General features: G+C 63.0%; 43 protein-coding genes and 1 tRNA gene (2 of these 44 cut by a window edge). 26 read left to right on the top strand and 18 right to left on the bottom strand.

Annotation, left to right across the window (positions count from 1 at the left end; genetic code table 11):
- Positions 1-390: the beginning of a beta-glucosidase BglX gene (bglX, locus tag D6858_RS04940; protein WP_120107699.1), read on the bottom strand. Its footprint begins 1962 nt before the window's first position; the window shows 390 of its 2352 coding nt (coding positions 1-390); the start codon lies at positions 388-390; the stop codon falls past the left edge of the window.
- A gap of 223 nt (positions 391-613) precedes the next feature.
- Between bglX and D6858_RS04935 the strand changes: the two genes are divergently transcribed.
- Together D6858_RS04935 and D6858_RS04930 are read left to right on the top strand one after the other, a co-directional pair.
- Positions 614-3646 (top strand): TonB-dependent receptor, encoded by a 3033-nt coding sequence (locus D6858_RS04935; protein ID WP_120107697.1) that lies wholly within the window; start codon positions 614-616, stop codon positions 3644-3646.
- A gap of 84 nt (positions 3647-3730) precedes the next feature.
- Complete coding sequence (locus tag D6858_RS04930; RefSeq protein WP_120107694.1) at positions 3731-5224, top strand: glucoamylase family protein; 1494 nt, start codon at positions 3731-3733, stop codon at positions 5222-5224.
- Between the two features lie 53 nt (positions 5225-5277).
- On the opposite strand, the gene D6858_RS04925 is transcribed toward D6858_RS04930, so the two are convergent.
- From D6858_RS04925 to D6858_RS04910, 4 genes are all read right to left on the bottom strand, one after another.
- Entirely contained in the window at positions 5278-6162 is an 885-nt protein-coding gene (locus tag D6858_RS04925; protein WP_120107692.1) for an endonuclease/exonuclease/phosphatase family protein, read from the bottom strand.
- Between the two features lie 12 nt (positions 6163-6174).
- Positions 6175-6939 (bottom strand): carboxylesterase family protein, encoded by a 765-nt coding sequence (locus D6858_RS04920; protein WP_120107689.1) that lies wholly within the window; start codon positions 6937-6939, stop codon positions 6175-6177.
- Positions 6940-7026: 87 nt separating this feature from the next.
- Entirely contained in the window at positions 7027-8028 is a 1002-nt protein-coding gene (locus tag D6858_RS04915; RefSeq protein ID WP_120107686.1) for a LacI family DNA-binding transcriptional regulator, read from the bottom strand.
- 64 nt (positions 8029-8092) lie between these two features.
- Complete coding sequence (locus D6858_RS04910) at positions 8093-9319, bottom strand: MFS transporter (RefSeq protein ID WP_120107683.1); 1227 nt, start codon at positions 9317-9319, stop codon at positions 8093-8095.
- A gap of 167 nt (positions 9320-9486) precedes the next feature.
- Between D6858_RS04910 and D6858_RS04905 the strand changes: the two genes are divergently transcribed.
- From D6858_RS04905 to D6858_RS04880, 6 genes are all read left to right on the top strand, one after another.
- Entirely contained in the window at positions 9487-11565 is a 2079-nt protein-coding gene (locus tag D6858_RS04905; RefSeq protein WP_120107680.1) for a glycoside hydrolase family 97 protein, read from the top strand.
- Positions 11566-11589: 24 nt separating this feature from the next.
- Positions 11590-13563 (top strand): putative nucleotidyltransferase substrate binding domain-containing protein, encoded by a 1974-nt coding sequence (locus D6858_RS04900; RefSeq protein ID WP_133305242.1) that lies wholly within the window; start codon positions 11590-11592, stop codon positions 13561-13563.
- Position 13564: 1 nt separating this feature from the next.
- The gene (locus D6858_RS04895; protein WP_120107675.1) at positions 13565-14254 is read left to right on the top strand and encodes an exonuclease domain-containing protein; all 690 of its coding nucleotides are present in this window, start codon (positions 13565-13567) and stop codon (positions 14252-14254) included.
- A 137-nt stretch (positions 14255-14391) separates the two neighbouring features.
- Positions 14392-14676 (top strand): DUF4212 domain-containing protein, encoded by a 285-nt coding sequence (locus tag D6858_RS04890; protein WP_120107672.1) that lies wholly within the window; start codon positions 14392-14394, stop codon positions 14674-14676.
- Positions 14677-14686: 10 nt separating this feature from the next.
- Positions 14687-16462, top strand: coding sequence for a sodium:solute symporter family protein (locus D6858_RS04885; RefSeq protein WP_120107670.1), 1776 nt, complete (start codon positions 14687-14689; stop codon positions 16460-16462).
- 118 nt (positions 16463-16580) lie between these two features.
- Positions 16581-19937 carry a PAS-domain containing protein gene (locus tag D6858_RS04880; RefSeq protein WP_120107668.1) on the top strand — a complete coding sequence of 1119 codons (3357 nt, stop codon included), beginning with the start codon at positions 16581-16583 and terminating at the stop codon, positions 19935-19937.
- A 402-nt stretch (positions 19938-20339) separates the two neighbouring features.
- Here D6858_RS04880 and D6858_RS04875 read toward each other — a convergent pair whose 3' ends face one another.
- Both D6858_RS04875 and acs read right to left on the bottom strand, forming a co-directional pair.
- Complete coding sequence (locus D6858_RS04875; RefSeq protein ID WP_120107665.1) at positions 20340-20966, bottom strand: LuxR C-terminal-related transcriptional regulator; 627 nt, start codon at positions 20964-20966, stop codon at positions 20340-20342.
- A 4-nt stretch (positions 20967-20970) separates the two neighbouring features.
- Entirely contained in the window at positions 20971-22923 is a 1953-nt protein-coding gene (gene acs, locus D6858_RS04870) for an acetate--CoA ligase (RefSeq protein WP_205664885.1), read from the bottom strand.
- Between the two features lie 206 nt (positions 22924-23129).
- Between acs and D6858_RS04865 the strand changes: the two genes are divergently transcribed.
- The 4 genes from D6858_RS04865 to D6858_RS04850 all read left to right on the top strand — a co-directional run bounded on the left by D6858_RS04865 (position 23130) and on the right by D6858_RS04850 (position 29636).
- Positions 23130-24527 (top strand): DcaP family trimeric outer membrane transporter, encoded by a 1398-nt coding sequence (locus D6858_RS04865; protein WP_225082467.1) that lies wholly within the window; start codon positions 23130-23132, stop codon positions 24525-24527.
- Between the two features lie 70 nt (positions 24528-24597).
- Positions 24598-26457: an AMP-binding protein gene (locus D6858_RS04860; protein ID WP_120107661.1), complete on the top strand. Its 1860-nt coding sequence runs from the start codon at positions 24598-24600 to the stop codon at positions 26455-26457.
- A 68-nt stretch (positions 26458-26525) separates the two neighbouring features.
- Positions 26526-27716, top strand: coding sequence for a BaiN/RdsA family NAD(P)/FAD-dependent oxidoreductase (locus D6858_RS04855; RefSeq protein ID WP_120107658.1), 1191 nt, complete (start codon positions 26526-26528; stop codon positions 27714-27716).
- A 54-nt stretch (positions 27717-27770) separates the two neighbouring features.
- Positions 27771-29636 carry a DEAD/DEAH box helicase gene (locus tag D6858_RS04850; RefSeq protein WP_120107656.1) on the top strand — a complete coding sequence of 622 codons (1866 nt, stop codon included), beginning with the start codon at positions 27771-27773 and terminating at the stop codon, positions 29634-29636.
- An 88-nt stretch (positions 29637-29724) separates the two neighbouring features.
- Here the strand turns inward: D6858_RS04850 and D6858_RS04845 are convergent, their stop codons facing one another.
- On the bottom strand, positions 29725-30924 hold the full coding sequence (locus tag D6858_RS04845) for a M20 metallopeptidase family protein (protein ID WP_120107654.1): 1200 nt from the start codon (positions 30922-30924) through the stop codon (positions 29725-29727).
- Positions 30925-31042: 118 nt separating this feature from the next.
- On the opposite strand from D6858_RS04845, the gene rpe reads away from it, so the two are divergent.
- The 6 genes from rpe to D6858_RS04820 all read left to right on the top strand — a co-directional run bounded on the left by rpe (position 31043) and on the right by D6858_RS04820 (position 37105).
- Positions 31043-31717 (top strand): ribulose-phosphate 3-epimerase, encoded by a 675-nt coding sequence (gene rpe / locus D6858_RS04840; RefSeq protein WP_120107651.1) that lies wholly within the window; start codon positions 31043-31045, stop codon positions 31715-31717.
- Positions 31717-33564, top strand: coding sequence for a heparinase II/III family protein (locus D6858_RS04835; RefSeq protein ID WP_120107649.1), 1848 nt, complete (start codon positions 31717-31719; stop codon positions 33562-33564). The genes rpe and D6858_RS04835 overlap by 1 nt, the downstream gene beginning before the upstream one ends.
- Positions 33565-33571: 7 nt before the next feature.
- Positions 33572-35161, top strand: coding sequence for a bifunctional phosphoribosylaminoimidazolecarboxamide formyltransferase/IMP cyclohydrolase (gene purH, locus D6858_RS04830; RefSeq protein WP_120107646.1), 1590 nt, complete (start codon positions 33572-33574; stop codon positions 35159-35161).
- 569 nt (positions 35162-35730) lie between these two features.
- Positions 35731-35886, top strand: a complete 156-nt coding sequence (locus D6858_RS15750; RefSeq protein WP_165859635.1) for a hypothetical protein — start codon at positions 35731-35733, stop codon at positions 35884-35886.
- Entirely contained in the window at positions 35883-36560 is a 678-nt protein-coding gene (msrA, locus tag D6858_RS04825; RefSeq protein ID WP_420823818.1) for a peptide-methionine (S)-S-oxide reductase MsrA, read from the top strand. Before D6858_RS15750 ends, msrA begins: the two co-directional genes overlap by 4 nt.
- Before the next feature lie 68 nt (positions 36561-36628).
- Positions 36629-37105, top strand: a complete 477-nt coding sequence (locus tag D6858_RS04820; protein WP_120107644.1) for a Fur family transcriptional regulator — start codon at positions 36629-36631, stop codon at positions 37103-37105.
- A gap of 311 nt (positions 37106-37416) precedes the next feature.
- Here D6858_RS04820 and D6858_RS04815 read toward each other — a convergent pair whose 3' ends face one another.
- Positions 37417-37920 (bottom strand): GNAT family N-acetyltransferase, encoded by a 504-nt coding sequence (locus D6858_RS04815; protein ID WP_240623695.1) that lies wholly within the window; start codon positions 37918-37920, stop codon positions 37417-37419.
- A gap of 80 nt (positions 37921-38000) precedes the next feature.
- Here D6858_RS04815 and dxs point away from each other — a divergent pair, with 80 nt between their 5' ends.
- A complete protein-coding gene (gene dxs / locus D6858_RS04810; protein ID WP_120107640.1) occupies positions 38001-39923 on the top strand; it encodes a 1-deoxy-D-xylulose-5-phosphate synthase in 1923 nt (640 codons plus the stop codon).
- A gap of 773 nt (positions 39924-40696) precedes the next feature.
- Here dxs and D6858_RS04805 read toward each other — a convergent pair.
- From D6858_RS04805 to D6858_RS04795, 3 genes are all read right to left on the bottom strand, one after another.
- Positions 40697-41674, bottom strand: coding sequence for a gliding motility protein GldB-related protein (locus D6858_RS04805; protein WP_165859634.1), 978 nt, complete (start codon positions 41672-41674; stop codon positions 40697-40699).
- A gap of 51 nt (positions 41675-41725) precedes the next feature.
- The gene (locus D6858_RS04800) at positions 41726-42781 is read right to left on the bottom strand and encodes a phosphatase PAP2 family protein (protein WP_240623694.1); all 1056 of its coding nucleotides are present in this window, start codon (positions 42779-42781) and stop codon (positions 41726-41728) included.
- A gap of 566 nt (positions 42782-43347) precedes the next feature.
- Complete coding sequence (locus tag D6858_RS04795; protein ID WP_120107972.1) at positions 43348-45219, bottom strand: ABC-F family ATP-binding cassette domain-containing protein; 1872 nt, start codon at positions 45217-45219, stop codon at positions 43348-43350.
- Positions 45220-45298: 79 nt separating this feature from the next.
- Between D6858_RS04795 and D6858_RS04790 the strand changes: the two genes are divergently transcribed.
- Entirely contained in the window at positions 45299-45565 is a 267-nt protein-coding gene (locus D6858_RS04790) for a hypothetical protein (RefSeq protein ID WP_120107636.1), read from the top strand.
- Positions 45565-46725 (top strand): cupin domain-containing protein, encoded by a 1161-nt coding sequence (locus D6858_RS04785; protein ID WP_120107970.1) that lies wholly within the window; start codon positions 45565-45567, stop codon positions 46723-46725. Before D6858_RS04790 ends, D6858_RS04785 begins: the two co-directional genes overlap by 1 nt.
- Before the next feature lie 34 nt (positions 46726-46759).
- Here D6858_RS04785 and D6858_RS04780 read toward each other — a convergent pair whose 3' ends face one another.
- The 6 genes from D6858_RS04780 to D6858_RS04755 form a co-directional block, all read right to left on the bottom strand.
- Positions 46760-47311, bottom strand: a complete 552-nt coding sequence (locus D6858_RS04780) for a pseudouridine synthase (protein WP_120107634.1) — start codon at positions 47309-47311, stop codon at positions 46760-46762.
- 21 nt (positions 47312-47332) lie between these two features.
- On the bottom strand, positions 47333-48073 hold the full coding sequence (locus D6858_RS04775) for an NnrU family protein (protein ID WP_338067263.1): 741 nt from the start codon (positions 48071-48073) through the stop codon (positions 47333-47335).
- A gap of 630 nt (positions 48074-48703) precedes the next feature.
- A complete protein-coding gene (locus D6858_RS04770) occupies positions 48704-49219 on the bottom strand; it encodes an FKBP-type peptidyl-prolyl cis-trans isomerase (protein WP_240623692.1) in 516 nt (171 codons plus the stop codon).
- On the bottom strand, positions 49209-50513 hold the full coding sequence (locus D6858_RS04765; RefSeq protein ID WP_205664876.1) for an amidohydrolase family protein: 1305 nt from the start codon (positions 50511-50513) through the stop codon (positions 49209-49211). Before D6858_RS04765 ends, D6858_RS04770 begins: the two co-directional genes overlap by 11 nt.
- On the bottom strand, positions 50510-51883 hold the full coding sequence (locus D6858_RS04760) for an amidohydrolase (RefSeq protein ID WP_205664875.1): 1374 nt from the start codon (positions 51881-51883) through the stop codon (positions 50510-50512). Before D6858_RS04760 ends, D6858_RS04765 begins: the two co-directional genes overlap by 4 nt.
- 73 nt (positions 51884-51956) lie before the next feature.
- On the bottom strand, positions 51957-53537 hold the full coding sequence (locus D6858_RS04755; RefSeq protein WP_120107632.1) for a peptide MFS transporter: 1581 nt from the start codon (positions 53535-53537) through the stop codon (positions 51957-51959).
- A 235-nt stretch (positions 53538-53772) separates the two neighbouring features.
- On the opposite strand from D6858_RS04755, the gene D6858_RS04750 reads away from it, so the two are divergent.
- From D6858_RS04750 to D6858_RS04725, 5 genes are all read left to right on the top strand, one after another.
- On the top strand, positions 53773-54120 hold the full coding sequence (locus tag D6858_RS04750) for a GntR family transcriptional regulator (RefSeq protein ID WP_120107630.1): 348 nt from the start codon (positions 53773-53775) through the stop codon (positions 54118-54120).
- 184 nt (positions 54121-54304) lie between these two features.
- Complete coding sequence (locus D6858_RS04745; protein ID WP_102154891.1) at positions 54305-54586, top strand: integration host factor subunit beta; 282 nt, start codon at positions 54305-54307, stop codon at positions 54584-54586.
- Positions 54587-54895: 309 nt separating this feature from the next.
- A tRNA-Leu gene (locus D6858_RS04740) sits at positions 54896-54980 on the top strand.
- A 551-nt stretch (positions 54981-55531) separates the two neighbouring features.
- Positions 55532-56701 carry an efflux RND transporter periplasmic adaptor subunit gene (locus D6858_RS04730; RefSeq protein WP_120107625.1) on the top strand — a complete coding sequence of 390 codons (1170 nt, stop codon included), beginning with the start codon at positions 55532-55534 and terminating at the stop codon, positions 56699-56701.
- Between the two features lie 12 nt (positions 56702-56713).
- Positions 56714-57671 carry the beginning of an efflux RND transporter permease subunit gene (locus tag D6858_RS04725; RefSeq protein WP_120107622.1) on the top strand. Its footprint extends 2459 nt past the window's final position, so 958 of the gene's 3417 nt are visible here — the first part of the coding sequence; the start codon lies at positions 56714-56716; its stop codon lies beyond the right edge, outside the window.

The following is a 57671-nucleotide window of genomic DNA, read 5'->3' as shown; positions in this document are numbered from 1 at the left end:
TTCGACAGCTGCCTGTTGCAGCTCGCGGGTGTATTTGGCGGTGTAGGCATTGAAGATCGCGCCGACCCGACCGGCGGCGATATCCTGCTTGTAACTGTCGCGCATCGTCGGCCCGGTCGATTCCCAGTCGCTGGTGAGCAGCGTGAGCTGGCCGATTTTTTCCTGCAGCGTCATCTGCGCGATCAGGTTGTCGATGAACGCATTCATCTTCGGATCGTTGTGCGCCCAGGCAGGTGTGGCCTTCTCGATCGGAACAGCGGTATCCGCAGCGACGGCAGGCGCGTTTCCACTGGCATTTATCGGTTGCGGCGTATCGGCCCGCGCACTGGCACAGCTCGCCATTGCCAGTGAAATTGCGCTTGCCATCAATGTCTTGCCGAAACGGCTCATTCGTCCCTCCCATATCGGCCCCGGCGGAAAAGCGGCGGCCATCGATTTCCCGGATGTTCGGATTCGCTCTTGTCGGGCATGGCTATACAGACAATATGAAACCGGTTACAAGCCACATGCCAAATTTGATTCGGGCAGGCAATTTCGATTCGAACAGCCGGGGAAGAAGCCGGCGTTCATTAGCGGTCGCGGCAATGCGCCGGGCCATCAGGGGAGGAGTTTGATGAAGGTGTTCCACCTAAACGCGCGTTCGTTCACCGTCCGTAAGCTTGCCACCGCGCTTGCGCTTGGCGCTGCCGGGGGCGCTATGGCTGTCGGTCTGGCAGTTCCGGCCCACGCACAACAGGTGAATGCTTCGCTGCGCGGCCACGTGACGGGCGCAACGCAAGTCACGGTCATCGAAACCAACACCGGTTTCCGCCGCACCGTGACAGTGGATGGAGCGGGCAATTATAACTTCGCCTCGCTGCCTGCAGGAACTTACTATCTCGAATTCACCACCGAGAATGGTGTGCGCCGGACGGATAATTTTGTGCTGTCGGTGGCGCAGGACGCTGTCCTCGATCTGGACGATCTGGCCACAGCCGAAACGCAGCCTGTGGCCGAGGGGCAGGATGACAACGCGATCATCGTGACCGGTTCGCGCATCCGCACGCTGGAAGGCGGCGCGGTGGGCGCAAACATCACCCCGCGTGAAATCGAACAATTGCCGCAGAATAACCGCAACTTCCTGGCTTTTGCAGACCTTGCCCCTGGTGTGGAAGTGGCCAACCCCAATGGCCAGTCGCGCATTCAGGGCGGCGCCCAGAACAGCCGCACGGTGAATGTGTTTATCGATGGCGTCGGGCAGAAGGACTATGTCCTCAAGAACGGCATTACCGGTCAGGATTCGTCCGAAGGCAACCCGTTCCCACAGCTCGCAATTGGCGAATACCGGGTCATCAGCTCCAACTATAAGGCGGAGTTCGATCAGGTCAGCTCGGTGGCGATCACTGCAGCGACCAAGTCGGGCACCAACGAATTCCACGGCGAAGCTTTCATCGATTACACCGATGAAAGCCTGCGTGATTCGACCCCGACTGAACTGAAGTCTGGCGCAAAGGCCCCGTCGACAGATTATCAGTTCGGTGGTGCTATTGGTGGCCCGATCGTGAAGGATGTCGCGCACTTCTTCTTCACCTACGAAGGGAAGCGTCGCGAACTGCCGCGTGACATTCGTCCGGGCGGCGACTTCGATGTGTCGTACTTCCCGACAGAATATCAGAGCGAATTCGGGCCAACCAACGCGACTTTCGACGAAGATCTCTATTTCGGTAAGATCGACGTATCACCGACTTCGCGCGACCTGATCGAAGTGTCGGGCAAATACCGCAAGGAAAGCGGCGAATTCCTGAGCAGCGGAAGCAATGCGCGTTCTACCATCAGTTCGCAGGATGTGCAGGAGAAGCGCGGCCTGCTGCGGTGGGAGCATACAGCGGACAGTTTCATCAACGATCTGAAACTGACATATGAAGATGTGAAATGGGCGCCGACGCCGCTCGTTTTCGGCAATGGCTACCAGTTCAATTATGCTGGCCCGAACCTTGAAAACCCATCGTCGCCAACTGTCTATCGTGCGGACAACATATTGCGCGTGGGTGGCGGTTCCAATTATCAGGACAAGGGGCAGAAGGGCTTCGGAATTCAGAACGACTTCACCTGGGTCGGGCTGGAAAACCACACCATTAAAATGGGGGTGAAGGCCAAGTGGGTGACGCTGCGTTCGCAACAGCTCGGCAACTTCAACCCGGTGTACACCTACAACACAGCGTACAATCCGAATGGCGGCTCCTTCAACGATACGATCCCGTACCGCGTCCAGTTCGGCTATGACACGGGCAACGGCAGCCCGGTTGTCGAATCGAAGAATTTCCAGTTGGGTTTGTATATTCAGGATGACTGGGACGTTACCGACCGGCTGACGCTCAATCTCGGTGTACGGTGGGATTACGAAGAGACGCCCGCCTATCTCGACTTCGTAACCCCGGCAGACGCGGTGGCGGCGGTGTCGCCTGAGAATTATCCGAATCTTGTCGGCGCCGATTACAACATCAACGACTTTATCTCGAACGGCAAAAACCGCCACCCGTTCAAGGGGGCGTTCCAGCCGCGCATCGGGTTCTCCTATGCCATCGACGATGCACATCGTTTCGTACTGTTCGGCGGTTATGGCCGGTCGTACGACCGTAACCAGTTCGACTTCCTCCAGCAGGAAATCAGCGTCGGTTCCTACACCACGCGCACGTTCAACTTCCTGACGGGCGATCCGAACAACACTTGCACCGCCAGCCCGACTTGTGTGCCGTTCGATCCGATCTATCTGACCGAAGAAGGCCGCGCACAACTCGTTGCCAACGCCGGTGCGGGTGGCGGGCGCGAACTGCGCTTCATCAACAACGATCTGAAAGTGCCGTATTCGGACCAGTTCAGCTTGGGCCTGCGCGGCCAGCTGGCTCCGTTGTTCACTGCGGAGGTCGGGTACACCCATATCTCCAGCCGGGATGGTTTCGCCTACTTGATCGGCAATCGCCGGGAAGACGGGAGCTTCTTCCCCCCTGCACCAGCCACACCCGAAACGCCCTGGGGCTATACCCCTCCGGGCTTTGGGTCGATCATTATCGGCACCAATGGTCTCGCGACCAATGCCGACAGTGGTTATCTCAAGCTGGTCAAGAACTACACACAGGCATCTCCGTGGAGCTTCAGCGGGACGTACACATATACGCTGGCTGAAGAGAACCGGAACTTCGGCGAAACCTTCGCGCTCGATTATCCATCGATTGACGATTATCCGTGGACTCGCTCCAATGGGGTACGCAAGCATCGCCTGGTGCTGGCCGGGTCGGTCGATCTGCCGATCGGCGCGGCGCTGTCGGGCAAATTCGTGATTGCTTCGCCGCCGTATGTGAAGAGCTTCATCAACACGGGTGGGGAAAACCCCTCGCGCGATGTGGTTTCGAACGAAGCGAATGGCAACGGCGACCGGTGGGGCTTCCGCCAGATGGATGTCGCGGTCACGAAATACATCGCGTTCCCCTTCATCAACGATCAGTCGCGGTTGCGCTTGCGGATGGACATCATCAACCTGTTCAACGATCGCAACTACACCAATTATTTCACCAATCCGAATGATCCGCGTTATCTGCAGATCAACGGAGTCGGCACGGGAAGTAACCCCCCGCGTACATTCAAGTTCTCGGTCGGTTTTGAATTCTAGGACTGGTGAACAGGCGCGCGGTCGCTCCCTCTGACCGCGCGCCTGATTTTTTATTGTCGTGAAAGAGATTAAGGTGACAACGCCATGAAGCCTGCCGCCTTCGCTACGCTTGCCTGTGCCACTTTGCTGGCATCGTGCGCTACTATTCCCGCCCCCGCCCCCGCGCCTGCCCCCATTGAACCGGCGCAGGCCTCGCCACAGGCGGTGGAGGCATTTTCGGAAGAGCTGACGCAGCGCACTTTTCGCTATTTCTGGGATACCACCGATACCGAACGCTGCCTCGCGCCCGATCGGTGGCCGAACCGCACCTTTTCGTCGATTGCGGCCACCGGGTTCGCGCTGACCGCTTACGGGATCGGCGCCGAGCGTGGCTATGTCACGCGCGATCAGGCCGCGCAGCGCACCCGCGACTGTCTGGCGTTTTACTGGAACGCCCCGCAAGGGCCGGAGGCATCGGGCAAGACAGGTTACAAAGGCTTCTTCTACCACTTCCTGCGGTACGACGACGGCACGCGGTACAAGACCAACGAGCTTTCCACGGTCGATACGACGCTGTTTCTGGGCGGCGCGCTGTTCGCGCAGAGCTATTACGACCGCGACAATCCGGTCGAGGCGGAAATTCGCGATCTGGCGGAAAAGATCTATCGCCGGGTCGAATGGGACTGGGCGCAGCGCAACACCACCGGTACGCAGGCGATCAACCTGCCCGATTCCCACGGCATCACGATGGGGTGGAAGCCAGAGGATGGCTGGGAACGGGCCGACTGGATCGGCTACAACGAAGGTATGCTGGTCTATGTTCTGGCGCTCGGTTCCCCCACCCACCCGGTCGGCAAGGATGCGTGGGATCAGGGCTGGGCGAAGAAGCTGAACGACGACTGGGGCACGTTCTACGGATACGAACACCTCCAGTTCGAACCGATGTTCGGCCACCAATACAGCCACGTGTGGGTCGATTTCCGCGGCATTCAGGACGACTTTATGCGCGGGAAAGGCAGCGACTATTTCCGCAACAGCCGCTTCGCCACGTTGAGCCAGCGGGCATATGGCGCGGATAATCCCAACGAATGGAAGGATTACAGCGGCGATATCTGGGGCTGGACCGCGTCGGACGGCCCGAAATACTCGCGCGGCGAGTACTCGGTAAACGGCAAGCCGCGCGATTTCCTGACCTATTCGGCGCGAGGCGTCAGCGCGATCCGTGTGATCGACGACGGTACTATCGTACCGACCGCGGCAGGCGGCTCAGTCGCCTTCGCGCCTGAAGTCGCGATCCCGGCGCTGATGGCGATGAAGGACAAGTATGGAGATCGCCTCTACACCCGCTATGGGTTCAAGGACGCGATCAATCCCAGCTTCACCTTCGTCGAAGCCGGCTCCACCACCGGGCAGACCGATCCGAAGCTGGGCTGGGTGGCCAACGATTATCTGGGCATCGATCAGGGCCCGATCCTGGCGATGATGGAAAACCATCGCAGCGGCCTGGTCTGGAAAACCATGCGGAAAAATCCGCATATCCGTCGCGGTCTGGAGCGGTTGGGGTTCAAGGGCGGCTGGCTGGACCAACCGGCGGATTGAGCTCCCTTTGTAGCTGTCCGGTCGGCAGAGCTGCTGGCCGGGCCCGTGCCCTGTCAGTCGCCCTGCCGACCCATCTTCAGATCGGTAACGACCGGATAGTGATCGGACGGTAAGCGCCCCGTCCAATGCTGCGTAATCACTGCATAGCGCAGCACTCTGAATCCGGGCGATACCAAGATATGGTCGATTGCTTCGGCATCGGCAGCATCGAAATGGAAGCCGGTGAATGTCCCCGGCGGCCCGTACGGAGCGCTTTCGCTGGCGTTGCGGGAATCGCGCAAACGCACCCTGTTTGCGCCTGTCAGGATCGCCATCGGCGCACTGGATAGCCCGGCGTTGAAATCGCCCATCACAATGGTTGGCTTACCTGCGAACTCCGCCTGCCCCACCCAGTCCGCGATCATATGTGCGCTGCGGTCGCGGGCGATGGTGCCGACATGGTCGAAATGCGTATTGAGTACGCGTATCCGCTGTCCGCTCCGCCGGTCGCGCAACACGGCCCACGTCGCGATGCGGGGATAGGCCGCGTCCCACCCCTTGCCGGGCACCCCCGGTGTGGGGGAGAGCCAGAACGCGCCCGCATCGATCGCTTCAAACCGCTCTTTCCGCCAGCCGAGGGGAGAAAACTCCCCTGCTTCCACTCCATCGTCGCGGCCCACACCGATGAATGTGTAGTCTGGCAGAGCGGTTTGGAGGTCGCGCTTCTGATGCAGCAGAACCTCCTGCATTCCGATAATATCGGGGGCCTCGCGCCGGATCACCGCCGCGACCATGTCCGCACGATGGGGCCATGCATTTGCCCCGTCCGATGCAAGGTCCAGACGGATGTTATAAGTCATCGCACGGATTTCGCCGGACGTGGCAATGCCGCCTTGCGGAGTGGTGACACAAGCTGCCAGCAAGGTGGCGAGGACAAGTGCAAGCAAACCGCGGAGCACAGTCGCAGCCAGTTACTTCACGGATACGTTCAGACGGTGCGACAGCAGCCAGAGATAGAGGGCTGGCTCGGCATAGGCGGGATCCCAGGCATTATGCCCCAGATCCGGATAGATCGTCAGCCGCGAAATGCGTCCGCCACAGGCCCGGATCGCCCGCGACATGGCAAAGCTGCCTTCTGGTGAGACGACATCGTCGCGGTCGCCGTGAAATGCCCAGACAGGCAGGTTCCGCAGCGCGCAGGCGGTGGTCGTGTCGCCGCGTCCCGCGACCGGAGCGATCGCCGCGAAGCGGTTGGGCTCTGCCGCGGCCCAGCGCCAGGTGGCGTGCCCGCCCCGGCTCAACCCTGTCAGATAAATACGACTGCGATCTACCGGGAGAGAGGCGACGATATGGTCGACGATATGGTCGAGCTTGGCGATATCCCAATCCTGTTCCGCAGGCAGCAGAGGCGAGACGAGGATGAACGGGAAATTGGGGTCGGCATCGGCCACTTTGGGTGGGCCGTGGACTTTGACCCGTGCGATATCGTCTCCGCGCTCCCCCGATCCGTGCAGGAAGATTAACAGCGGAAATGTCTGGCCGGTGTCCTTCGCCGCTGCGGGTGTGGCCCCGGCGGGGAGGAATAACTGATACGGATATCCATCCGCCTCGATCGCCGGTTGTGGATGCTGGCCGACCGCCAGCGGCTCGGCAGCACGCGACTGCGGAGTGACACATGCCGACAGCAGGACTGCTGAGACGCAGGCGAGCAGGATTTTGGGGATGGCGATGTTCATTACAGTTCCTCTCCTGATCGGCCAATGTAATCGGTTACATAATTCGGCACAAGCCGTTGTATCCGGGGCCTTCGCATTCGCATCGGGTTAAACCGATGCGCCTGTGGTGGACGCACGAACGGCAAGTGTGGGGGAAATGGTTATTCCCGCATCGGTGCCCAGTTCCTCTCCGCTCAGCAGACGTAACAGCATCATTGCTGCGGACGATCCCAGGCGGGTGATATCCGAATGCACGGTGGTCAGCTGAGGCGATATGTAGCGCGCCAGCGGAATATCGTCGAACCCGGCCACCAGTACATCGCGCCCGACGCGCACCCCCGCGCGGGTCAGCTCAGCTATCAGGTCGACCGCCATCATGTCGTTCGCTGCGAACACCGCCTCGAAGGCGAAATCCCGGTTGAGCAGCAATTGCGCGGCATTGCGCCCGGCATCTTCGCGGAAGTTGCCGGGAAGAATGATCGGATGGGTATCGCCCAGTCGTTCGCGCAGTACGTCGCGATATCCCTGCATCCGCTCGCTCGCGTCGCGGTTGCTGGCAGGGCCGGAAATATGCACGATCTTGCGCGCGCCCCGTTCGATCAGGTGTTCGGTAACCATCCGCGCCCCGGAATAGTTATCGACCGACACGAACGGGATATCGCCGTTTTGTGGCTGAGCGTTGAGCAGAACGGTGGGGATTTGCCATGTGGCTGTATCCCCCAGCGATTCCGCCCGCGAATTGGGCGGCATCACCAGCAATCCATCGACCCGGCCGCGCATTGATTTGATGGCCAGCACGGTCTCTTCCGTGCTGCCATGCATGTTGCCGAGCAGCAGATGCTTGCCCGCGCCATGCACCGCCATATCGATGCCGCGGATCATCTCGGAAAAGAATTCCCCGAACAGATCGGGCAGGATCACACCGATGGCATCGGTCTTGCGCCGCGTCAGGCTGCGGGCGCCGCTGTGCGGAACATAATTGAGTTCTGCGGCGGCGGCTTCGATCCTGGCGCGTGTTTCGGCGGTCACGATCGACAGACCGTTAAGTGCGCGCGACGCCGTCGCGACCGATACTCCGGCGGCTTTCGCCACCTCTCTGATTGTTACCATGCCCCAGCCATTTCCGACTTGTAACTGAAATGGGTGTCAAATCCACCCATGCTGCGAATGAAGATCATGCTGTGGCCTTGCCCCGTATCGTCGCCAAAAGAACGCATGCGATGGCGCACAGACCGGCCAGTATCATGAACAGCGTCCCGAACCCGAACAATGGCACCAGCGCCAGCGTCAGCCAGGGCATAATGAGCGAAGGCACAGTGTTGGTGAGGTTGAAGAGGCCGAGGTCTCGGCCCCGCGTCTGCGGCCGAGGCAGGATGCGGAGCGTCTGCCCCGAATGAAGGGCAAGAAACACCCCTGCCGAGAGTCCGAAAATGACATATCCGATCGCTCCGCCTGTCGATGTGGTCGACAGCGCAATGGTCAGCATTCCGCAAGCGGCAATGCCCGAAAGAACAACCAGCGGCATGAACGGTTTCCCTGCACGATCCGACCACTGGCCGACTGCCATCGCCAGCGGGACCGCAGCGAAAAGCACGACTGTGAACAGGCGGGCGGTGAAGCTCTCGGTCAGCGTGTGGTCCAGCGAAATAAACCACATAAGCAGGAAGGCGAACATGGTCGCTTCACCGATCTGTATCAGCAAACGAGACAGCCACATCCGGCGCACGGCGTGTCCGGTGATGAGGGGAGGCAAAGTGCCCGATGCCGTATCGGCAGCAACAGGGGTAACCAATGCCGGGATCGCGACCGGTCGGCCAAAGGCAAGCAGTGGAACGATCAGAAGCGTGGTTATGGCCGTAATCAGCGTTGCGCGCAGTCCCGCATCGGCAAAACCGGGGATTGTCACCAGCGCTCCGACCAGCGCGCCAACGGCGGGTGAGAGCGCCAGCATGCCCCCCAACATCCCCTTCTGTTCGTCCGGGATATGATCCCCCGCCATCGCCATCAGCGGGTTGAGCATCATGTTCAACCCAATCTGCCACACGACGATCATCGCCAGCAACGTGGACATATTTTCGGCAAAGCGCATCGAAAGCAGCAGCACACTCGACAAAATCAGGCCTCCGACAATCCATCCGCGGCGCGAACCGGTCAGATCGCTCAGCCAGCCCACGACGATATTCGACACGCTGGCCGCTACCGCGCCGATAAACGCACAATAGGACAGCACGCGAATCCCCTCCGCCCCCCACTGCGCGTTTACTTGCAGTGGCAGCAGGATCGAAAGAAACGGTGCATAGGAAGCCGCGCCGCCGGCGGCAGCCAGAGCATAGAGCACGAGGAATCGTGTCGATTGTGCGCCACGGCCGCGAGGGGGCCGATCGTCGTGAAGGGCGTTCACAGATGCGCCGCTTTCACAGTTAGCACACCGGGTCTGTGCGGCCTTCGCTGCCTGTCCATCCCTATACTCTCCCCGCCTAACCCTCAGGCCGCGCCTGAAAATGTAACCGGTTGCATGATCCCGGCAAGTTCGCCACTATCCCATGCCAGAGGGAGCCTGAAAAGACGATGTTCGCAGTAAATTCAACCGGTCGCCTGCCGTACCGATATGTGACGGTTCTCGCTGTGGCACTAGCCATGCTGATGCTGGCTCGCCCGGCTATGCTGCGCGCGGCAGACGGTCCGTCTTATCGGGAATGCTCCCCCAACGGGCGCTTGTGTTTCGTGCTTTCTATACACGAACAAGTGCCGGTCTATTCGGTGACGCGCGATGGCAAGCCGGTGATCGATCCATCAAGCCTCGGTTTCATGCTGCGTGGTGCGGGCAAATGGCAACATGGCATGACTCTGGGCGAGCCGGCCCGTTCCAACCACTCCGAACGGTGGGAACAGCCGTGGGGGGAAAGTCGCTTCGTGGTTGATCGGCACAACGAAATGCGCGTGCCGATTACCGAACAGGGCAAAACCCGGCGTACGATCGATCTGGTCGTGCGGGTGTTCGACAATGGCGTGGGCTTCCGCTTTGTATTCCCGCGGCAAAGTCAGCTCAGCGATGTGCGGATCGATGAAGAGCTGACAGAATTCAATCTGGCGGGGAAGGCGGACGCATGGTGGATCCCCGGCGGCGAAGCGAACCGATACGAATATCTCTATAACCACACTCCCGCCGACGAAGTGGGCACGGCACACACGCCGATTACCTTCCGCCGGGATGACGGGTTGCATATCGCGATTCACGAAGCGGCCCTGTCGGATTACAGCGCTTTCTGGCTGCAACGGATCGATGGGCAGCGGTTCCGCACCCGGCTGGCGCCGTCTTCGCAGCCATGGAAAGTGCGCCGCACCGCCCCGTTCAACACGCCCTGGCGCACGATCCTGATCGCGGACGATGCGCCCGGCCTCTATGCCGCAGCGGATGTTATCCTGAACCTCAACGAACCCAACCGGCTGGGCGATGTCAGTTGGGTGAAGCCGCACAAATACGTTGGTATCTGGTGGGCCATGCACCTCGATAAATGGAGCTGGAACGCCGGGCCGAAACACGGTGCGACGACCGAACATGCGATGCGCTACATCGATTTTGCCGCTGCCCATGGTTTCAAATCGGTGCTGGTCGAGGGCTGGAACGAAGGGTGGTGGAGCGAGAGCGGGCGCAATTTCAAATTCGCCACAGCCTATCCCGATTTCGACATGGATCGCGTGTCTGCCTATGCCCGCAGCAAAGGTGTGGAGATCATGGGTCACCATGAAACGGCAGGGAATGCCGGGTTGTACGAACGCAATCTGGATCAGGCGCTTGCCTACTACGAGCAGCATGGGGTTCATGCGGTGAAGACCGGCTATGTCGCCGATGGCGGCGGTGTGCTGCGCGAAGATCCCGACGGGACGGAGCAATGGGAATGGCACGATGGCCAGTACATGGCCCGCCACCATGAAGACGTGGCGATTGCGGCGGCGCGCCATCACATCGCGATCAACGCGCACGAACCGATCAAGGATACCGGGATGCGCCGGACATATCCCAACCTTGTCAGCCGTGAAGGTGCGCGGGGTACAGAATATAACGCGTGGGGCGATCCGCCCAACCCGCCCAGCCATGAACCGACCTTGCTGTTCACCCGGATGCTGTCCGGCCCGTTCGACCTGACGCCGGGAATCGTCAGCCTCGAAGGGCGCGATGGTCGCCCGATCCCTAATACGCTGGCCCGGCAACTGGCGGACTATGTAGCGATTTACTCGCCGGTGCAGATGGCCGCCGATCTGCCGGAGAACTACGCCAGACATCCCGATGCACTGGCATTCATCGAACGGGTGCCGGTCGATTGGGAACAGACGAAAGTGTTGCAAGGCGCGATTGGCGAATATGCGGTCGTCGCGCGGCAAAGGCGCGGGGGCGGTGACTGGTGGATCGGCGGGATCACCGATAACGCCGCGCGCACTGTTTCGCTCGACCTCTCGTTCCTCGCGCCGGGGCGCTATCGCGCGGAAATCTGGCGCGACGGACCCGATGGCGGGATCGACGGCGATCGCTTCGCGATGATCCGCGAAACGCGAACCGTCTCGTCGGAAGACGTTCTCGATCTGACAATGAAGAGCGGGGGCGGTTTTGCCCTCTCGCTCACTCCGATCAGGCGCGGCAAGAAGTAAGCGGCTGCCCGAGGCTGATCGCAGTTGCGCGCCATCGGCGCGGACGGTCGGTATCAGACCATTCGCCAACTGGACCTTTCCGCGTTATCGGGCAATCATGCCGGGATGGGAGATGAAAGCGCCGAAGTGCGGGATGTGCTCGCGTTCCTGCAATCGACCGAGCCTTTTGCATCGCTCGACGACGATCATCGTCGGGTCGCGGCGAAGGGGATAGAGGTCGCGTATTTCCGGCGCGGCACAGTCATTACCGAAGCCGGGGATGCCAACGACTGGCTGTCCCTGATCCGCTCCGGTGCGGTGGAACTGATGCTGGGTGGCACGCAGCTTTCCGCCCGCCTGGGGGAACGCGACTGTTTCGGCTATCCCTCACTCATCCGGCGCGGACCGGCGCAGAACACCGCGACTGCGATAGAAGACTGCCTGCTCTATCGCCTGCCGGGTGAGACATTTCATGTCTTGCGCGATCGGTGCGCGGGGTTCCGCAAGTTCTTCGATATCGACGAATCCGCTCGCCTCCGCCGTGCAGTCGCGCGGATGGAAGGGGATGGGCCGGTTGCAGGGGATGAAAGCGGTCTGGCGATCTATGCGACGATCGGCAGCTTCCTGCCGGGGCGCGCGGTCGTATCGGGCGATCCTGCATTGTCGGTGGGGGAAGCCGCTGCACTGATGGCGCGGGAGGATGTTTCCACTCTGCCGTTGTGTGAAGACGGGCACCTGCTCGGCATCGTGACCGACAAGGATTTGCGGCGGCGCGTGCTGGCGGTCCAGCTCGACCTGGCAACGCCGGTCCGGGCGATCATGACCCCCGATCCCGTCACAATCGGTTTGCAGGATTCCGCAATGGCCGCACTGCTCGAAATGACGCGGCGGCATATCCATCACTTGCCGGTGATCGATGCATCGGGCGCGCTGGTAGCGGTGATTTCCGCCAGCGATGTGCTCGGCCAGCTCGGGGCGCATTCGCTGCGTATTCCGGCGGAGATCGGCCGGTCGGCCAGCGCGCAGGAACTGGCGACAGCGACCGCGCGGCTGCCCGACGCGGTATCTGCGCTGGTATCGGCCGGGGTCGATGCCAGCCATGTGACGCACTATGCCAGCGCTATTGGCGGGGCGGCGCATTGCCGTCTGCTCGAACTGGCGCAGGCCGAACTGGGCCCGCCGCCGGTGCCGTTCGCGCTGGTGTGTTTCGGCTCGCTCGCCCGATACGAGCAGGGGTTGGGTTCGGATCAGGATAACGGCTTCGTGCTGGGCGACGGATATGATGAGGGGCTGCACAACAGTTATTTCGCAGCGTTGGCAAAGCGGCTGAGCGATGGGCTGGCAGCGGTAGGCTATGCCTATTGCAAGGGCGATATCATGGCCACTAACCCCGATTGCCGACATGATCTGGCAGGGTGGCAATCGCGGTTCGGTCACTGGATCGCCACGCCCGATCCGCAAGCCGTGCTCGACAGCGCGATCTTCTTCGACATGCGCCCTCTGGCGGGAGAAGAAGTTCTGGTGAAGCGGTTGCGCGAGGGTGTTTTCGCGCAGGCGCGGGACAATCGGATATTCCTGTCGTTCATGGCGCGGGCGGCGGCCTCTACGGCTGTGCCGCTGGGGTTCTTCCGCAACTTCCTGTTGCATCACGATGCCGATGAAGGCGATGTGCTGGACCTTAAGCGACAGGCGATTGCACCCATTGTCGATATCGCGCGATGCCATGCCCTTGCCCGCGGGATTTCCGCGACCGGAACGCTGGAAAGGTTGGATGCGGCCGCCGCCGAGGGCAGCTTGCATCCCGAAGCCGCGCGCGATCTCGCGGCCGGGTTCGAATTCCTGTGCGATGTGCGCTTCCGCCATCAGGCAGGGCAGCGGGCGCGTGGCGAGCCCATTTCGAACTTGCTGCCTCCGCGCGAATTGTCGCGCTTCGATCGCGAGCATTTGCGCGATGCGTTCCGCCTGATCCGTACTCAACTGGACAAACTGCGGAGCGATTTTGCCGGTGGTCTGACCTGATATGGCGGCGCTGTGGTTTGGCGATCCGCGTCGAAAATTCGCACGGGCCTTTGCCAAAGCGGCGGCGCAGGCCCCCGCAGGGCCGCTGGCGGATTTTTACGCCGCCGGGATGCCGACGCTCGACGCTGCGGTGGGCGATGCCGAACTGGCGTGCATTGATCTCGAAACAGATGGTCTGACGCCGAGGCGCGATGCCATTCTGGAAGCGGGGATAGTGCCGCTGGCGCAGGGGCGATTGCAGGCCGGGCAGGCGAGGCGCATCCGATTTCGCCCGGCGCAGGCACTTTCATCCGCCAGCGTGGCGATTCATGGAATTACCGACGATGCCGCCGCCCGCGCGCTGAACGCGGATGAGGCGCTGGCGCAATTGCTCCCTCTTCTGGCCAGACGAGTGCTGGTCGCCCATTTCGCGCAGATCGAAGCGGAGTTTCTCGACCGGGCGTGTCGCCGCGTGTTCGGCGGGCCATTTGTCGCTCCGTTCGTTTGCACGATGCAATTGCAGCAGCGCTGGTTCGGCGGAAAGCCGGGCGAGATCGTGCGACTGGGGGCACTGCGCGTGCGGTATGGCTTGCCGCATTATGCCGCGCACGATGGTGTAAGCGATGCCTTGGCGTGCGGAGAACTGTTGCTGGCGCAGATCGCCCATAAGTCCGGACGCGAGCCGACACTGGCCGAAATGTTGCGGCGCTGATCCGGGCTTCCCCTCAGTCTTCAAGCTGTTGCGGCATTAGACCAAAGTCGCGCTACCAAACCAATGATCGCGCCCTAGGCTGCAAGCCGATCGTGGGAAAGCCACGGCAGGAATAACAGCCAAGGGGGAGGACGCTCATGTCCGACGACGAATCCAAGGTCGCACCCGCCGATAACGGCGCGGCGGGTGCATATTGGCGGGAAAATATCCGCCTGCTCATATCGCTGATGGTTATCTGGTTCCTCGTGTCCTTCGGCGCCGGGATCCTGTTCCGCCCGTTCCTCGATCAGTTCCACATCGGCGGTTTCCCGCTGGGTTTCTGGTTCGCGCAACAGGGTTCGATCTACGTCTTTATGGCGCTGATCTTCTTCTACACGTGGAAGATGAAACGGATCGAGCGCAAGTACGATCTCGACGATTGAGGAGGGGCGCATGTCTACGCAAGCACTGATCTATCTCTTCGTCGGGCTCAGCTTCGCACTGTATATCGGCATCGCCATCTGGACGCGTGCCGGTTCGACCAAGGAATTTTATGTCGCCGGTGGCGGTGTCCACCCGATTGCCAACGGCATGGCGACGGCGGCCGACTGGATGAGCGCGGCCAGCTTCATTTCGATGGCCGGTCTGATCGCGTTCATGGGCTATGACGGTTCGGTCTATCTGATGGGCTGGACCGGCGGATATGTGATGCTGGCACTGTTGCTGGCACCATATTTGCGGAAATTCGGCCAGTTCACCGTGCCAGACTTCATTGGCACCCGCTATTATTCCAAAGTGGCCCGGACGGTGGCGGTTATTTGTCTGATCTTCATCAGCTTCACATATATTGCCGGGCAGATGCGCGGCGTGGGTATCGTGTTCAGCCGGTTTCTCGATGTCGATATCGAGCTGGGTGTTATCATCGGGATGTGTATCGTCTTCTTCTACGCCGTTCTCGGCGGGATGAAGGGGATCACCTATACGCAGGTGGCGCAATATTGCGTGCTGATCTTTGCCTACATGGTTCCGGCGATCTTCATTTCGATCCTCATCACCGGCAATCCGATCCCGCAACTCGGCCTCGGTTCGATGGTGAACGACGGTTCGGGGATGTATGTTCTGGAGAAGCTGGACCAGTCGCTGCAACTGATGGGTTTCGGCCCTTACACCGATGGCAGCAAGTCGATGATCGACGTGTTCTGCATCACGGCCGCGCTGATGATCGGCACCGCCGGTCTGCCGCATGTGATCGTGCGTTTCTTCACTGTGCCCAAGGCATCGGACGCGCGCAAATCGGCAGGGTGGGCGCTGGTCTTTATCGCGCTGCTTTACACGACGGCTCCGGCTGTGGCCGCCTTTGCGCGGTTGAACTTCAATAACGAAGTCAACAACACCAGCTACGAGCAGGCCCCCGAATGGTTCAGGAACTGGGAGAAGAACGGCCTGATCGCGTGGGTCGATAAGAACGCCGACGGCAAGATGGAAATCGAGAAAGGCGATCCGTTCAAAGGCGCGCCTGATTTCGCGGACGGCACTGGTCCCAACGGCCATCGCCTGCTGACCAATGAAATCGACAGCGAAAACGGCAACGAAGTCTATGTCGACAAGGACATCATGGTGCTTGCCAACCCCGAAATTGCCAAGCTTCCCGGTTGGGTGATTGCACTGGTTGCGGCTGGCGGTCTGGCCGCGGCGCTGTCCACTGCGGCGGGGCTGTTGCTGGTGATTTCCACGGCAGTGGCTCACGATCTGCTGAAGAAAACCTTCAAGCCCGATATTTCGGAAAAGGGGGAATTGCTGGCTGCACGCGTGGCAGCGACGGCAGCGATTGTAGTGGCGGGCGTGCTCGGCATCTATCCTCCGGGATGGGTGGCGCAGGTGGTCGCTTTCGCTTTCGGGCTGGCAGCAGCTTCGCTGTTCCCGGCGATCTTCATGGGCATTTTCACCAAGGGGATGAACAAGGAAGGCGCGATCGCAGGGATGATCACCGGTCTGGTGTTCACATTCAGCTACATCGCATACTTCAAGCTGATGAATCCCGATGCCAACGTAGCGGAAAACTGGCTGTTCGGTATTTCGCCAGAGGGGATCGGTGTCATCGGCATGGTGCTCAACTTCGCGGTTGCGCTGGTCGTGGCGAAGATGACCGCTCCGCCGCCTGCAGAAATCGATGCGCTGGTCGAATCGATCCGCGTTCCCCGCGGTGCAGGGGATGCACACGCTCACTGACACAGTATAAGCTCCGGGTTGCACCTGAGGAGCTTTGGCGGGGGCGGCAGGAAACTGTCGCCCCCGTTGTTCTTTCCCGCTAGGCTGTGTGCGGAAGGGAGATGGGGGCGCACAGCCGATGATGGGGTGGTACGTTCCGGTTATCGTCGCCGTGCTCTATGCGGCAACCCTGTTCTGGCTGGCCCATGCCGCCGACGGGCCATCGCTGTCGCGCTTTGCCGATCGCCATACCAGGTTCGTGTTCGGACTGGCGCTGGCCGTTTATTGCACGAGCTGGACGTTTTTCGGCGCGGTCGGCACGGCAGTTTCGGCGGGACTGCAATTCCTGCCGATCTACCTTGGCCCGATCATCATGTTCGCGCTGTTCCCCGGCTTCGTCGAGCGGGTGTTGCAAGTCGGTAAAGCACAGCATTCGACCTCGATTGCCGATTTCCTGTCGGCACGTTACGGCAAAAGCAGTTGGGTCGCTGCGCTGGTGACGATGACAGCACTGTTCGGTGCTGTGCCTTATATGGCGCTGCAACTGAAATCGGTCAGCCAGACGCTGGCTGCATTGTCGCCGGGGATCGATGCCTATTTGTCCGACGGGGGCACGGGTCTGGCCGTTGCGGGCAGCATGGCGGCGTTCGCGGTGCTGTTCGGCACTGAACGGCTCGACCTGACGCAACACAATCGCGGGATGGTGCTGGCTATCGCGATGGAAGCGGTTGTGAAGTTCGTCGCCATCGCAGCAGTGGCGATCTTCGCGATTGCCATGCTGGTGGAGAACTCATCCCGCGCCGAAGTTGTCGATGCGGCGAGGCAGCAGTTCTCTTTTTCTCAGATAGACAGCCGGTTTGTCGTGCTGACATTTCTGGGGGCAATGGCGGTTCTGTGCCTTCCCCGACAGTTTCATATGCTGGTTGTGGAGGCGCGTGCAGACCGGATGCAGGGCGCGATGCGCTGGCTGTTCCCGAGCTATCTGGCGCTGATCTGCGTCGCTGTGGTGCCCGTGGTGCTCGCCGGGCGCATGCTGATGGACCACACCGCCAGCGCGGATATGCTGATGATCGACCTGCCGCTGGAGTTTGACGCGCATACGCTGGCACTGTTGGCCTTTATCGGCGGGTTTTCGGCATCGACCGGGATGGTCGTGGTCACCAGTATTGCCTTGTCGGGGATGGTGACCAACGACCTGATCGTGCCGACGTTCTTCGGTGACCGGCTGCGTCAGCCCGGCGATGTTCGCGATATTGGCCGCAAGCTGATTCCGATCCGCCGTGCATCGATTGTCGTGCTGCTGGCGGCTGCCTGGCTTTATGGCCGCGCGGCGAGCGATGCTACGCTGGCCGGATTGGGAGAGATCGCTTTTGCCGGGGCGGCGCAATTCGCGCCCGGGCTGTTACTGGGCTTTTTCTGGCGCTGGGCCAACAAGACCGGAATGATCGCCGGATTGGCCGGTGGGTGCATCGCATGGCTGGTGTTGCTGGCGCTGCCGGTATTCGGGCCGGAACTGGTATCGATCCGCCTCACCGACGATCCTCTGGTGTCTGGCATGATTATCAGCCTGACGATCAACCTGTCGCTGTTCGTGCTGTTTTCGCTGGCGGGGGAAGACAGTCTGGTCGACCGGGTGCAGGCGATGGCGTTCATCGAGCGCGATGGTGCCAGTGCCGCGCCCGATCTGATCGACACCCGTGCACAAGTGGCCGATTTCCGCCTGTTGCTGAGCCAGTTTCTGGGCGAGCGGCAGGCGCGCGAAGCGCTCAACTCGCTGCGGCTGGAAACCGGGCGCCCTTATCGCGACACCGACCGCGCCGACGGAGCGCTGGCGGACAAGAGCGAAAGGCTGATCAGTGCGATTCTGGGGGCATCGTCGGCCGAGGCGCTGATCCAATCGACGATCGAAGGCGATCCGGTCGCGCTCGAACGGGTTGTGGCGATGTTCGACGAAACGTCGCAGCGGCTGCAATTCGGGGCGGGCCTCTTGCAGATCGCGATTGAAAACATCGATCAGGGTATTTCGGTGGTCGATGACGATTTGCGACTGGTGGCGTGGAACACGCGCTATGTCGACATGTTCCACTATCCCACGGAACTGGTCGAACCGGGCAGGCCGATTGCCGACCTGTTGCGCTACAACATGCGCGTTCTGGGGTTCGAGCCGTCTTCCATCGAAGGGGAAATCGCCAAGCGGCTGGCGCATTTGCGTGCGGGTAAACGCCACAGCACCGAACGCGTGTTGCCCGATGGGCGCGTGTTGCGGGTGCTGGGCAATGCGGCGCCGGGTGGCGGCTATGTCACGACATATACCGACATCACCGCCGACCGCGTGGCGGAACAGGCGCTGGAAGCGAAAGTGTACGAACGCACACAGCAGTTGGTGGAAGCGAACTCCGCGCTGGAGGCGGCGACGCGTTCGAAGACCCGTTTCCTTGCGGCTGCCAGTCACGATCTGGTGCAGCCGATGAATGCCGCGCGCCTATTCGCCGGGGCATTGGCGGAACGGATGGATCATGGCGAAGCGCAGGCGCGTGACCGGCAATTGCTGGAACAGATCGACCGTTCGATCCTGACGGCCGACCGATTGTTGCGGGCATTGCTCGATATTTCGCGGCTCGATGGCGGTAGCGTCACGCTTAAACGCACGCGGTTTTCGCTCGACCGCGCCTTTGCCGATGTGGCTAATGAATTCGAAGTGCAATCGCGTGCCAAGGGACTCGATCTGCGGGTGATCCCTTCCGGCCTGTGGCTGGAAACCGACCGCGGGCTGTTTATTTCGGTGCTGCAGAACCTCGTTACCAACGCGCTGCGCTATACCGACAGTGGTAAAGTGCTGGTGGGTGCGCTGCGGCGCGGGCGCAAAGTGGAAATTGTTGTCGCGGACACCGGGCCGGGAATCGATCCGGCGGACCGGCATCGCATTTTCGACGAATTCACCCGACTGCACCCGGACCGCGATGGCGACGGGCTGGGGCTGGGCCTAGCCATTGTCCAACGGATCGCGACGATGCTGGGCACGGTGGTCCAACTCAAAAGCGAGCCGGGGCGCGGCAGCCGTTTTTCGTTCCGTATCGACTGGACAGAGCCTGCTCAGCCCGAAGCGCAACCTGTAGAGATACATCCTGCTTCACCTGTCCGCGCGGGTGTGCCGGTGCTGTGTATCGACAACGATCCGGCAAGCCGTGAAGCGATGGCCGCGTTGCTGGAAAGGTGGGGCTTCACAATTGTGGCTGCGAACCATCCCGACGATGTCGATCCGGCCTTCCGCCCCGCATTGCTCGTGCTCGACTATCGCCTCGACGACGGGCTGACCGGCGATGTGGCGAGCGAAATTCTGGCGGCCCGCTGGGGTGAATTGCCTCCGGCTATCCTGCTGACGGCGGAAGAGACCGAAGAGACGGAACGAGCTGCTGCCCGTATCGGCGCCCAGCGGATGATAAAGCCCGCCAGCCCGGCAGCGTTGCGGGCGCTGGTCAATTCACTGGTGCAGTAAGGGCTGGTGAGGTGGGAACGCGGTTCATCTCAGAATGCGATACCCGATCACCTCCGCCCCCGTCATTGTGCCAACGCCAATCTTTCGCACTCTCGTCGCCCCGGACCTGATCCGGGGCCCAGCTTTCCTTCGGCGGTGCGTTGGAGGAAGCTGGACCCCGGCTCGGGGGCCGGGGTGACGATTGTGGTGGAGAGCGGTTCCTCCGTTCCTCAGAACTCCCCCTCGCTGATCCCACGATCGCGCCCCCGTCATTGCGAGGAGTGCGGCAAGGCGGCAATCCATGATCACACATCACTTTCATCACAGCCAATGCGGCGGGGCTGACTTCCGCCCGTGGACTGGCTCTCTGCGTTCGCAATGATGCGGGGCGGGCGGTGCTGCCAGCTTTCTGAGTTGCCGGATCTATACCGCTCCGGAAGCGTCGAGGTGTTGGGCCAGCAAAGTCGCTTGCGTTCGGTTGGTTACACCCAGACGACGGAAAATCGCGGTGATGTGCGCTTTCACGGTCGCTTCGCTGATGTCCATTTCATAGGCGATCTGTTTGTTGAGCAGACCTTGCGCCACGAACTGCAGAATGCGGGTTTGCGCCGGGGTCAGCGAGGCGAGGCGGACGATGGCGTCATCACTGTCGCCTTCATCTGCCACTTCGGGGAAGCTGAGATCGCCGCTCTGCACCAGTGCGAGCGCACCCGTCATCTCTTCCAGCGATGCAGTCTTGGGGATGAAGCCTGATGCCCCCAGTTCGCGCGCTCCGGAGATTACCCGCGGATCGTCACTGGCGGAAATCACCACTACCGGCACCGCCGGATGGCTCTTCCGCAGATCGAGCAACGGGCCCAGTCCGGCGCTGTCGGCCATATGCAGGTCGAGCGTCACCAGTTCCACCTGTCCGTCCATCACGGCGCGCTGGGCAGAGGCGGCACCGGATACTTCCACGATATCGTGATCGGGCCACACCTGTTCGACCGAAGCGCGGATCGCTGCGCGCATCAGCGGATGATCGTCTGTAATGATGATCCGCCGGGCCATCGGATCAGCGATTCATGCGCCCTTCGATCAGCCCGTCGACAAGGCTGGGATCGGCCAGAGTGGAGGTATCGCCCAGCGATCCGTAATCGTTCTCTGCGATCTTGCGAAGGATGCGGCGCATGATCTTGCCACTGCGGGTTTTGGGCAGGCCCGGTGTGAAATGCAGATGGTCGGGCGTTGCAATCGGGCCGATTTCCTTGCGCACCCACTGGCGCAGTTCGGCGGTCAGCGCGTCGCTTGCTTCTTCACCCGCGTTCAGCGTGACATAGCAGTAAATGCCCTGCCCTTTGATATCGTGCGGGTATCCGACGACCGCTGCTTCGGAAACGCGGGCGTGCAGCACCAGCGCGCTTTCCACTTCGGCGGTGCCCATACGGTGGCCCGATACGTTGATCACATCGTCCACCCGGCCGGTGATCCAGTAATACCCGTCTTCATCGCGGCGGCACCCGTCACCGGTGAAATACTTGCCGCGATAGGTGGAGAAGTACGTCTGGATAAAGCGTTCGTGATCGCCATAGACAGTGCGGGCCTGACCCGGCCAGCTACGGGTGATGCACAGGTTGCCTTCGGTCGCGCCGCCGACAGTCTCGTCGGCCAGCACTTCGCCATCGTTATCGACCAGTTGCGGGCATATGCCGAAGAACGGCTTGCCTGCGCTGCCCGGCTTCATATCGTGCGCGCCGGGCAGAGTGGTAATCATGATGCCGCCTGTTTCGGTCTGCCACCAGGTATCGACAATCGGGATCGCCCCTTTGCCCACCTGTTCGTGATACCAGCGCCACGCCTCGGGGTTGATCGGTTCGCCTACGCTGCCAAGCAGGCGCAGGCTGGAAAGGTCGTGCTTCTGCACATAGCTTTCCCCTTCGCGCATCAGCGCGCGGATCGCGGTCGGTGCGGTGTAGAACACGTTGACTTTGTGCTTGTCGATCACTTGCCAGAACCGGTCGTGATCGGGATAGTTGGGCACCCCTTCGAACATCAGCGCGGTCGCACCGTTCTGCAGCGGGCCATAGACGATATAGCTGTGCCCGGTGACCCAGCCGATATCGGCGGTGCACCAGAACACCTCGCCCGGACGATAGTCGAAGACATAGCGGAACGTGGTTTCGGTCCACACGGCATAGCCGCCGGTGGTGTGAACCACGCCCTTGGGCTTGCCAGTGGAGCCGGAGGTGTAGAGGATGAACAGCGGATCTTCCGCATTCATCGGTTCGCATGGGCAATCGCTGCCGACGCCATCGGACAGTTCGTGATACCAGTGATCGCGCCCTTCGGTCATGGCGACATTGCCGCCGGTGTGGCGGAACACCAGCACGCCCTTCACCGGCGCTTTTTCGCAAGCGGCATCGACGTTGGCCTTGAGCGGAATCGACTTCGATCCGCGCAGCCCTTCGTCGGCGGTGACGATCCAGTCGCTTTCGCAATCTTCCACCCGGCCCGCGATGGCATCGGGGCTGAACCCGCCGAACACGACGGAGTGAATGGCGCCGATCCGGGCACAGGCGAGCATGGCCATCGCCCCTTCGGGGATCATCGGCATGTAGATCGTGACCCGGTCCCCCTTGGCGATGCCCAGTTTCTTGAACGTATTGGCCATTTTGGCCACGTCACGCTGCAATTCGGCATAGGTGATCGTGCGGACGGGGCTGTCGGGGCTGTCAGGTTCGAAAATCAGCGCGGTGCGGTCGCCGTTACCGGCATCGACATGGCGGTCCACTGCGTTGTGGCAGATGTTGAGCACGCCATCTTCGAACCATTTGATATCGACCGGATCGAACGACCAGCCGGAGATTTTCGTGGGTGCTTTCACCCAATCGAGGCGAGCGGCCTGTTCGGCCCAGAAACCATCGGGATCGTCGACGGAGCGGGCATACATCGCCTGATAATCCGCCAGTGTGCAGTTCGTGCCTTGCGCCGCCGCAGCGGGCCGTGCCACTACGTCTTCGTGCGTCATCACGTCTGCCGCCATTATCCAACTCCCGTTTTCATCTTCCCGATCGCGTTTCCCGATTCGCTGATCGGGGACGGTCGGCGATAGTATCGTATGTTACCCGCTGAGGCCTTACGACCATCGTAGTATAGACGATTTGCCGATAGAAACACCCCTGCGGGAATGCGAATTCTCCTCGCCGAAAATCATAATGGTGTGGGAGAAGTCCAGTGAAATATCGAACGACGCGAAAGGCGACGGTGCGGCTGGCAGTATGCCTGATGACGGCAAGTGCGCTGGTGCCTGTCAGTGTTCAGGCGAAGACCGGCGAGTCGGTCGAACAGCGGCTCGATAGGCTGGAAGCGATGATCGTTTCCTTGCAACAACAGATGAACACCGGGCAGGCACCCAGCGCGCAGCAGGCCGAAGCGGTCAGCCAGTTACGCTCAGCCGTCGAAGCAACGCGGGCGCAAAACCAGCAACTGGCGGCGCAGCAGGCGGAAACCGAAGCCCGCGTCGCGCAAGTCGAAAAAACGAGCTCTGCCGATGGATTTTCAGTGGGCGACACGCGAGTCACGCTGGGCGGCTATATCAAGCTGGATGGCAAAACGATCCGCACCAGCGGCGGGCAGATGGCGAACGGTTCGGTCGGGCGCGACTTCCTCTTGCCGGGCCTGATCCCGGTCGGTGGTGCTGCGTCGGGCTGGGATACCGATTTCCACGCCCGGCAAAGCCGGATTATCGTGAAGACCAGTACGCCGGTGGGTGACAAGTCGGTCGGGACGCACCTCGAACTCGATTTCATGACGACCAGCGGCGGCGATCAGCGGGTATCGAACAGCTATTCTCCCAGAATGCGGCAGGCATTCATCACGTATGACGGGTGGCTGTTCGGTCAGGCATGGTCGACGTTCCAGAATGTTTCCGCTCTGCCCGATACGCTCGACTTTGTCGGCACGATGCCGGGCACGGTGTTCGTGCGCCAGCCGATGATACGCTATAAAACAAAAGGCGGCCTCTCGGTCGCAATCGAAAATCCCGAAACCACGCTGACCAGCGTCACCGGCGCGCGGATTCAGCCGGGCGACGACAAACTGCCCGATCTCGTGCTGCGGTATGACAAATCGGGGTTTGCGATTGCCGGGATCGTGCGCCAGTTGACCGCATCCGACGCGATCCTGCCGACCAGTGACAGCGCGGTGGCCTATGGCGTCAGCGTGTCGGGCGTGGTCCCGCTGGGCGGTAAAGACGATCTGCGGTTCATGGCGACCGCGGGCAAGGGGCTGGGCCGCTATATGGGGGCGAACATCGTCAACGATGCAGCGATCGATATTTCGGGCAAGCTCGATCCGATAGCGACCTATTCCGGCTTTGCCGCCTATCGCCATTTCTGGGGGCCGAAACTGCGTTCGACCATCGCAGGCAGTTACTTCAAGGCGGATAATCCCGTGCTGCTGACCGGCAATACCCCAACCGATGAAGTGTGGAATGCGCTGGCCAACATTATCTATTCGCCGGTGCCCAAGCTCGATCTTGGGATCGAATACATGTACGCCAATCGCAAGAACGAAGCAGGGCTGGACGGAAATCTTCAGCAAGTGCAGGTTTCCGCCAAATATGCATTCTAGCGGTCGCATTATTGCATGAATTCCGGGCGGCCCCATTATGCGGGCCGCCCGGCCATTTGGAGAGCATACGATGACTTTCGCCGAAATCGCTGCCCGGGCAGAGAACGATCCCGATGCGTTCTGGATGGATGCAGCTCGTGGGCTCGACTGGGCGAAGTTTCCGCAAACTCCGCATGACCGGGATGGCGATGTCTGGTTCCCCGATGGCGAAATCAACACCTGCCACAACGCGGTCGACCGCCATGTCGCGGCGGGCCGCGGGGATACTGCCGCGCTGATCTATGAAAGCCCGATAACCGGCGCGACGGCAACATATAGCTTTGCCGATTTGCAGGAACGCGTCGCACGCACCGCAGGAATGCTGGTGGCCGAAGGGGTCGAACGCGGCGACCGCGTAGTGATCTATATGCCGATGATCCCCGAGGCGGTGTTTGCCATGCTCGCCTGCGCCCGGATTGGGGCGGTGCACTCGGTGGTGTTCGGCGGGTTCGCCGCGCCCGAACTGGCCAAGCGGATCGACGACTGTCAGCCGAAACTGGTGCTGAGCGCATCGTGCGGGTTCGAGCCAGGGCGCACGATTGCCTATAAACCGTTGCTCGATAACGCGCTGAGCCGTGCCACGCACAAACCGGTGGCGACCATCGTGTTTCAGCGCGAAGAGCTTGCCGCCGATCTGATGCCGGGGCGCGACCGGGACTGGGCCGCCGCATATGACGCCGCCGATCCGGTCGATTGCGTGACGGTGAAGGCGAGCGATCCGCTCTATATCCTTTACACGTCGGGCACGACCGGTACGCCCAAAGGCGTCGTGCGCGACAACGGCGGTCATGCGACTGTGCTGCACTGGTCGATGGGCGCGATTTACGGTGTGGATACTGGCGATGTGTATTGGGCGGCGTCGGATATCGGCTGGGTCGTGGGGCACAGCTATATCGTCTATGGTCCGCTGTTGAAGGGCTGCGCGACAGTGCTGTTCGAAGGCAAGCCCATCGGCACACCCGATGCGGGCATATTCTGGCAACTGGTGGACAAGCACGATGTGAAAGTGCTGTTCACCGCCCCGACCGCGATCCGTGCGATCCGTCGTGCTGATCCCGAGGGAGAGTTTATCGATGCGGCTTCGCTCGACAGCTTGCAGGCGCTGTTCCTCGCGGGGGAACGGGCGGACCCCGACACGTTGCTGTGGATCGCTGAGAAGCTGGGCAAACCGGTGATCGATCACTGGTGGCAGACCGAACTGGGCTGGCCCGCGATCGCCACTTGTTACGGGCTGGGCCAGACACATATCCGCGCGGGCAGTGCGGGCCATGCCGTGCCCGGCTATCGCTTCAAAGTGAAAGATGCCGGCGGGCAGGATATGCCCGCCGGTGCCGTGGGCACCTTGCTGATCGAACAGCCATTGCCGCCCGGTGCCTTCCGCACTTTATGGAACAACCCCGAGCGCTTCGCAGCCGGGTTCATGGATTATCCGGGCCACTATACCACCGGGGATGCCGGGAAAATCGATGAAGACGGGTTTATTCACATCATGGGCCGGACCGACGATATCATCAATGTTGCCGGGCATCGCCTGTCCACCGGCCAGATGGAAGAAGTGGTCGCCAACCATCCGCAAGTCGTCGAATGCGCGGTGGTCGGCGCGGCGGACGAACTGAAAGGGGAAATGGCGGTGGCTTTCGTAGTGACGAAGCCCGGTTTCGCCGATCACGAGGAAGCGAAGTACGAAATCGTCACGTCGATCCGGGGCGATATCGGGCCGATTGCCGCGCCGCGTGCGATCTATTTCGTCGATGGCTTGCCTAAGACACGTTCGGGCAAGATCCTTCGCAATTTGCTGCGCGATATCGTCAACGGTGCCGATGTGGTCGTACCGCAGACGATCGAAGACCCGGCGGTGATCACCCATGTTCAGGAGCGTGCTGCAGGCTGATCGCCGGTTCGCCGCCTGTGAAGCGGAAAGGGGAGGCGCGGCGGCGATAAATCCCCTATGCGCGCCCGATGGAGCGATACGATGCAATTGTGCTGGGGGCCGGGGCTGCCGGGCTGATGTGCGCGGCGGAAGCCGGGCTGCGCGGACGGCGGGTGCTGGTGATCGACCATGCGGAGCGGGCGGGGAAGAAAATCCTTATCTCCGGCGGCGGGCGCTGCAATTTCACCAATATCGGCACTGTGCCCGAACGGTTCCTGTCGGCCAATCCGCATTTCGCGCGCTCGGCGCTCAGCCGCTATACCCCCGCCGATTTCCTCGCACTGGTGGAGAGGTACGGCATCGCGTGGCACGAAAAGACGCTGGGGCAACTGTTCTGCGACGGGTCCGCGAAACAGATCGTTGCTATGTTGCTGGAGGAAGTGGAGCGCGGTGGCGGCACAGTGGTGTGTGGGCATGGCGTCACCGATGTATCACACGCCGATGGGCAGTTTGCCGTCACTACCACACAAGGCCGCTTCAGCGCCCCTGCGCTGGTGATCGCCACTGGCGGACCGTCGATCCCCAGGATGGGCGCGACCGGCTTCGCTTATGATCTGGCGCGCCAGTTCGGGCTGAAAGTGGTGGAACCGCGTCCGGCACTGGTGCCGCTGACGCTGGGGGGCGACGATGTCCTGTTCCGCGAACTGTCGGGCGTATCGGCGGAAGTGGTCGCCAGTGCAGGCGGCGCGTCTTTTCGCGAAGCGGCGCTGTTCACCCATCGCGGCCTGTCCGGCCCGGCTATACTGCAAGTGTCATCGTTTTGGCGGCATGGCGCCCCTGTTGCGGTGGATTTTCTGCCTGACCGCAGTGCCGAATGGCTGCTCGACGCCAAGCGGGCCAGTCCGCAAGCCACGCTGCGCGCCTTGCTGCGTGACGTCATGCCCGACCGGCTGGCGAATGTGCTGGCGGAGCGGGTCGGGCAAAGCGGAGTGTTCGCACCGAACGACCCGCTGGGCCGGATCGCTGACGCCACACTGCGCGATGCCGGGGGGCAACTGGCGGCATGGCGGTTCCACCCGAATGGCACCGAAGGCTTCGCTAAGGCGGAGGTGACGGCGGGCGGAATCAGCACCGCGGAACTTTCATCGAAAACAATGGAAGCCAAACGCGTTCCAGGTCTGTATGTAGTGGGTGAAGCCGTCGACGTGACGGGCTGGCTGGGTGGCTATAACTTCCAATGGGCATGGTCCAGCGGATGGGCCGCCGCACAAGCTATCTGATCTTTCCCTCCCGCTCTGTCGCCGTCGCGACATGGCCGACTATTCGTGAGTTTCATGCCTTTTTCCAACCTTCCCCCCGTCCTTGCAGAGGCGATTGCCGCGCGCGGCTATGCCGCGCCCACCGCTGTGCAGGCCGCTGTCCTTGCCCCCGATGCCGCCGGGCGTGACCTGATCGTTTCCGCACAGACCGGTTCGGGCAAGACCGTGGCGTTCGGCCTCGCCTTTGCCGCCGACCTGCTCGATTCGAATGGGCGACTGCCCCCTGCCGAATCGCCGCTGGCGCTGGTAATCGCGCCGACGCGTGAACTGGCGTTGCAGGTCAGCCGCGAACTGGCATGGCTCTATGCCGGTGCTGGTGCCCGGATCGCGACCTGTGTGGGCGGGATGGACGCATCAAAAGAACGCCGCAATCTGCGCGGCGGGGCGCAGATCGTGGTCGGCACGCCGGGCCGCCTGCGCGACCATCTGGAGCGTGGCGCGCTCGATCTGTCGGCATTGCGTGTCGCTGTGCTCGATGAAGCGGACGAAATGCTCGACATGGGTTTCCGCGAAGATCTGGAAGAAATCCTCGACGGTACCCCGCAGGAACGGCGCACTTTGCTGTTTTCCGCCACGATGCCGCGCCAGATCGTGGCGCTGGCAACGCGCTATCAGAACGATGCGCTGCGTATTTCGACCGTGGGCGACGAACGGGGCCACGGCGATATCGCCTATCAGGCGGTCACCGTCTCACCCGCCGAAATCGAAGCGGCGGTGGTCAATCTGCTGCGTTTTCACGAAGCGGAAACCGCGATCCTGTTCTGCGCCACGCGCGACAACGTCCGCCGTCTGCACGCCATGTTGCAGGAACGCGGCTTTGCTGTCGTTGCTTTGTCGGGCGAACATTCGCAGTCGGAACGCAATCAGGCGTTGCAGGCATTGCGCGACCGGCGCGCAAGGGTTTGCGTGGCGACCGACGTGGCCGCGCGCGGGATCGACCTGCCGACGCTGAGCCTGGTGATCCATGTCGAGATTCCCCGCGATGCGGAAACGCTGCAACACCGTTCGGGCCGCACCGGGCGTGCGGGCAAGAAAGGGACTGCGGTTATCGTGGTCCCTTTTCCCCGTCGCCGCCGGGTGGAATCGATGCTGCGCGGGGCGAAGATCGAAGCCGAATGGATCGATGCGCCGACCAAGGCTGCGATTCAGGAACAGGACCGTGAGCGCCTGCTCGGTGCGCTGCTCCAGCCGGTTGAGATCGAGGACGAAGATCGGGCGCTGGCGCAGCGGCTGATGGCGGAAAAATCGCCGGAAGATATCGCCGCCGCACTGGTGCGCGCCCATCGCGCGGCGATGCCTGCGCCAGAAGATCTGACCGAGAATACCCCCGAAGCGCGCAAGGCCGCGCAGCAGGAACGCCATCGCCCCGGCTTCGAAGATACCGTGTGGTTCAGCATGGCCATCGGCAGGCGGCACAATGCCGATCCGCGCTGGATTCTGCCGCTGCTGTGCCGCCGGGGACATATCACGCGCAACGAAATCGGCGCGATCCGTATCGGTGGGAATGAAACCCATTTTCAGGTGCCGCGCGCAATTGCCAGCCGCTTTGCCGACGCAGTCGAACGCACCGCTCAGGGTGATGACGATCAGGCCGCAATCCTGATCGAGCCATCCGAAGGCCCGCGTGAAGCCGCGCGCGACAATCGCTCAGGCAAGCGCGAGTTTGGTGGCAAGCCTTCCCGTCACGGTGGCAAGGGCCCACGCCGCGCCAACGATGGCGAGCGTACCTATGGCAAAGGGCCGCATAAGCCCGGCGGCAAATTTGCCGGCAAGAAATTCGGCAAGAGCCCCGGCGCGAAAGACGCCGGGCCAAAAGGTGCGGGACCGAAATCGTTCGGGCCGAAGGGCGGCAAGCCAAAGGGAAGCGGGCCGAAAGGCTGATTGCTGCCCCTGCGCTGAAACTATCGCTTCACCCGTCCTCCCTGTCCTGACCAACAGAAGGGGGCGACGGTGGGGTGGGGTAATCCGCTCAGTCGAACCCGGATTCGAGGAACCGGATCGCGCATCCGGCCAGCAGTGCGGTGCCGCGGGGCAAAGCGGCTTCGTCCACCATCATCCGCGGCGAATGGATCGAACACGCGCTGCGCCAGTCGTCGTCTCCCTCTGCCGCGACGCCCAGAAAGAACATCGCGCCCGGCACTTGTTCGAGCACGTAAGAGAAATCTTCCGCCCCCATGATCGGCGCGGGCAGCGATACCCAGTCATCGGCGCCGAACAGCTCGTCTGTCACTGCTCGCCCCAGCGCCACTGCGCGCGGATCGCACAGAGTCACGGGAAAACCGGGCGTGACAGTGACTTCGGCGGTCAGGCCATATCCCCTCGCCGTCGCTTCGGCAGTTTCGGCCAGCAGGGCGTGGGCCTTTTCGCGGTGATGGGGCGACAATGTGCGGATCGTGCCGCGCAAGGCGACTTCGTCTGCGATCACGTTATGCGCGGTGCCCGCGTGGATCATGGAAACAGTAACGACCACGGCATCGGCGGCGTTGAACCGCCGGGTGACCATCGCCTGTAGCGCTGTCACGATGGCGCAGGCGCCGGGGACAGGATCGTGGGTGTCGTGCGGCATCGAGGCATGGCCGCCGCTGCCTTTCACGAGAATATCGAACTGGTCCGCTGCCGCCATCAGCGCGCCCGCCCGCCCGGCCACCGCGCCGTGACGGGCATTGGGCATGATATGCAGCGCGAAGGCCGCTTCGGGCAGCGGGTCGATCAGCCCGTCGTCGAGCATATGGCGCGCGCCGTGGTACCCTTCCTCGCCCGGCTGGAACATGAACTGGATTTCACCCGACAGCTCGTTCGCGCGCGCCGCCAGCAGCTCTGCCGCGCCTGCCAGCATCGCAGTGTGGGTATCGTGTCCGCAGGCATGCATCCGCCCCGGCACTGCGGAAGCGAAGTCCAGCCCGGTCTGTTCGTCCATCGGCAGCGCATCCATATCTCCGCGCAGGAGTACGCGGCGCCCTGGCTGCCCGCATTTCAGCGTGGCCACAGCGCCGGTCGTCTGCCCGCCTTCGCGCCATTCGAGCGGCAGGTGCGCCAGCGCGGCGCGTACTTTTGCCAGTGTTTTGGGCGTTTCCAGACCCAGTTCGGGTTCGGCATGGATCTGGCGGCGCAAAGTCACAATCCGGTCGGAAAGCGCGCGGGCGGCATCGAGTAAGTCTGGATGAAGCATGATTCCCGAAGCTTACGCTGTGGAGGCGGTGTGGAAAAGGGGTGTGGGGCGCTTGTCGCCCTTTCCTGCGCAGGTTAACGCAATTTCGAGAGGACGCACCCAGCCGCAAGGTCCGCCGATGAATGCGCCGTTGATTTCCCCGTCTATCCTGTCTGCCGATTTCGCGTGCCTTGGCGAAGAGGTGCGCGCCATCGATGCCGCCGGTTGCGACTGGATTCATATCGATGTGATGGATGGGCACTATGTCCCCAACCTCACGATAGGGCCAGGCGTGGTCAAGGCGCTGCGCCCGCATACCGACAAGCCGTTCGACGTGCACCTGATGGTCAGCCCGGTGGACAACTGGCTGGAAAGCTTTGCCGATGCGGGGGCGGACATCATTACTGTCCACCCCGAGGCGGGGCCGCACATCCACCGCACGGTGCAGGCGATCCGCGCTCTGGGCAAGAAGGCCGGCGTCAGCCTGAACCCCGCGACCCCTGCCAAGATGCTCGATTATCTGATCGAGGAAATCGATCTGGTGCTGGTGATGAGCGTCAATCCCGGTTTCGGCGGGCAGAGCTTTATCTCCAGCCAGCTTCGCAAGATCGAAGCGATCCGCAAGATGATCGACAAGACCGGGCGCGATATTCATCTGGAGGTCGATGGCGGGGTCGACCCCGCCACGGCGCGGCAATGTGTCGATGCCGGGGCCGATGTGCTGGTGGCCGGATCGGCCACTTTCCGCGGTGGCCCCGACAGATATGCCGCCAATATCGCGGCGCTTAAAGGCCTGGCGGAGGTGCCCGCCTGATGGGTGACGCGACGTTGGTGGAGCCTCGCAGCACAGCCATCGGCAGCGACAGCGCTTTGCCGCTCGGCGATATGCCCGAACCCACCGTCGTCACCGCATCCGAACAACCCGCTGAAGTGATCCAACCGGCGCGGGCGCTGGTTCTGTCGGACTTTGCCCCGCCTTCGCTGGGCGCGGGCGAGCGGCTGATGCGGATGGCCTATGGCCTGGGCGTCTCCGGTTCCACTTTGCTGTCGCCGTTCCGCAAACCGGCCAAACCCCGTTTGCTGGCTACGGTGCAGCAGCCACTGGAAGGCGACCGGGCGGCCGGCATGGCGCTGCGGTCGGGGCATTTCCTGATCTATGGCGTCAAGGCGCCGATCGCGCAGGTCGATTTCAGCCCTGCCGCGCGACTGACGCCGCCGTTCGAACAATGCGTTCATGGCTTCACCTGGCTGGGCGATCTGGCAGCAGCGGCGCCGCGTGAACAGGGTGTGGCAACGGCGGAGCGTATCCTGCGCGCATGGCTCGATGCCAATCCTGCGCCGGGCAAGGGCGCGGCATGGCATGTCGAACATGCAGGCGCGCGCCTGCTCAACTGGTTCGTCTATGCGCCCTATATCCTGTCAGGCGACGATTCCGCTTTCCGCAACCGTGTGCTGGCGGCGATGGGGGAGACGGCACGCTGGCTCGACCGGAATGCTGCGCGCACGTCCGACCGGCTGGCGCAAGTGGCCGGATGGTCGGCCATTGTCGCGGCAGGATTGCTGCTGCCCGAAGGCAAGCCGCGCCGCCTGTTCGGGGAAGCGGGCCTGTTGCGCGCTCTGGGCGAACTGGTGGCGGAAGATGGCGGGGTGCTCAGCCGCAGCCCGCTGGCGCAAATGCAGGCGATTGCCCTGCTTACGACGCTGCGCGCCTGCTACGAAGCGGTGAAGAGCGATCCGCCCTCTGCGCTGGAAGCGATGCTGGCGCTGCTGGTGCCGCCTTTGCTGGGGCTGACCCATTCGGATGGCGGGCTGGGATCGTGGCAGGGCAGCGGCGCGGTTTCGGCGGAGCGGATTTCCGCGCTGATTCTGGCCAGTCGCGTGCGAACCCGCCCGCTGAAGAACGTGCGGCAATGGGGCTATCAGCGGGTTGCCGGTGGCAAGTCGGTGCTGATCTACGACGCTGCACCGCCCCCGCTTGCCCGCCATGCGCGCACGGGTTGCGCGTCGACGCTGGCATTCGAATTTTCCGCCAACGGCCAACGGATCGTGGTCAACTGCGGCGGTGCGGCGTTTGCGGGCGGGCAGGTGCCGGTGCGGATCGAACAGGGGCTGCGTGCCACTGCCGCGCATTCGACACTGACGCTCGACGATGCGAATTCCACCGCGGTCCTGCTGAACGGCAAAGTCGGTTCGGGCGTCGCGGAAGTGGAGGTGGACCGCCGCCAGCTGACGCTGGACAATGGCAAGGCCACCCGCGTCGAAGCGAGCCACAATGGCTATGCCGCGCGTTTCGGGCTGGATCATCGCCGCATTCTGATCATGCGCGACGATGGCAACGAATTGCGCGGGGAAGACCTGCTGTTGCCGGTGGGCAAGAAGGGCAAGCGCGGCAAGATCGGCTATGCCATCCGGTTCCACATCGGGCCGGGCATCGAACTGGCGCTGAGCGAAGATGGTAAGGGCGCCGGGCTGGCTTTGCGCGATGGCAGCTATTGGCAGTTCCGGCTCGGTCAGGTAGCGGACGACGCGAAACTGGCGATCGAGGAAAGTCTGTGGGTCGATGGCCTGGGCCGCCCGCAACCGATCCAGCAACTCGTATTGCAAGGGCTGACTTCTCGCGGCGGGGGATCGTTCTCCTGGCTGCTCAAAAAAATGGGATGAAATTCAGGTGACTGACGTAACGATCAAGCGGGCACTGTTGTCGGTGTCCGACAAAGCCGGATTGGACGATCTGGGCGCGAAGCTGGCGAAGGCCGGGGTCGATCTGGTGTCCACCGGCGGCACGGCGAAGGCCCTGCGCGATGGCGGGCTGGACGTGCGCGATGTGTCCGATGTCACCGGTTTTCCCGAAATGATGGATGGCCGGGTGAAAACCCTGCACCCGATGGTCCACGGCGGCCTGCTGGCGGTGCGCGACGATGCCGATCACGCGGCGGCGATGGAAACCCACGGGATCGGCGCGATCGATCTGGTGGTGGTCAACCTTTATCCGTTCGAAAGCACGGTCGCGCGCGGCGCGGATCGCGACACCGTGATCGAAAATATCGACATCGGCGGGCCGAGCATGGTGCGTTCGGCGGCGAAGAACCATCGCTATGTCACTATCATCACCGATCCGGCCGACTATCCCGAACTGCTGGAAGAACTGGCGAACAACAACGGCGCGACTACGCTGGAATTCCGCAAGCGTATGGCGGCGAAGGCATTTGCCGCCACTGCCGCTTATGACGCAGCGATCAGCCAGTGGTTCGCCTATGCCGATCAGCAGCAGAAATTCCCCCCGCAGGTCAGTATGACGCGGGTGCTGTCGGGCACGCTGCGTTACGGCGAAAATCCGCATCAGGATGCGGCGCTGTACCTGCCGCGCGGCCCGCACACCAACGGTCTGCCGCAAGCGCAACAGGTGCAGGGCAAGGAACTGAGCTATAACAATTACAACGATGCCAACGCAGCGTTCGAACTGGCTGCCGAATTCGGTGGGCAGGAACCGGCGGTGGTGATCGTGAAGCACGCCAATCCGTGCGGCGTGGCGCAGCGCGGCACTTTGCTGGAGGCGTGGAACGATGCGCTGGCGTGCGACAGCGTTTCGGCATTCGGCGGGATCGTCGCCACAAATGTCCCGCTCGATGGCCCGACGGCAGAGGCGATCTGCGAAATCTTCACCGAAGTCGTCGTCGCGCCGGGGGCGGACGATGCCGCGAAGGCTGCTTTTGCGCGCAAGAAGAACCTGCGCCTGTTGCTGACCGATGGTCTGCCCGATCCGCGCCGAGCGGGGCAGACGCTGGCGATCATCGCTGGGGGCATTCTGGTGCAGGATCGCGACAACGGCGCGATCACGGCAGACGATCTGAAAGTCGTGACCGACCGCGCACCGACCGAGCAGGAACTGAAAGATTGCCTGTTCGCATGGACCGTGGCGCGCCACGTGAAATCGAACGCGATTGTCTATGCTAAGGATGGTGCCACTGCCGGGATCGGCGCGGGCCAGATGAACCGCCGCGATTCGTCGCGCATCGCCGCGATGAAAGCGGCTGAGGCGGCGGAGAAATACGGCTGGGCCTCGCCGCGTACAGTGGGCAGTGCCGTCGCATCCGATGCGTTTTTCCCGTTTGCCGATGGTCTGCTGGCCGCTGCCGAAGCCGGGGCGACCGCAGTGATCCAGCCGGGCGGTTCGATCCGCGACGAAGAAGTGATCGCCGCCGCGAACGAAGCCGGTCTGGCGATGGTCTTCACCGGGATGCGCCATTTCCGGCACTAGAGTCGTGGGTGTGACGTTCACCGCATAATTGGTCGCCCCGCCCCTCGTGACTGCGGGGAGTCGCAGGCGACATGGCAATCCATAGCGCGGACCTTGCCTCCACCACGGCAGACGCGATGGGCGGAACCGTCAGGCAATGGATTGCTTCACTGCGTTCGCAATGACGAGTGGAGGGTGGTGTGAACCGGGGCGACGCTTTTCGGGCGCGGCGCTGGAGGAAGCTGGCCCCCGGCTCGGTGGCCGGGGTGACGGGGTCGGGGTAGCGGGGTGGTAGGCCCAAACCTCCTCCTCGGCGCCCACCCCTCGTCATTGCGAGGAGCCGCAGGCGACGTGGCAATCCATAGCGCGGACCTCGTCTCCACCACGGCAGACGCGATGGGCGGAACCCTCAGGCAATGGATTGCTTCACAGTGTTCGCAATGACGAGAGGGGGGGTGAGCGTGAGAACGGGTCGGGCAACAATTCAGCCGCCACCTCACCTGAACCCCGCACAACCTGTGCATTAAGCATCTTGCAAGCAGATCGGGTGTACCTATCTGGGCACTCCATACGAAAGAAGTGAATTCCCCATGCGCCTGTTCAAGTCCGACCTTTATCGCAATTTCGCCATCGGTTTCGCGATTGGCGCTGTGATCGTGGCGGTGAATGCAGGTGCGGACCCGTGGAACAGCGCTGTGCCGCAAGCTCATGCAGAGCCGGTTGCGGTGACTGCTGCGGCGGAGTGATCCGGCCTGCGCTTCTCGTAGTAATCGCCAGCTTCGCGCTGACATCGTGTCAGCAACCTGCCGTCGCCGGAGAAGCGACTTTTGATGCCCCCGCCGCTCAACGGGTTGCCCATGAAAAGCCGGGCCTGAAAACCGCGGTGTTCGCCGGTGGCTGCTTCTGGGGTGTGGAGGCGGTTTTCAGCCATATGAAAGGTGTGACCAGCGCTGTCTCCGGCTATCACGGGGGCAGCAAGGCGGACGCGGTCTATGCCAGGGTGAGCCGTGGCACCACAGGCCATGCCGAAGCGGTGCGGGTGACATATGACCCTGCCCGTGTGCGGTACGATCAATTGCTGCGGGTGTTTTTCTCTGTTGTGGCCGACCCGACGCTGAAAAACCGGCAAGGCCCCGATGCGGGCACTCAGTACCGCGCCGCGCTGGTGCCGCTGAATGCCGAACAGCGGGCGGTTGCCGCCGCCTATCTCAAGCAGATGGGCGCATCGGGCGTATGGAAACGGCCCATCGTTGCGCGGATCGAAGGGTACAAGGCATTCTACCCGGCGGAAAGCTATCATCAGGATTTCGCGCTGCGAAACCCCGACAACGGGTATATCCGCGCATGGGATGCCCCCAAAGTCGCCGCGTTGAAGGCACGCTATCCCGCGCTCTACCAGACGGGTTTTACCCGTAACTGACGGGCCGGGCAGGGCGACCGTGCGCTGCTATCTGGCGCTCCGGCCCGTGGCGCACTAGATAAGGGGTTATGGCAGGCCACAAACACCATTCGCACGAAGAACACAGCGGCGTCGATCTGGTCGATGCGGCGCGCGATGCGCTGGTCGCATCGGGGGAACAATGGACCGACTTGCGCGCCGAAGTGTTCGGTGAACTGGCGCATTATGCCTCCCCCGCATCGGCCTATGATATTGCCGATGGCGTGTCGGCCCGGCGCGGCAAGCGGATCGCGCCCAATTCGGTCTATCGCATTCTCGATCTGTTTGTGGCGCGCAATCTGGCCATGCGGGTGGAAAGCAGCAACGCTTATCTCGCCAATCCGCACCCTGGTTGCCTGCACGACTGCATCTTTCTGGTGTGCGACGAATGCGGGGAAGCGACCCATATCGACGACGACGCCGTCAGCCGCACCGTGCGCGCTCTGGCCGAAGTGGCGGATTTCCAGCCCGACCGCCCGGTGATCGAAATCCGCGGACTTTGCGCGGCGTGTCGGCCCAAAGGATAAGTTGCGCGGGTTTGGGGTGAGAGCGAGGCTCCGCCTCCTCCTCCCCTCGTCATTGCGAGGAGCCGTCAGGCGACGCGGAAATCCATCGTGCGAACCTAGCCGCCCATCACATCGGTTGCGACGGGCGGAAGCGTCAGGCCATGGATTGCTTCACTACGTTCGCAATGACGAAGGGAGGGGCGGGTTATGCCGGAGAGAGCGCCATCGGCGGCCTGCACCGCCGTCGCGCTACCGCCAGTTTTGCACATCTACGTCGCCCCGGACCTGATCCGGGGCCCAGCTTCTTCGGGCCAGCCTCCACAAGCCTCAGTTTACAGCGGCTTGCCCATACGGATCAGCGGGACGCGGTCTTCCACCCGTTCGATCGGTTCGTATCCCGCCACGCGGTACAGCGGTTCGCCCGATAGTGTGGCCATCAGTTCCACCCGCGTGAAACCGGCGCGCCGCGCTTCGTCCTCGCATTGCGTCAGCACCGCCTTACCCACGCCGCGGCGGGCGAAGGCGGGGTCGGTGTACATCGCCCGGATGCGGGCGGCTTCGCTGGCAGGGTCGAGCAGGCGCGGTTCGCGCAGATGGGTGCTGTGGTCGCCGCCATAGAGCGTGGCGCGCTTGCTCCACCCGCCGCATCCGGCGACTTTGCCGTCGAGTTCCGCGATCCAGTAAGTGCGGTCTTTCACCAGTTGCCGGTCCAGCCCCATGACTTGTCGACTCGCTTCGATTTGCGCGGGATCGAGGAAGCCCTGCTGCAAATGGGTGATCGCGCGATCCATCAGAGCGTCGAGTGCGGGCAGGTCGCTTTCGGTCGCGACACGCATAACAGGGGTGTTCATCCGCGCCACCTAACATTCAACCTATGCGAATCGACACGGATTTATTGTTCGGCTAAGCGCAACAAATGGTTGAACGCCCAGAAACTCCGCTTCTCGATACAGTTGCCACGCCAGAAGACCTCCGCAAGCTTGCGCCGGAACAATTGCGCCAGTTGGCAGATGAATTGCGCGCTGAAATGATCAGCGCGGTCGGCAGCACCGGCGGCCACCTCGGTTCGGGGCTGGGCGTGGTCGAGCTGACCACTGCGATCCATTACGTGTTCAATACCCCGACCGACCGGCTGATCTGGGATGTCGGCCATCAGGCCTACCCCCACAAGATCCTGACCGGACGGCGTGATCGCATCCGCACTTTGCGGCAGGGCGGCGGGCTGAGCGGGTTCACCAAGCGCAGCGAAAGCGAATACGATCCCTTCGGCGCGGCCCATTCGAGCACGTCGATCAGCGCCGCGCTGGGCTTTGCCGTGGCCAACAAGCTGAAGGATGCACCGGGCAAGGCGATTGCCGTGATCGGTGACGGCGCGATGAGCGCGGGCATGGCCTACGAAGCGATGAACAATGCCGAACAGGCAGGCAACCGGCTGGTGGTGATCCTGAACGATAACGATATGTCGATTGCCCCGCCGGTGGGCGGGCTGTCGGCCTATCTCGCGCGGATGGTGTCGAGCAGCGAATATCTCGGCCTGCGTAGCCTTGCCTCCAAATTTGCGCGCAAGCTCAGCCGGCGGGTCCACTCGGGGCTTGAAAAGGCGGAAGAATACGCGCGCGGCATGGCGACCGGCGGGACTTTGTTCGAAGAACTGGGGTTCTACTACGTCGGCCCGATCGACGGGCATAATCTCGATCACCTGATCCCCGTGCTGGAAAACGTGCGCGACAGCGAACAGGGGCCGATTCTGGTCCATGTCGTGACGCAGAAGGGCAAGGGCTATGCTCCGGCGGAAAACAGCGCCGACAAATATCATGGCGTGGCCAAATTCGATGTCGTCACCGGCGAACAGAAGAAAAGCGCGGGTGGCCCGCCCAATTACCAGAACGTGTTCGGTGAAACGCTCAGCACACTGGCGGACAGCGATCCGCGCATCTGCGCTATCACCGCGGCGATGCCCAGCGGCACCGGAGTGGATAAATTCGCCCAGGCGCACCCCGACCGCGCATTCGATGTCGGCATTGCCGAACAACATGCGGTGACATTCGCCGCCGGGCTGGCGGCGCAGGGGATGCGCCCGTTCTGCGCGATCTATTCGACGTTCCTGCAACGCGCGTTCGATCAGGTGGTGCACGATGTCTGCATCCAGAATCTGCCGGTCCGTTTCGCTATTGACCGCGCCGGGCTGGTCGGAGCGGACGGCGCGACCCATGCGGGCAGCTTCGACATTACCTATCTGGCGACACTGCCCAATATGGTGGTGATGGCCGCTGCGGACGAAGCCGAGCTGGTCCACATGACCTACACCGCGGCGCAGCATGACAGCGGGCCGATTGCCTTCCGCTATCCGCGCGGCGCGGGCACGGGCGTGGCTCTGCCGGAGACGCCCGAACTGCTCGAAATCGGCAAAGGGCGCGTGGTGCGCGAAGGCAGCAAGATCGCGCTGCTCAGCCTCGGCACCCGCCTGGCCGAAGCGCTGAAAGCCGCCGATGCGCTGGAGGCGAAGGGCCTGTCGACCACAGTGGCGGACTTGCGCTTTGCCAAACCGCTCGACACCGCGCTGATCGATAAACTGATGCGGACGCACGAAGTGCTGGTGACCGTGGAAGAAGGCGCCATCGGCGGCCTCGGCGCACACGTGCTGACCCATGCCAGCGATGAAGGGCTGACCGATACCGGCCTGAAAATCCGCACGATGCGCCTGCCCGATATGTTTCAGGATCACGACGCGCCTGAAAAGCAGTACGACGAAGCGGGTCTCAACGCGCCGCAGATCGTCGATACCGTGCTGAAGGCCCTGCGCCACAACAGCGCGGGCGTGGAAGAAGCAAGGGCCTGAGCGGCGCGGGGCGGTGATGGCGGGTTCCGGTGTGCCCGGCGCGCGCTCTATTGGTGGCCTTCATCTACGCCGCTCTCCACTCGTCATTGCGAACGCAGTGAAGCAATCCATGGCCTGACGGTTCAACCCATCGCAGCGGTGGTGGCTGGGGAGAGGGTGGCCCATGGATTGCCACGTCGCCTGCGGCTCCTCGCAATGACGAAGGGGGTGGGGGTCGGGCTCTGAGGAACTGAGGGATCGTCCCCACCCATCGTCACCCCGGCCCCTGAGCCGGGGTCCAGCTTCCTCCAGCGCTGCACCCGAAGAAAAGCGGGGCCCCGGATCAGGTACGGGGCGACGTTGGTGCGAGAGCACGGGCGCTTGTACGGGAGGGCAGACTGATGCGGGGCGCTGGACGGCGGCTTCCCATCCCGCACGCCCGGCTCCGACCGTCTGCCAAACTCGCCCCCGCTTGTCATTGCGAACGTAGTGAAGCAATCCATGGTGTGACGGTTCCGCCCATCGGGGCGGTGGTGGCTGGGGGGAGGGCGGCCCATGGATTGCCACGTCGCCTGCGGCTCCTCGCAATGACGAGGGGCGGGGCGCTGAGGAACTGGGGAGCCGTCCCTCACCCATCGTCACCCCGGCCTCCGAGCCGGGGTCCAGCTTCCTCCAGCGCTGCGCCCGAAGAAAAGCGGGGCCCCGGATCAGGTCCGGGGCGACGTTGGTGCGTGGGAGTGTCCCTGCGCCTGCCGCTCGCACTCGGGCGGCGGCTGCAGACCCGCAAAACCGCGCTATCGTTCGAAATCGTGGCCGTAACCGCTGTCGGCCAGAATCGCCGCGGGATCGGCGGCGTCGATCAGTGTGTCGATTGCCTTGTGCGGGTCTTGCGCCTGCGCGACATAGCTTTGCGCGATCCGCATCCCGACCCAGTATCCCAGCTCGCCCGGCCATCCTTCTGGCGGGGAGCCGGCATTGCCGAACCAGCGGCCATAGGCGGCCTCCGCTTCGGGAGTGGCGTTTCCATCGGATCCCATCCCGGCCTGCACTATGGCGGCATCGTGCTGGAAATCGCGCCACACTTGCGCCTCTCGTGCCCGCGCCCATGTGTCGCGCTCGGCATCGGGTATGCGGGCGGTGGCGACATCGGTGATGTAATCGGCCACCCCTTCCACCAGAGCGGAGGCGAGCAGGGGATTTTTGCGGGCTTCCGCCGATGCCCGGGGCTGAAACGTGTGCACCGTTTCGTGGGCGAAGAACTGGCGCATCTTGCCGTTGAACGATTCGCGGGTGGGTGACAGGCGGCACAGCACCTCCAGCCCGATCACCTGTATTCCGGTGTCGGCGGTTCCCCCGCTGTTGCCCGGCCCGATCACTACCGCGATTTGCGGCAGGGGCCGGTCGGGCAGCAGGCCGCGCAGCGCCAGATAGCTGGCGCGCAGTTCGGCATTGGTATCGGCCACCCACGGCAGGCAGCGTTCGACCGCGTTGCGATAAAGATCGGGGTTCTTCGCGACAGTGGCGGCGAGGTGTTCGGCGTTCCGGATGCGATAGGGGGTGAACACTTCCACCCCGCGCCCGCCGTCGCGCAGATAACGTTCTCCGATCTGGTCGGCGGTCGGCTTGCCATCGGTATCGCGCCACAGCTGCGCGAACCGCTGCGCGGCGCTGTCATCGATGCGCGCGGTCAGCGGATCGACGGCATCCGTGGTGGGGGCCGGGGGCGGTTCAGTGGGGGGAGCGGGCTGTGCCGCGATGCTGGCGGCGATCAAGGCAGGAATCAATACCAACGGCCCACTCTATGAAACTGGAGGGTGTGTATGCTATGTAATACACCCGCGCGCAAGTGGATGATTGCGGCGTGTCTTTCCGTGAACGATGGCGATCACCACCACGCGCCCCGCCGCGACCAGCGCCATCGCGGCCAGCGCCACCAGAGCGCCCAGAATCAGATCGATCAGGTAATGCGTCCCTTCCACCGGGGTCGCCAGCAACATCGCGGTGTTGAGTATCAGCAGCGGCACACGCACCGGCGGCAGGTTCAGGCCATAGGCGATCATCAGCACTCCGGCGGCGGTATGGAAACTGGGTGCGGAAACCAGCCCGACCAGATGGCCGAGGTCGATCTGGCCAATGGCATGGGCGCGCAGCAAGGGGATCAGAGTCGGCTGCCACAGATCGCTGATCGGCAGATACGCCACCGGATCGCGCCACATCAGATAGCCGAGCGGGCCGATCGCCGGGATGAAGTAAAACGCGATCAGCGTGAGCAGGGCGGCCAGCCATGTCGCGACGATGAAATCGTGCGCGGTCCGCCGCTTGCCGGCAATCGCGCAGTATCCCAGCAGGATCGCGGGCGAGAGATAGATCGTCTCGTAAGCCACGCGACCGGCGATTTGCAGCCAGCGGTGTTCGGCCACGGTGCGATACCATGCCAGCCAGTCGAACTGCATCGCCAGATCGATCCGGTGCAATGCAGGATCGGCATATCCGCTGCTGAGCGCGGCGACGGGATAGCTCGCTACCGCCCCGGTGAGGGAAAATGCCATGAACAGCCCATAGTAGGCGGTGCCATCGCGCACCGCCTGCCCCAGCCGGGTGCGCGGGCGCTGACACGCCCAGTGGAACGCGCCCAGCGTGCCGAATACCAGCACGAATATCAGCGTGCCGGGGGCCAGCGGGGCGATAGACAGGCGGGCGCAAGCCATCAGTGCTGCAGTGGCGACCGCGCTGGCAATCAGCGCGGCCACGATCCAGCTAAGTGGAATGGAGCGCGCGGAATCGATGGATTCTGCGCGTCCGGGTTTCGGATGCAACACGCTGATCGGCACAGGCAAAGGTTCCCACGCGATCGCGTGCGACGATCCCGGATCGCCCACGAAAGCTGGCGCCCTATAGCGGGCGGTGCGACGAAGGGCCAGAGGGTGCTGCAACGATCCGGGCCGGGATACGGATGGCAGCGCCACCTCCGCCGCCCCCACCCATCGTCATTGCGAGGAGCCGTCAGGCGACGTGGCAATCCATGGATCGCACCTCATCCCGGCCACGACCGCTGCGGTGGGCAGAACCGTCAGGTCATGGATTGCTTCGCTTCGCTCGCAATGACGAGGGTGGGGCTTGCGAGGTTGGCAGGCCGTAGGAGGCTGGATGGTGGAGTAGCGTGGAGGAGGGCCCAAACCACCTCCGCCGCCCCCTCCCCTCGTCATTGCGAGGAGCCGCAGGCGACGTGGCAATCCATGGACCGCACCTCATCCCGGCCACGACCGCTGCGGTGGGCAGAACCGTCAGGTCATGGAGTGCTTCGCTTCGTCCGCAATGACGAGGGGGGCGAGTTTGACAGACGGCCGGAGTCGGTCGGGCCGGGATGGCGGGATTGGAGGCCGCCGTCCGGCGTCCCGCACCAGTATGCCCTCCCGGACAAGCGCCCGCGCCGATATGCGCGCGCTTATCCCGCCTCGGTCGTTTCGAGCTGCTCGCCCAGATCGAGCCATGCCGCTTCGGCTGCGGCCAGCTTGTCCGCCACTTTGGCGCGTTGCACCAGCAGGTCGCTCATCGCCATGTCCGCCAGATGGCGGACGGCGTTGGCCGGTTCGTACATCGCGCGGTCGATTTCGGTGCATTCGGCCTGCAATTTGGCCATCACCTTTTCCGCCTTCGCCAGTTCGGAGCGGAGGAAGCGGGCCTGTGCGCGGGATTTGGCGCTGTTGGCATTGGCGGCCTTCGCGGGCTTGGCGGCGGCATCGCTCTTCGGCTGGTTCCGGCCCAGCACGAAGTCGATATAGTCTTCCATGCTGCCATCGTATGGCTTTGCCGTGCCGCCATCGACCAGCACCAGCCGGTCTGCCGTCAGTTCGACCATATGCCGGTCGTGGCTGATGAGGATCACCGCCCCGGCATAGGCATTCAGCGCCTGAATCAGCGCTTCGCGTGCGTCGACATCGAGGTGGTTGGTCGGTTCGTCCAGAATCAGCAGGTGCGGCGCGTCGCGGGTAATCAGCGCCAGCGCCAGCCGCGCGCGTTCGCCGCCCGACAGCGTTTCGACCAGCGCGGTCGCCCGGTTGCCGGAAAAGCCGAACCGCCCCAGTTGCCCGCGCACCGCAGCGGGCGGCTTGCCCTCCATCGCGCGGGTCATCAGTTCCAGCGGCGTGGCATCGCTCGACAGTTCTTCCACCTGATACTGCGTGAAATAACCGACCTTGAGCTTGCCCGAGGCGTTCATCGCCCCTTCCTGCGGCGCCAGTTGCCCGGCGATCAGGCGGGCCAGCGTGGTCTTGCCATTGCCGTTGCGGCCGAGCAGCGCGATCCGGTCGTCCGCATCGATCCGCAGCCCCAGCCGCCGCAGCACCGGCTTGTCTTCGGCATAACCGACCGCTGCGCTGTCGAGCGTGATCATCGGTGAGCGCAGTTCTTCGGGCGACGGGAAATCGAAGCTGAGCGAGGGATCTTCCATCAATGCAGCGATCGGCTGCATCTTCGCCAGCATCTTGGCCCGCGACTGCGCCTGTTTCGCGGTCGAGGCGCGGGCGCTGTTGCGGGCGACGTAATCGGCCAGCCGGGCACGCTGGGCATCCTGATTGGCCTTGGCCGCGGCCAGTTGCGCGGCGCGTTCGGCGCGTTGTTTCTCGAACGCGTCGTATCCACCGCTATACAGCGTCAGTTGCCCGCCCTGCAGGTGCAGGATGTGATCGACCACTTTGTTCAGCAGGTCGCGTTCGTGGCTGATCACCAGCAATGTCGCCGGGTAAGACTTGAGGAAATTCTCCAGCCACAGCGTCGCTTCCAGATCGAGGTGGTTCGACGGTTCGTCGAGCAGCAGAATATCCGGTTGCGAAAACAGCAGCGCGCCCAGCGCGACGCGCATTTTCCACCCACCCGAAAAACTGTCGAGCGGCTGGCGCTGCATCGCTTCGTCGAAGCCCAGCCCGCTGAGAATCTTGGCCGCGCGCGCCGGAGCGCTGTAGGCATCGATGGCCAGCAGCCGTTCGTGGACATCGCCCAGCCGGTGCGGATCGGTGCAGGTCTCCGCCTCTTCCAGCAAAGCCGCCCGTTCGGTGTCGGCGGCCAGCACGACCTCTTCCGGGGTGACATCGCCGCTGGGCGCTTCCTGCGCGATATAGCCGAGGCGGGCCTTGCTCGGCTTGCCGATTGTGCCATCGTCGGGCTCGATCTCTCCGATCAGGGCCTTCATCAGTGTGGACTTGCCCGCGCCGTTGCGGCCGATCAGCCCGACGCGCGCGCCATGCGGGATCGCCGCACTGGCGCGTTCGAGGATAGGCCGGCCGCCAAGCCGGACGGTAAGGCCGTCAATCGTCAGCATGGCGCGGCCCATAGCAGCACTCTGCGTCCGGCCCAATGGGGTGCTTTGCATCTCCCGCCAACGCGCCTACCGACAGCGGATGGATATGAACGACCTGATGCTGCGCTATTTCGGCACCCTCGATCTGAGCGCGGTCGCGCCAACTGCCCTGCCAGCAGGGATCGACCAGATGCAGGTCGATTTCGGGCTGGAGAAAGATCGCGGCAAACGATTCGCGTTGTGGAGCCTGCTGTACATGCTCGACGCCGCGCCCGATCTGGACGTGGCGTTCACGGACGAGGCCGACCGTGAAGCGGCGCGCAATCTGATGGATCTGATGGCCGCGCAAATGCCGGACAGCGAATGATGCCTGCAACACTTGCGACGCTGGCCCGGCTGCCCGGTTTCGATGTCGATGCCTTCCTGCGCGATCACTGGCAGCGCAAGCCGCTGCTGATCCGCAACCCGTGGGGCGAGTGGCACAATCCGCTGGAGCCGGACGAGCTGGCCGGGCTGGCCTGCGAACCGCATGTCGAATCGCGCCTCATCACGCTGGAATCCGAAGACTGGAATCTCGAAAACGGGCCATTGCCCGAAGATCGCTTTGCCCGGCTGGGGCGCGCGCCGTGGACTTTGCTGGTGCAGGCGGTCGACCATTACGTGCCCGAAGTGGCCGCGCTGGTCGAACCGTTCCGCTTCATCCCCAACTGGCGGATCGATGACGTGATGGTCAGCTATGCCGTGGCGGGCGGCGGGGTCGGCGCGCATTTCGATCAGTACGACGTGTTTCTGATTCAGGGCCTTGGCACGCGCCGCTGGCAACTGGGCGAACTGTGCGATGGTGATACGCCGTTGCTGGCGCATGACGGTTTGCGCCTGCTGGCGGAATTCGATCCGGTGGAAGACTGGGTGCTGGAACCGGGCGATATTCTCTATGTCCCCCCGCGCGTGGCGCACAAGGGCGTGGCGCTGAGCGACGATTGCATGACGTATTCGGTCGGCTTCCGCGCACCGTCGCGTTGCGAACTGATCGCGGGCTGGTCCGACAATATGCTGGACGAGATCGACGACGACGATCGCTATACCGACACAGTGCTCGACCCGGCAGCCAATCCGGGGGAAATCCCGGCGGCGGCGCTGGCCCGGCTGCACGCTCTGGCGACCGAAGGGTTGCGCGACAGCGCCGGGTTCGCGCGCTGGTTCGGCGGTTATGCCACTGCGCCCAAGAACCCGGAGATCGACTGGCGGCCGGAAGAACCGCAGAGCGCGCAGGATGTGGCCGATGCGCTGGCGCAAGGGTGCGCGCTGATCCGCAACCCGGCCAGCCGGTTTGCTTTCGTGCGAGAGGCCGATGGTGTGACGCTGTTCGTCGATGGCGAAGCTTATCCGTGCAGCGGCGCGCTTGCGGCCTTTGCCGAAACACTATGCGCCGCGCCAACGGTCCCGGCAGGCGCGGTGGACAGCGCGGCGCACGATCTGATCCGCGACCTGCTCAACACCGGCGCACTCGCCTTCGAAGACATATGAAACCTCCCCTCGCCGTTTCGGGAAGGATCGAGGTTCAACGCAGATCGCGCTCCACCCATTCGCCGGGGGCAATGCCGTCCAGCGTCCATTCGCCCACCGACCAGCGCACCAGTCGCAAGGTCGGGTGTCCCACGGCGGCGGTCATCCGGCGAACCTGCCGGTTGCGCCCTTCGCGGATGGTCAGGCGCAGCCATGTGTCGGGCACGGTCTTGCGGACGCGGATTGGCGGATCGCGTGGCCACAGGTCGGGCGCGGCGATACGCTCCGCCTCTGCCGGACGGGTCGGCCCGTCTTTCAGGGTGACCCCGCGGCGCAGCGCGGCCAGCGCGGCGTTGTCCGGCTCCCCCTCCACCTGCACCAGATATGTCTTGGGCAGTTTGAAGCGCGGATCGGCAATGCGCGCCTGCCAGCGGCCATCGTCGCACAGCAGCAGCAACCCTTCGCTGTCGCGGTCGAGCCGCCCGGCGGGATAGACGCCGGGCACCGCGACGAAATCGGACAGCGTGCGCCGCTTCGTCTCGCTGCCCCGGTCGGTGAACTGCGAGAGAACGTCGTATGGTTTGTTGAACAGGATCAGGCGGGCCATCCGCGCCCTATAGCCTGCGACCTATAGCCAGCGCCATATCCCCGCCGGAACCCCCGCGCCGGGCATATGCGCGAAAGTCAGCGCCAGCCACAGCACCAGCGCGCCAAGCCACAGCAGCCACCCGGCGGAAAACAGCTTGTGCCAGCGCGGCCAGAACGATGTGCGCGATTGCCAGCTCGCCCAGCCATTGCCCAGCAGGCCGCGTTTCTTGCGATCCTGCATATGCGCGCCGACCAGCGCGAGGAACGTCACCGCCCCGGCCACGATCAGCGTGCGGATATCGAACCACAGCACGATATGGGCGATCCCCCACAATGCGAAGCCCCACATCATCGGGTGGCGCGTCACCGCGAATACCCCGGTGGGCGCGCGGTTGACGGCGGCCTGTGTCCTGGGATTGGGCAACGCGGGATTCTTCGATAAAGAGCCGAGGAACAGCACAAGCGCGGGCACGGTCAGCACGCTGGCCACGGCCCATCCCATGTCGCCGCTGCCCCCCAGATCGGCGGCAGGCGCAGCGCGGAATGCCACCACCATCCAGCCCAGCGTCACGAAAGCGACGAGCGAGTAGATGCCCAGAAACGCCGCTTCGCCCACCCGCCCGGCAATCGGTGCGCGCAACGGGTGCGACAGGGCGAAATGCGTGCCGACAAAGGCAATCGCGGCGAACAGCAGTTGGGTAAGCGCGGGGCTCAACAGCCGTGCCCCGTTATCGATAAGAAGCGCCACGGCTGCCGAACCGGGCAGCGGGTCGATTGCCACCGTTGCATCGCGTCTCCTTCTGTGTCCCGGTGCGGGGCGGTCATGCGCGGCCGATGCACCATTCGGATAATAGCGTGGCGGCAGCGAAACAGGCCTTTATTTGCAAGCCGTTAAGGCTTGATGTCAATTGGCCCTAACGTAGTGAAGGCGCAGTTCACCGTAATAATCGTCGCACCGGGCGCGATTGCGCTGATTGTGGTTGGGGGGAGTGAACCAGCCAGCCCCAAGCACCCACGTCGCCCCCGCCATCGTCATTGCGAGGAGCCGTCAGGCGACGTGGCAATCCATGGCCCGCCGTACGCTTCCCCCACAACCGGCGCGATGGGCGGGACCGTCGGGTGAAAGCTTGTCACACGAAGGCGCGAAGGCACTAAGTGGGTTTGGTTCGGGAGGAGGGGAGGCACCCTGCCGATGGCTGGCCCATACTATCGCGCATATCCCCACCCCTCGTCATTGCGAGGAGCCGTCAGGCGACGTGGCAATCCATGGCCCGCCGTCAGCCCTCCTCACAACCGGCGCGATGGGCGGGACCGTCGCACAATGGATTGCTTCACTGTGTTCGCAATGACGAGACGAGGCAAAGCGGCGGCTTCATCGTCGAAGGGATCGGGCGGTAACCGACCCTCCCGGTTACTCCGCGCCGCCGCCGATACCGACCAGCTTCACGGTGAACAGCAATGTCGCCCCGCCGGGCACCGGCCCTTTGCCCTTCGGGCCATAGGCGAGGTCTGACGGGGAGGCGATTTCGATCGTGTCGCCCACGCCCATCTGCGGGATTGCCCGTTGCCATGCGGGCACCAGCTTGCCGAGCGGGAAAGTCGCAGGCGGGCCGCCTTCCGATGTGTCGATCACAGTGCCGTCGCTCAGCTTCGCGGTGTATTCGACCGAGACGATGTCCTCCACCGTCGGGTGCTGTCCCGAACCGTCGCCCGCCACCCGTTTCCACAGCAGCCCGCCGGGCAGCGACTGCCAGCCGGGTTGCGCCGCGCGTTCGGCCAGCGCGAGTTGTTGTTTGTTGAGCCACGCCGGATCCTGCGACTGTGCGGGTTCCGCCGCGCGCAACGCGACATAGCCGACGCAGGCGATAATCGCGGCGCCCACTGCCATCAAAGCGGTCTTGTCGATCATCGGCGGCTTACCACTCATATGCTTTGGGAAGCTGGCTGGTGTCGAGATCGCGATAGCGTTCGCGCAGCTTGGTCTGATGGTTGTCGGTCGGCTGTTCGACCCCGTCGATAAACACCTTCACCGGGGCAGAGGCGAGTTCCAGCGGATCGCCGTCCCACAGCACTACGTCGCCCACCGCGCCGGGTTTGAGCACGCCTGCCTTGCCGCCGAACCCGGCGATTTCCGCCGGGACAGAGCTGATCGTCGCCAGCGCCTGACCCCATGTCAGGCCTGTGGCACCGGGCAGCTTGTTCAGCGCGACGAGGTTGCCCGCGAATTGCTTGGAATTGCGCGCCTGATCGCCGGTGCCGCCAGTCAGGCCGCCCACTGCGACCTTCACCCCGGCCCGGACCATCCGGCCCACGTTGCTCTGCGTCGCGGCCAGATCTTCGAAGCTGGTCGGCAGATCGTCGAGCGCGTGGGCGATCACCGGAACTTTGGCGGCGGCCAGTTCGCTGGCGACCATCCACCCTTCGCTCGCGCCGACGATCACCAGATCGAGTTTGGGAAAATCGTTCCGCAGCGCCAGCACAGAGCGGATATCCGCCGCCCGCTCCACCGCGACATAGAGCGGCTGTTCCCCCCGCACCACCGGCACCAGAGCCAGCGCGTCGGGGCGGTTGAGCAGCGCGTCGGCCGGACGGTCGGTCTTGCCCACCGCGGTCTGCGCTTCCTGCAAGGCGTTGCGGAAGGCGGCCTGCGCGGCAAGCCGCGTGCCACCGGCGATCCGCCCGCCGGATTCGCCCAGCGTCACCACCTGAAACGCGCGCGGGCGCATCACCATGTTCGGGTCCGCGCCCAGATCGACCACTGCGCCCTGCCCGCCGAAAATCGCGGACGAGGGGCCTACGAACACGCTGGCCCGCGTGATCCCGCCGCCGCGTGTCACCGACACGTGCTGCGAGGCGGGGTTGAGCGCGGTCGTCACATCCAGCGCGGCGCTGAAGATCGAACGCCCGCCCGAACTGTCGTTGCTGTTGGGCACGCCATCGACATCGTAGAGGCCGAGCTGCGTCATCGCGGCGAACAGGCCGGGGGTGACCCATTTGCCGGTGCCATCGATCACCGCCATCCCGGCGGGCGCGGCCACGCCCGGCCCGGCGGCGACGATCTTGCCGTTCTGCACCACCACGGTGGCGTTTTCGACCGGTTCGCTGCCATCGCCAGTCGCCAGCGTGGCGTTGGTGATGGCGACGTTCTGTGCCGCGAGCGGAGCGGAGACAGCGGCAGCGGCGGCGGCAATGGCGAAGCCTGTTACGCGGCGCAGGTTCATTTCACGTCTCCCATGCCGGGCTGTCCCAGTTCGAAATCGCTGACCGGGCGCATTTTGGGGTTATCGGCATCGAACAGCAGCGCACCGTCGATCCACACTTTTTCTGGCCGGGAATAGACGCTGAGCGGGTTGCCGTTCCACAGCACGACATCGGCCATCTTGCCGTTTTCGAGGCTGCCGGTCATCGCATCGATGCCCATCGCCTTTGCCGCGTTAAGCGTGAGCCAGCGGACCACTTGCGCGTCAGGAATGTCGATCCCCATCCGCTTGCCCGCTGCCTGCGCCTTGGCCGCTTCCTGATTGAGCCGCTGGATGCCGTTCTCATCGTCCGAATGGATCACCACGCAGGCCCCGGCATTCTGCAACAGGGCCGCGTTTTCGGGAATCCCGTCGTAGCTTTCCATCTTGAAGCCGTACCAGTCGGCCCACACAGCGGAACACACGTCGTTTTCTTTCAGCAGATCGCCGATCTTGTATGCTTCCACCGCATGGTGGAAGGCAGTGACTTTATAGCCCATTTCCTTGGCCATATCGATCACCAGCGCCATTTCGTCGGCGCGATAGCAGTGGTTGTGGACCAGTATCTTGCCGTCGAGCACGCCCTTCAGCGATTCCTTGGCCAGATTGCGTTTCTTGCCATCATACCCTTGCGCGTCGATCCATGTCTGGCGATCGACCGCGAAATTGCCCATCCGGGTGGAGGGCATCCGCCCCTTGCCGCCATAAACCCGCTTGGGATTTTCGCCGCAGGCCATTTTCAGGCCATAGGGCGCGCCGGGGAATTTCATCCCCTGCACCGTGCGGCTGGGCACGTTTTTCAGCGTGGCCGAACGCCCGCCGATCAGGTTGGCCGAACCGGGCAGCACTTGCAGCGTAGTGACCCCGCCATTGGCCAGCGCGCGGGTAAAGCCGGGGTCTTGCGGCCACACCGAATGTTCCGCCCACACTTCGGGCGTTGTCGGGCTGGTCGCTTCGTTGCCGTCCGAATGGGCGGAAACGCTGGGGCTGGGGTAATCGCCCAGATGGCTGTGAATATCGATGATGCCGGGGGTCACATATTTGCCGGTGCCATCAATCACGGTGTACCCGGCGGTGTCCAGTCCGGTGCCCACTGCCTGCACCTTGCCATCGCGCAGCAGCACGACGGCGTTGTCGATTTCCTTGCCGGTGCCATCGAACACCGTCGCCCCGACCAGCGCGGTGGGCGCGCCGGGATAGGGTTTATAGGTCGACGGATAGGCCGCATCGCCGCTGGCCGATTTCGGTGTGGCGGCGCTGGCGCTGCGTGTTTCGCCGCTGTCCGCGGTGGTGCTGCATGCGGCCAGCGCCAGTGCGCCCGCCGCTGTCATGAACGATCCCGTAAGTTTCATCTTTTCCCCCGAATGGGCCCCGTTATGGGAAGGGCGCGACCGGCTGGCCGCGCCCTTCGTTTTCAGTCTGGTATCAGTGGCGTGTCGCCGGATGCGCGCCCGGACCTTGCGGTTCACCGACTTCGTTCTGGCCCAGCAAATCGTCTGCCGGATCGCCATCGGTCAGCGTGTTGAGGTGCATCAGCTTCTTGATCAGCGGGCTGACGAGCAGCACCAGAACGCCGATGCCCATCGCATACCAGCCAACGGTGGTATAAACGCTGAGCACCAGTTCCTTGCCGGCCTCTGCCCCTTCCAGCCCTTCGCCGCCTGCAGCGGACGAAATCAGGCCGGCAGCGAAGTTGCCGGTGGCCGATGCGAAGAACCACACGCCCATGATCAGCGATGCCATGTGCGCCGGTGCCAGACGGTTCATCGCTGAAAGGCCAACCGGGCTAAGGCACAGCTCGCCAGTGGTGTGCAGCAGATAGATCAGGAAGATGAAGATCACCGGCACTGCGGCATCCATCCCGGCGGACTGTGCGCCCCATACCAGCACGAGGAAGCCGAGGCCGACCTGAATCACGCCCAGTCCGAATTTGAACGGAGCCGACGGTTCCATGCCTTTCCGGCCCAGAGCGGTCCACAAAAACGCGAACACGGGGGCCAGCAGGAAGATGTAGGCCGCGTTCAGCGACTGGAACATCGAAGCGGGCATTTCCCAGCCGAAGAAGTTACGATCGACCTGCCGGTCGGTGAACAGGCTCAGCGAATTGCCTGCCTGTTCGAACAGCGCCCAGAACACGATCGACACCAAAATCAGGAACATCGCGGCAAAGATGCGATCCCGGTCTTCGGCAGGCAGTTTGATCACTGCGGTGCCGATGACATACGCGACCAGCAGGCCGCCGAATACGCCGAGGAATACGCCGACCACGCTCTGATTCTGGACCATCCACCAGCACAGAACCACTGTGAACAGGCCAACAACATACAGGCCCAGTTCGGCCATTTTGCTGAGTGGTTTGGGCGGTTCCCCCCGGCCCAGCAGCAGGTTCTTGCCCAGCCCGAATACGACCAGACCCAGCAACATGCCGAAACCGGCCAGACCGAAGCCGTAAGACCAGCCATAGGTTTCCCCGATATAGCCGCACAGCAAAGAGCCGAGGAATGCGCCGAGGTTAATCCCCATGTAGAAGATGGTGTAGGCCGGATCGCGTCGCGTATCGGTGCGGGGATAGAGTTGCCCCACGATCACCGAGATATTCGCTTTCAGGAAGCCGGAACCGACGATGATGAAGGCCAGCGCCAGCCAGAAGATGTTGAGCGCCGCGCCGCCTTGCCCGCCATCCCCTTCGAAACCCATCAGGAAATGGCCGAAGGTCAGCAATACAGCGCCGTATAGTACGGCCTTTCGCTGGCCCAGATATTTGTCGGCCAGATATCCGCCCAGCACCGGGGTGATATAGACCAGCGCGGTATAGGCGCCGTAGATAACCCCGGCTTCGCTATCGGAAAACAGCCAGTGCTTGGTCAGATAAAGGATCAGCAGTGCGCGCATTCCGTAATACGAAAAGCGTTCCCACATCTCCGCGAAGAACAGGACGAACAGCCCTTTTGGATGGCCGAGGAATGTACCTGCTGAATCCCCGTCGGGCAGTGTTTGTGTTGTCATGCGTGATGCAACCCCATGAAAATGTGTCTGCAACGCCCTCCCCCCATCGAGAGGCCATGTGTCGCGAAACCGCGCACACTAACGGATCAATCGCGTGTGTGAAGCGCTAGTTTCACACGCAACTGCCTGATTGCGGCCTGTATCCCCGTTTATATGACGATGATGCGTCGTCTTCGTAAGCTTGACGCGACACGGTGTATTATGGCACTGATGCACCTTCGAAGGGAATATTTGCATGAGCCAGAGCAGCCGCCCTGTTTACCTCAAGCTGCGCGATATGATCGCCGCCGCCATTATCGAAGGGCGCTATGGCGAAGGGGGCATGCTGCCTTCGGTGCGCGCCTTCGCCGCCGAACAGGGGGCCAATCCGCTGACGGTGGCCAAGGCATATCAGCAATTCCAGATCGATGGACTGGTCGAAGTGCAGCGCGGCGTCGGCATGCGGGTGGTGCCCGGTGCGGCGGACAAATTGCGCCGGGTGGAACGGGCCCGTTTCATCGACCGCGAATGGCCCGAAATCCACGCGCGCATCCGCCGGCTGGGGATCGATCCGGCCGAACTTCTCGGGTTAACAGAGCATTGATTCTAAGACTTATTCGCCGCGCTTTCGGGTGAAGATCGGTGTTGCGTAATCGTGTTACGTCTGGCAAATCGGGCGCTGTCGGCGGGTTCAGGCCCGTTGACGGGAAGTTTCGCAGGGTCGCTTAACTGCCCATGACGGGGCTGATCGCTATGTGGGATGGTGGCGGTCGGGAGTATTGGAAAAAATGATCAGATCCGAACTGCTTCAGGCATTGGCCAAGGATAATCCGGAGCTGCGTGCCGAAGAGGTAGAACAGGTCGTCGATATCTTCTTCGACGAAATTGCTCAGCGACTGGCCGAAGGCGGCCGGGTCGAACTGCGCGGGTTCGGCGCGTTTTCGACGCGTGAACGGGGCGCGCGCAAGGGCCGCAATCCCCGCACCGGCGATGCGGTGGAAGTTCCGGCCAAAAAAGTCCCTTATTTCAAACCCGGCAAGGACATGCGTCAGCTTATCAACGACGCGTGATCGGGAAACCTATGTGATCGCGGGCGTGTGTGTGTGGGCGGTATGGCCGCCTGCGGCCCGGGCAGGGAATCTGCCGGGCGCACCGTCGCGATGCATCTCCGGCTATCCGGTAATCCACGAACCGCCACGCCCGTTTCCGGCGCGATGCGGGGCGTGGGTTGATGCGTTGCGGGCTGGCCGGGCTACCATTACTGGCGCCATTGAGGTTTGAGGCAAAATGGCTCCTGAGCCTAATATGCAGCGACAGGGGATCGTTGGCCGACAGGTCTTGTGCGGCTCGCTCTGCCCGCGATAAAGGGCGGGCGCGGCGCGGGTGTGGCGGAATGGTAGACGCCGGGGACTTAAAATCCCCTGAGCTTTGCTCGTGCGGGTTCGAGTCCCGCCACCCGCACCATGCTGCAATGTGCCGCGCCATGGCCGCAACTGGCTTTGCGTCGAATTATGTGCCGGTCGCGGGATCGGGAAATGCCGGCCGGTGATTGGATGGAGCTGGCCGATTCGACCCGCTTCGTTTGCGATTTTGGGGTCGAAGCCACGATTTTGGCGGGAATCATGTCTCTGACGACGTGTGTCCGGCGAAAGCGATGCTTTGTCGGGCCAGTGCGTGCGGCTATTCGTGAAATTGTCGCCCTTTGATGGGCTGACTGCCAAAATTGCATTTGTTTTCTGTTGGTTGTTCCTTCCATATAGAGGTGAAGGGGGTGTATAACTCCGGCGTCTTCGCGATTGTCCCGTCGCCACGGGCGGGCGGCGATGTGGCAGTGGGGCGCGGGTTTTCATCTGGACAATCAAGGGTATGCGACACTCGTCGGGCGATAATGTCGCCGGTCGAACGCGCGATTGCTCTGAAAACGGACCCCGTCTATTGCAAAGCGCACTATCGGGCTCTGTGCCCGGGGGGCTATTGCAGCGAACACATGATCCGGGGGCGGCATCGCGCAACCAATGAATTACGAATCGACCGTAGAATCCGAACCGCAAGCCGTTGAAACGGAAGGCGTAACCGCGCGCCCGCGCCGCCTTGCGATCATCGGTGCGATCGCCGCCGTCGTGCTGATCGGGGCGCTGTATTATTTCATGCACGGATCGGGCGAAGATGCCGATGCACTGGCCAGCGAACAGGCCGGGCAAATTCCCCGCGTCACTGTCGTAACCCCCGGAAATACAACGGTAGAAGGCAAGATAGAGGCCACCGGAACGCTGGCTCCGCGCCGCGAAATACCGGTCGGATCGGTGGGCGAAGGCGGCCGTGTCGTATCTGTGCCGGTCGACGAAGGCGACTGGGTCCGCAAAGGGCAGGTGCTCGTTGTCATCGACCGTTCGGTTCAGGTCCAGCAGATCGAAGGTGCCCGCGCGCAAGTCGGTGTGGCACAAGCAGATCTCAATCTGGCACAGGCCAATCTCGACCGCGCGCTGAAGCTGGTCGACCGCGGCTTTATCTCGAAGGCCGACGTCGATCGCCTCACCTCGACCCGCGATGCCGCCCGCGCCCGCGTGCAGGTTGCCCGCGCGACGCTGGGCGAACTGCAGGCACGCACCGCCCGGCTCAACATCTACGCCCCGGAAAGCGGGCTGGTGCTGACCCGCGCGGTGGAGCCGGGGCAGAGTGTAACGGGCGGCGGTACGCCTTTGTTTACAATCGCCAAGGGTGGGGAAATGGAACTGAAGGCCATGCTCGGGGAAGAAGATCTGGCTAAGGTCAATGTCGGCGCGATGGCCACCGTTACCCCGGTGAGCAGCAGCAAAAGCTTCCAGGGACAGGTGTGGCAGATCGCACCCACCATCGATCAGCAGAGCCGCCAGGGCGAAGCGCGTATCGCGCTGGCCTACGCCCCAGAACTGCGCCCCGGCGGGTTCGCGTCGGCCACGCTCAACAGCGGCACGGTGTCTGCTCCCTTGTTGCCCGAATCGGCCATTCTGAACGATGCCAAGGGCAGCTATGTCTATGTTATCGGTAAGGAAGATCGCGTTGTGCGTCGGCCCGTGAAGACCGGGCTGGTCACTGCCGAGGGGATCGCCGTGACCGAAGGTCTCAGCGGAACAGAGCAGGTCGTTTTGCGTGCAGGCGGGTTCCTCAATCCCGGCGACAAGGTCAAACCGGCCAAGGCCAAGTAAGGGGCGCGGATAATGAACCTGCGCAATATCTCCGCCTGGTCGATCCGCAACCCGGTGATCCCTATCGTCCTGTTCGCAGGGTTGCTGATCGCCGGGATGCTGTCGTTCATGCGGATGAACGTGACCGACATGCCGGACATTCAGTTCCCGGCGGTGATGGTCGTCGTCAGTCAGCCGGGTGCTGCCCCGACCGAAATCGAAACGCAGATCACGCAGAAAGTCGAATCGGCCATCCGCTCCATCAGTGGTGTGGAAGATATCAGTTCGACCGCCAGCGAGGGCTCGTCGCAGACAATCGTCAATTTCAGCATCGGGACCGATCCCGATACTGCGACCAACGAAGTGAAAAATGCCGTCGATCAGATCCGCAGCGATCTGCCCGATGGCATTCTGGAACCGCAGGTTCGCAAGCTGGAAATCAACGGCGGCGGGTTCATCGGCGTATATGCCGCGTCCGCCGACGATATGACGATGGAGCAGCTCAGCTGGTTCGTCGACGATACCGTGTCGAAAAGCCTGCTGTCGATCGAAGGGATGGCCTCTGTCAGCCGCAACGGCGGGGCGGATCGCGAAATCCGCGTGGTGCTCGATCCTGCACGGATGCAGTCGCTGGGTGTAACTGCCAGCTCGGTCAACGCGGCGCTGCGGCAGGTGAATATCGATGCGGCGGGCGGTCAGGCGGAAATCGCCGGTTCGCGCCAGTCGGTCCGGGTGCTTGGCAATGCCAAAACCGCCTATGACCTGCGCGACACGCGAGTGAACATTGGCAATGGCCGCACCGTCAAGCTGTCGGATATCGCCACTGTCACCGATGGCACATCGGAACAGACCAGTGTCGCAAAGCTACGCGGCCGCCCGGTGGTGACATTCTCCGCTCAGCGCGCGCGCAACGTATCCGACGTAACTGTGCACGACGAACTGCTGGAAAAGCTCAAGCAGATCGAACAGGACAATCCTTCGATACACTTCA

Origin of the sequence: Tsuneonella suprasediminis (genome assembly GCF_003605755.1) — a bacterium.
GTDB classification, from domain to species: domain Bacteria; phylum Pseudomonadota; class Alphaproteobacteria; order Sphingomonadales; family Sphingomonadaceae; genus Tsuneonella; species Tsuneonella suprasediminis.
The sequence above is the reverse complement of the archived record's forward strand: the minus strand, read 5'-3'. Positions and strand labels throughout refer to the sequence as shown.

Bases quoted from the DNA above. Each gene is read 5' to 3' on its own strand.
- D6858_RS04795 (WP_120107972.1), bottom strand. From the start codon at position 45,219: ATGCTGACGATTGACGGCCTTACCGTCCGGCTTGGCGGCCGGCCTATC.
- D6858_RS04730 (WP_120107625.1), top strand. From the start codon at position 55,532: ATGAATTACGAATCGACCGTAGAATCCGAACCGCAAGCCGTTGAAACG.
- D6858_RS04820 (WP_120107644.1), top strand. From the start codon at position 36,629: ATGGCAGGCCACAAACACCATTCGCACGAAGAACACAGCGGCGTCGAT.
- D6858_RS04930 (WP_120107694.1), top strand. From the start codon at position 3,731: ATGAAGCCTGCCGCCTTCGCTACGCTTGCCTGTGCCACTTTGCTGGCA.
- D6858_RS04890 (WP_120107672.1), top strand. From the start codon at position 14,392: ATGTCCGACGACGAATCCAAGGTCGCACCCGCCGATAACGGCGCGGCG.
- D6858_RS04905 (WP_120107680.1), top strand. From the start codon at position 9,487: ATGTTCGCAGTAAATTCAACCGGTCGCCTGCCGTACCGATATGTGACG.
- D6858_RS04745 (WP_102154891.1), top strand. From the start codon at position 54,305: ATGATCAGATCCGAACTGCTTCAGGCATTGGCCAAGGATAATCCGGAG.
- D6858_RS04785 (WP_120107970.1), top strand. From the start codon at position 45,565: ATGCCTGCAACACTTGCGACGCTGGCCCGGCTGCCCGGTTTCGATGTC.
- D6858_RS04780 (WP_120107634.1), bottom strand. From the start codon at position 47,311: ATGGCCCGCCTGATCCTGTTCAACAAACCATACGACGTTCTCTCGCAG.
- D6858_RS04880 (WP_120107668.1), top strand. From the start codon at position 16,581: ATGATGGGGTGGTACGTTCCGGTTATCGTCGCCGTGCTCTATGCGGCA.
- D6858_RS04815 (WP_240623695.1), bottom strand. From the start codon at position 37,920: ATGCGTGTCGCGACCGAAAGCGACCTGCCCGCACTCGACGCTCTGATG.
- D6858_RS04760 (WP_205664875.1), bottom strand. From the start codon at position 51,883: ATGAAACTTACGGGATCGTTCATGACAGCGGCGGGCGCACTGGCGCTG.
- acs (WP_205664885.1), bottom strand. From the start codon at position 22,923: ATGACGCACGAAGACGTAGTGGCACGGCCCGCTGCGGCGGCGCAAGGC.
- D6858_RS04920 (WP_120107689.1), bottom strand. From the start codon at position 6,939: ATGAACATCGCCATCCCCAAAATCCTGCTCGCCTGCGTCTCAGCAGTC.
- D6858_RS04770 (WP_240623692.1), bottom strand. From the start codon at position 49,219: ATGAGTGGTAAGCCGCCGATGATCGACAAGACCGCTTTGATGGCAGTG.
- D6858_RS04835 (WP_120107649.1), top strand. From the start codon at position 31,717: ATGGGTGACGCGACGTTGGTGGAGCCTCGCAGCACAGCCATCGGCAGC.
- D6858_RS04750 (WP_120107630.1), top strand. From the start codon at position 53,773: ATGAGCCAGAGCAGCCGCCCTGTTTACCTCAAGCTGCGCGATATGATC.
- D6858_RS04860 (WP_120107661.1), top strand. From the start codon at position 24,598: ATGACTTTCGCCGAAATCGCTGCCCGGGCAGAGAACGATCCCGATGCG.
- D6858_RS04855 (WP_120107658.1), top strand. From the start codon at position 26,526: ATGGAGCGATACGATGCAATTGTGCTGGGGGCCGGGGCTGCCGGGCTG.
- D6858_RS04790 (WP_120107636.1), top strand. From the start codon at position 45,299: ATGGATATGAACGACCTGATGCTGCGCTATTTCGGCACCCTCGATCTG.
- rpe (WP_120107651.1), top strand. From the start codon at position 31,043: ATGAATGCGCCGTTGATTTCCCCGTCTATCCTGTCTGCCGATTTCGCG.
- D6858_RS04755 (WP_120107632.1), bottom strand. From the start codon at position 53,537: ATGACAACACAAACACTGCCCGACGGGGATTCAGCAGGTACATTCCTC.
- D6858_RS04895 (WP_120107675.1), top strand. From the start codon at position 13,565: ATGGCGGCGCTGTGGTTTGGCGATCCGCGTCGAAAATTCGCACGGGCC.
- D6858_RS04885 (WP_120107670.1), top strand. From the start codon at position 14,687: ATGTCTACGCAAGCACTGATCTATCTCTTCGTCGGGCTCAGCTTCGCA.
- D6858_RS15750 (WP_165859635.1), top strand. From the start codon at position 35,731: ATGCGCCTGTTCAAGTCCGACCTTTATCGCAATTTCGCCATCGGTTTC.
- D6858_RS04915 (WP_120107686.1), bottom strand. From the start codon at position 8,028: ATGGTAACAATCAGAGAGGTGGCGAAAGCCGCCGGAGTATCGGTCGCG.
- D6858_RS04765 (WP_205664876.1), bottom strand. From the start codon at position 50,513: ATGAACCTGCGCCGCGTAACAGGCTTCGCCATTGCCGCCGCCGCTGCC.
- D6858_RS04850 (WP_120107656.1), top strand. From the start codon at position 27,771: ATGCCTTTTTCCAACCTTCCCCCCGTCCTTGCAGAGGCGATTGCCGCG.
- dxs (WP_120107640.1), top strand. From the start codon at position 38,001: ATGGTTGAACGCCCAGAAACTCCGCTTCTCGATACAGTTGCCACGCCA.
- D6858_RS04875 (WP_120107665.1), bottom strand. From the start codon at position 20,966: ATGGCCCGGCGGATCATCATTACAGACGATCATCCGCTGATGCGCGCA.
- D6858_RS04935 (WP_120107697.1), top strand. From the start codon at position 614: ATGAAGGTGTTCCACCTAAACGCGCGTTCGTTCACCGTCCGTAAGCTT.
- D6858_RS04845 (WP_120107654.1), bottom strand. From the start codon at position 30,924: ATGCTTCATCCAGACTTACTCGATGCCGCCCGCGCGCTTTCCGACCGG.